At 69.6% G+C, this 57671-nt stretch carries 45 protein-coding genes (2 of these 45 cut by a window edge); 18 read left to right on the top strand and 27 right to left on the bottom strand.

The window, feature by feature from the left end:
- The 7 genes from E8A74_RS13360 to E8A74_RS13330 form a co-directional block, all read right to left on the bottom strand.
- Positions 1-114, bottom strand: the start of a protein-coding gene (locus E8A74_RS13360) for a hypothetical protein (protein WP_136929360.1). The gene continues 450 nt to the left of window position 1, outside the view; the window shows 114 of its 564 coding nt (coding positions 1-114); the start codon lies at positions 112-114; the stop codon falls past the left edge of the window.
- A complete protein-coding gene (locus E8A74_RS13355) occupies positions 114-2219 on the bottom strand; it encodes a DUF3570 domain-containing protein (protein ID WP_136929359.1) in 2106 nt (701 codons plus the stop codon). The genes E8A74_RS13360 and E8A74_RS13355 overlap by 1 nt, the downstream gene beginning before the upstream one ends.
- Positions 2198-2731, bottom strand: coding sequence for a hypothetical protein (locus tag E8A74_RS13350; RefSeq protein ID WP_136929358.1), 534 nt, complete (start codon positions 2729-2731; stop codon positions 2198-2200). The genes E8A74_RS13355 and E8A74_RS13350 overlap by 22 nt, the downstream gene beginning before the upstream one ends.
- 58 nt (positions 2732-2789) lie before the next feature.
- The gene (locus E8A74_RS13345; protein ID WP_170229103.1) at positions 2790-3389 is read right to left on the bottom strand and encodes a thioredoxin family protein; all 600 of its coding nucleotides are present in this window, start codon (positions 3387-3389) and stop codon (positions 2790-2792) included.
- A complete protein-coding gene (locus E8A74_RS13340; RefSeq protein WP_136929401.1) occupies positions 3386-4675 on the bottom strand; it encodes a zinc-ribbon domain-containing protein in 1290 nt (429 codons plus the stop codon). The genes E8A74_RS13345 and E8A74_RS13340 overlap by 4 nt, the downstream gene beginning before the upstream one ends.
- 291 nt (positions 4676-4966) lie before the next feature.
- Positions 4967-6772, bottom strand: coding sequence for a sigma-54-dependent transcriptional regulator (locus tag E8A74_RS13335; protein ID WP_136929356.1), 1806 nt, complete (start codon positions 6770-6772; stop codon positions 4967-4969).
- 220 nt (positions 6773-6992) lie between these two features.
- Positions 6993-8810 (bottom strand): hypothetical protein, encoded by a 1818-nt coding sequence (locus E8A74_RS13330; RefSeq protein ID WP_136929355.1) that lies wholly within the window; start codon positions 8808-8810, stop codon positions 6993-6995.
- Positions 8811-8883: 73 nt separating this feature from the next.
- On the opposite strand from E8A74_RS13330, the gene E8A74_RS13325 reads away from it, so the two are divergent.
- Entirely contained in the window at positions 8884-10485 is a 1602-nt protein-coding gene (locus tag E8A74_RS13325; RefSeq protein WP_136929354.1) for a hypothetical protein, read from the top strand.
- Positions 10486-10503: 18 nt separating this feature from the next.
- Here E8A74_RS13325 and E8A74_RS13320 read toward each other — a convergent pair whose 3' ends face one another.
- Positions 10504-12702, bottom strand: a complete 2199-nt coding sequence (locus E8A74_RS13320; protein WP_170229102.1) for a PilZ domain-containing protein — start codon at positions 12700-12702, stop codon at positions 10504-10506.
- A 343-nt stretch (positions 12703-13045) separates the two neighbouring features.
- On the opposite strand from E8A74_RS13320, the gene E8A74_RS13315 reads away from it, so the two are divergent.
- From E8A74_RS13315 to mfd, 4 genes are all read left to right on the top strand, one after another.
- Positions 13046-13414, top strand: coding sequence for a DUF2325 domain-containing protein (locus tag E8A74_RS13315; RefSeq protein ID WP_136929352.1), 369 nt, complete (start codon positions 13046-13048; stop codon positions 13412-13414).
- An 83-nt stretch (positions 13415-13497) separates the two neighbouring features.
- Positions 13498-13881 (top strand): hypothetical protein, encoded by a 384-nt coding sequence (locus tag E8A74_RS13310; protein WP_136929351.1) that lies wholly within the window; start codon positions 13498-13500, stop codon positions 13879-13881.
- 110 nt (positions 13882-13991) lie between these two features.
- A complete protein-coding gene (locus E8A74_RS53900) occupies positions 13992-15041 on the top strand; it encodes a tudor domain-containing protein (RefSeq protein ID WP_136929350.1) in 1050 nt (349 codons plus the stop codon).
- A gap of 35 nt (positions 15042-15076) precedes the next feature.
- The gene (gene mfd / locus E8A74_RS13300) at positions 15077-18826 is read left to right on the top strand and encodes a transcription-repair coupling factor (protein WP_136929349.1); all 3750 of its coding nucleotides are present in this window, start codon (positions 15077-15079) and stop codon (positions 18824-18826) included.
- Positions 18827-18832: 6 nt separating this feature from the next.
- Here mfd and E8A74_RS53895 read toward each other — a convergent pair whose 3' ends face one another.
- Genes E8A74_RS53895 through E8A74_RS13270 form a run of 5 tightly spaced genes read right to left on the bottom strand, consistent with a single transcriptional unit; the run spans position 18833 to position 24638 of the window.
- Positions 18833-21466, bottom strand: coding sequence for a hypothetical protein (locus E8A74_RS53895; RefSeq protein ID WP_211365350.1), 2634 nt, complete (start codon positions 21464-21466; stop codon positions 18833-18835).
- Between the two features lie 4 nt (positions 21467-21470).
- The gene (locus tag E8A74_RS13285) at positions 21471-21920 is read right to left on the bottom strand and encodes a hypothetical protein (protein WP_136929346.1); all 450 of its coding nucleotides are present in this window, start codon (positions 21918-21920) and stop codon (positions 21471-21473) included.
- A complete protein-coding gene (locus E8A74_RS13280) occupies positions 21917-22588 on the bottom strand; it encodes a hypothetical protein (RefSeq protein WP_136929345.1) in 672 nt (223 codons plus the stop codon). Before E8A74_RS13280 ends, E8A74_RS13285 begins: the two co-directional genes overlap by 4 nt.
- Positions 22585-23646: an amidohydrolase family protein gene (locus E8A74_RS13275; RefSeq protein ID WP_136929344.1), complete on the bottom strand. Its 1062-nt coding sequence runs from the start codon at positions 23644-23646 to the stop codon at positions 22585-22587. The genes E8A74_RS13280 and E8A74_RS13275 overlap by 4 nt, the downstream gene beginning before the upstream one ends.
- Positions 23643-24638 (bottom strand): beta-ketoacyl-ACP synthase III, encoded by a 996-nt coding sequence (locus E8A74_RS13270; protein ID WP_136929343.1) that lies wholly within the window; start codon positions 24636-24638, stop codon positions 23643-23645. The genes E8A74_RS13275 and E8A74_RS13270 overlap by 4 nt, the downstream gene beginning before the upstream one ends.
- 61 nt (positions 24639-24699) lie before the next feature.
- Here E8A74_RS13270 and E8A74_RS53890 point away from each other — a divergent pair, with 61 nt between their 5' ends.
- Entirely contained in the window at positions 24700-25425 is a 726-nt protein-coding gene (locus tag E8A74_RS53890; protein ID WP_211365349.1) for a hypothetical protein, read from the top strand.
- A gap of 321 nt (positions 25426-25746) precedes the next feature.
- Here the strand turns inward: E8A74_RS53890 and E8A74_RS13260 are convergent, their stop codons facing one another.
- From E8A74_RS13260 to E8A74_RS13240, 5 genes are read right to left on the bottom strand one after another with little or no spacing between them, the layout of a single operon-like run.
- On the bottom strand, positions 25747-27504 hold the full coding sequence (locus E8A74_RS13260; protein WP_170229101.1) for a radical SAM protein: 1758 nt from the start codon (positions 27502-27504) through the stop codon (positions 25747-25749).
- The gene (locus E8A74_RS13255; RefSeq protein ID WP_136929341.1) at positions 27501-29315 is read right to left on the bottom strand and encodes a radical SAM protein; all 1815 of its coding nucleotides are present in this window, start codon (positions 29313-29315) and stop codon (positions 27501-27503) included. The genes E8A74_RS13260 and E8A74_RS13255 overlap by 4 nt, the downstream gene beginning before the upstream one ends.
- 29 nt (positions 29316-29344) lie before the next feature.
- A complete protein-coding gene (locus tag E8A74_RS13250; protein WP_232379535.1) occupies positions 29345-29740 on the bottom strand; it encodes a hypothetical protein in 396 nt (131 codons plus the stop codon).
- Positions 29741-29790: 50 nt separating this feature from the next.
- Positions 29791-32046 carry an NAD(P)/FAD-dependent oxidoreductase gene (locus tag E8A74_RS13245; protein WP_136929340.1) on the bottom strand — a complete coding sequence of 752 codons (2256 nt, stop codon included), beginning with the start codon at positions 32044-32046 and terminating at the stop codon, positions 29791-29793.
- 17 nt (positions 32047-32063) lie between these two features.
- Entirely contained in the window at positions 32064-32885 is an 822-nt protein-coding gene (locus tag E8A74_RS13240) for an MOSC domain-containing protein (protein WP_170229100.1), read from the bottom strand.
- Positions 32886-32978: 93 nt separating this feature from the next.
- On the opposite strand from E8A74_RS13240, the gene E8A74_RS13235 reads away from it, so the two are divergent.
- Positions 32979-33977 carry a COX15/CtaA family protein gene (locus E8A74_RS13235; RefSeq protein ID WP_136929338.1) on the top strand — a complete coding sequence of 333 codons (999 nt, stop codon included), beginning with the start codon at positions 32979-32981 and terminating at the stop codon, positions 33975-33977.
- 59 nt (positions 33978-34036) lie between these two features.
- On the top strand, positions 34037-34615 hold the full coding sequence (locus E8A74_RS13230; RefSeq protein ID WP_136929337.1) for a hypothetical protein: 579 nt from the start codon (positions 34037-34039) through the stop codon (positions 34613-34615).
- A 999-nt stretch (positions 34616-35614) separates the two neighbouring features.
- Here the strand turns inward: E8A74_RS13230 and E8A74_RS13225 are convergent.
- The 3 genes from E8A74_RS13225 to E8A74_RS13215 form a co-directional block, all read right to left on the bottom strand.
- A complete protein-coding gene (locus E8A74_RS13225) occupies positions 35615-36391 on the bottom strand; it encodes a hypothetical protein (protein WP_136929336.1) in 777 nt (258 codons plus the stop codon).
- A 77-nt stretch (positions 36392-36468) separates the two neighbouring features.
- The gene (locus tag E8A74_RS13220; protein ID WP_232379534.1) at positions 36469-37641 is read right to left on the bottom strand and encodes an ArsA family ATPase; all 1173 of its coding nucleotides are present in this window, start codon (positions 37639-37641) and stop codon (positions 36469-36471) included.
- A 442-nt stretch (positions 37642-38083) separates the two neighbouring features.
- On the bottom strand, positions 38084-38491 hold the full coding sequence (locus tag E8A74_RS13215; RefSeq protein ID WP_232379536.1) for a hypothetical protein: 408 nt from the start codon (positions 38489-38491) through the stop codon (positions 38084-38086).
- A gap of 136 nt (positions 38492-38627) precedes the next feature.
- On the opposite strand from E8A74_RS13215, the gene E8A74_RS13210 reads away from it, so the two are divergent.
- The 6 genes from E8A74_RS13210 to E8A74_RS13185 all read left to right on the top strand — a co-directional run bounded on the left by E8A74_RS13210 (position 38628) and on the right by E8A74_RS13185 (position 43686).
- Positions 38628-39017 (top strand): hypothetical protein, encoded by a 390-nt coding sequence (locus E8A74_RS13210; protein ID WP_136929334.1) that lies wholly within the window; start codon positions 38628-38630, stop codon positions 39015-39017.
- A gap of 348 nt (positions 39018-39365) precedes the next feature.
- Complete coding sequence (locus E8A74_RS13205) at positions 39366-40175, top strand: tyrosine-protein phosphatase (RefSeq protein ID WP_232379533.1); 810 nt, start codon at positions 39366-39368, stop codon at positions 40173-40175.
- Between the two features lie 14 nt (positions 40176-40189).
- A complete protein-coding gene (locus tag E8A74_RS13200; RefSeq protein ID WP_136929333.1) occupies positions 40190-41491 on the top strand; it encodes a nucleotide sugar dehydrogenase in 1302 nt (433 codons plus the stop codon).
- A 78-nt stretch (positions 41492-41569) separates the two neighbouring features.
- On the top strand, positions 41570-42028 hold the full coding sequence (locus E8A74_RS13195; protein WP_136929332.1) for a hypothetical protein: 459 nt from the start codon (positions 41570-41572) through the stop codon (positions 42026-42028).
- A 106-nt stretch (positions 42029-42134) separates the two neighbouring features.
- On the top strand, positions 42135-43316 hold the full coding sequence (locus E8A74_RS13190) for a YncE family protein (RefSeq protein WP_136929331.1): 1182 nt from the start codon (positions 42135-42137) through the stop codon (positions 43314-43316).
- Position 43317: 1 nt separating this feature from the next.
- Positions 43318-43686, top strand: coding sequence for a VOC family protein (locus E8A74_RS13185; RefSeq protein WP_136929330.1), 369 nt, complete (start codon positions 43318-43320; stop codon positions 43684-43686).
- A 510-nt stretch (positions 43687-44196) separates the two neighbouring features.
- Here E8A74_RS13185 and E8A74_RS13180 read toward each other — a convergent pair.
- Positions 44197-45948, bottom strand: coding sequence for a GmrSD restriction endonuclease domain-containing protein (locus E8A74_RS13180; protein WP_136929329.1), 1752 nt, complete (start codon positions 45946-45948; stop codon positions 44197-44199).
- Positions 45949-46596: 648 nt separating this feature from the next.
- Between E8A74_RS13180 and E8A74_RS13175 the strand changes: the two genes are divergently transcribed.
- Positions 46597-47367, top strand: a complete 771-nt coding sequence (locus E8A74_RS13175) for a hypothetical protein (RefSeq protein ID WP_136929328.1) — start codon at positions 46597-46599, stop codon at positions 47365-47367.
- Positions 47368-47388: 21 nt separating this feature from the next.
- On the opposite strand, the gene E8A74_RS13170 is transcribed toward E8A74_RS13175, so the two are convergent.
- A complete protein-coding gene (locus E8A74_RS13170; RefSeq protein WP_136929327.1) occupies positions 47389-48771 on the bottom strand; it encodes a hypothetical protein in 1383 nt (460 codons plus the stop codon).
- A gap of 99 nt (positions 48772-48870) precedes the next feature.
- Between E8A74_RS13170 and E8A74_RS13165 the strand changes: the two genes are divergently transcribed.
- Genes E8A74_RS13165 through E8A74_RS13155 form a run of 3 tightly spaced genes read left to right on the top strand, consistent with a single transcriptional unit; the run spans position 48871 to position 51202 of the window.
- Positions 48871-49983: a lysylphosphatidylglycerol synthase transmembrane domain-containing protein gene (locus tag E8A74_RS13165; protein WP_170229099.1), complete on the top strand. Its 1113-nt coding sequence runs from the start codon at positions 48871-48873 to the stop codon at positions 49981-49983.
- A 30-nt stretch (positions 49984-50013) separates the two neighbouring features.
- Positions 50014-50463 (top strand): hypothetical protein, encoded by a 450-nt coding sequence (locus E8A74_RS13160; RefSeq protein ID WP_136929325.1) that lies wholly within the window; start codon positions 50014-50016, stop codon positions 50461-50463.
- A 10-nt stretch (positions 50464-50473) separates the two neighbouring features.
- Entirely contained in the window at positions 50474-51202 is a 729-nt protein-coding gene (locus E8A74_RS13155) for a glutathione S-transferase C-terminal domain-containing protein (protein WP_136929324.1), read from the top strand.
- On the opposite strand, the gene E8A74_RS13150 is transcribed toward E8A74_RS13155, so the two are convergent.
- The 4 genes from E8A74_RS13150 to E8A74_RS13135 all read right to left on the bottom strand — a co-directional run.
- Complete coding sequence (locus tag E8A74_RS13150) at positions 51199-52602, bottom strand: FAD-dependent oxidoreductase (RefSeq protein ID WP_136929323.1); 1404 nt, start codon at positions 52600-52602, stop codon at positions 51199-51201. The two genes, E8A74_RS13155 and E8A74_RS13150, sit on opposite strands and share 4 nt — an antisense overlap.
- A 23-nt stretch (positions 52603-52625) precedes the next feature.
- Positions 52626-56471 (bottom strand): serine/threonine-protein kinase, encoded by a 3846-nt coding sequence (locus E8A74_RS13145; RefSeq protein ID WP_136929322.1) that lies wholly within the window; start codon positions 56469-56471, stop codon positions 52626-52628.
- Positions 56472-56542: 71 nt separating this feature from the next.
- On the bottom strand, positions 56543-57370 hold the full coding sequence (locus E8A74_RS13140) for a hypothetical protein (RefSeq protein WP_136929321.1): 828 nt from the start codon (positions 57368-57370) through the stop codon (positions 56543-56545).
- Positions 57367-57671: the 3' portion of an endonuclease/exonuclease/phosphatase family protein gene (locus E8A74_RS13135; RefSeq protein ID WP_170229098.1), read on the bottom strand. The gene runs 856 nt beyond the window's last position; 305 of the gene's 1161 nt are visible here — the last part of the coding sequence; its start codon lies beyond the right edge, outside the window — the gene reads right to left on this strand; the stop codon is at positions 57367-57369. The genes E8A74_RS13140 and E8A74_RS13135 overlap by 4 nt, the downstream gene beginning before the upstream one ends.

Below are 57671 nucleotides of genomic sequence, written 5' to 3'. Positions count from 1 at the left end.
GTCGAGGACCTCCTGCGGGATGGGATCGTTGCCGTTGCAACCAAACGCGCCCACGCCGAGGACGACGGCGAACGAGAGCACGGCGAACCTTCGCCCGTGCGACACGGGGACCATCAATCGACCTCCAGCTCCAGGGTCACGGCGGTGAACAAGCCGAACCGGTTGAAGACGTAGATGTGGTCGAAGTACTGGTTGTAGAGGCCCTCGACCTGGAGCTGCGCCGAGAGCACCCGGGCGAGCGCGTACCGCGCGTTCGCGCCGAGCGTGAAGCCCATGAGCGCCCCGAGCTCGCGATCACTCGAGCGGAACTCGGGGACGTTCCACCCCGTCGCGCTCTGCGTGGCGACGTAGGCGCGTTTCCAGAAGTCGACCGACGACTGGATGTTGAAGCGCAGGTGGCTGCCGAGGCGCAGGTCGTCGTTGACGTCGAAGAAGAAGCGCGCGTCCGTGGTGCTCGCCATCTGCCCCCACGTATCGACGTAGACCCGCTCGTCGCCGCGGATCGTGGTCTTCTCGAAGCGCTTGGCCGCGCGCCCGACGAGCGCGAAGCGGCTGCGCTCCGTGGGGAGCTGCTCGAGCGGCGCGAACGGCAAGCGGTTCTGGCTGACGACCTGGCGGGTCGCGCCGAGCGGGACGCGATCGGCCGTCGCCTGCGTGAACATCGGGATGTGGCGGTACGGCTTCGAGGTGTCGCCAAAGACGAGCTCGGCCGTGCCACCGACGACGACGATCGTGCTCGGATCGATCACGAGCGAGACGCCCGCGTCGATCGTGTGCCGCAGGATGTCCTCGCGAAACACCTCGAAGGGCGTGCCCGCGCGGCTGAGCACGTCGAAGCCGACGTTGTACGCGAGCGTCGGCGTGACCATCTTGCTCTTGAGGTCCGTGCTCACCGCGACGCCGACGCTGCGCGCGAGGTAGTCCGGCTCGACCGAGACCGCGCCGTTCAAGCCGATCTTCGCGGGGCCAACCTTGAAGTCACCCGAGAGCGATCCCGCGAAACGCCGCTCGTTCCACCGCCGCGACGCCGTGGCCACGATGTCGGGCGACGCCGTGCTGACGACGTCGACGATGAAGCTGCCGCCGACCTGCCAGCCCGCGGTCGGGTTCTCGCCGGAGATGTAGGCGGCGGGCGACACGACCGTCGTGCTCAACGTGTCGGTGTAGAACATCGTCTCGACGCCGGCCTTCAGCGTGAAGCCGCGGCCCTTGCCGCCCGTGTCGATGCAGCGCTGCATGTCGGCCGGCGTGCGCGCGGCCTGCATACACTGGAAGACGGCGCTGTTGTTGCCGCCCGCGTTGCCCTGATCGACGTTCACGGTGATCTGCTCGCCGCGATCGAAGGCCTCGGTCGACTTGTACTGCGTGGGGAACTTGCCGCGTTTGCCCTTGGCCTCGATCGTGGCCTTGCCCGGGTTGTGCGGGATCGGCTGCTTGACCTTGTCGGCCGGGACGACGACGCCGTCGATCTTGATCTCGACCTCGCTCCACGAGCTCGGGATCTGCAGCGTGATCGTGGGCGTGTCGATCTGGAGTTTTTCGAGGAGCGCCTTCGCCTCTTCCCCGACGGCCGCGTTGTTCTCTTCCTCGGCGAACTTCGCCGCGATCTGCGCGTCGGCGGCGGCTTCGAGCAAAAGGCCGCCCGCGTCCTGGCACTTCGCGAGCATCAGTTTGCCCGCGGCGAACTCGCTCGACGTCGCCATCTCGGCGATGAGCGTCTGCATGCACCCGCTCCAGTCCTTCTGGGCGAGCGCCCCCTGCGCCGCGGTGACCGACGCCATCTGCTGCTTCGTGGGCGGCGGGCGCGCCGGCCCGAGGACTTGCCGGGCCTCGGTGAAGGTCTTCTCGAGCTCCTTCGTCGCCCACTGCTTGTCGAGCTTGACGTTCGCGTCTTCCTTGAGGGCCGACTCGAACGCCTTCTTCGCCGCGTCGAGCTTCTTTTTGCCCGCACCCTGCACGACGCCGATCGCCATCTGGATCTCGGCGCGCACGCTCGGCTCGCAGGCCTTGCCCTTGCACGCCTTGAGCGCGGTATCGAGCCGCGAGAGGGCCTTGTCGTACTTGCCCTCGACGAACTCGTTCATCGCCTCGGCGACCGCGACGAGCCCATCAGCATCCTTGTCCCCCGCGTACGAGGGCCCGGCGTCCGTGAGCCCGACGAGCGCGAAGACGGCCGCCGGCAGCAGGAACGCGCGGATCAGTTGTCGGGCGCGCCGCACTTGATCCACTCCTCGATGGTGGTGAACTCCATCTGATTGATCCGGGCATCGTCGACGGTGTCGTCGGGATCGACCTGCGGCATGAGCGCGCCGCAGTTCGGGGGCTTCACGACCCCCATCTCGACACGCAGGTTGCAGAGCATCTTCGAGTCTCCCGGTGTTTCACACGCGATGTACGGACCGCCGACCACGCTGATGTCGAGCAGCTCCCCGCGGAGCTTCTTCGCGTCACCCGCGGTGAGCGTGAGCGTGCCCGCGCCCATGCCGTGACACTGGGCGTCCGCGCACTTGCCCTTCGTTTCGAGGATCGGGAGCACGTCGCTCGCGAAGCTCACGGCGCATGAGGGATCACTCATGCACGTGCCGCCACCCGAGGACGAGGTCGCCCCCGCGCCTCCCACGACCTTCGCCGGATCGCCGTAGGGCGGAATCTCCTCGGTGGCGCATCCAGCGATCGCCATCGGGAGCGCCGCAATCGCGGCGAGAAGAAGGATGGATGAGGGCTTGTGCATCTTACCGGGCAGGTTCGCCATCATAGCCGGGCCCGCGAAACAGGGACAAGCTCTCCTATCAGGGATCGGCGGCGGCTTTCCGGATCGCCGCGAGGACCTCCTCGACGGTGCAGGCGCCCAAGAGACGCGCGACCTCACGCCCGTCGGCATCGAGCACGAGCGTCGTCGGCACGGTGCTCACGCCGTACCGCGCAGCCCAGAGCTCGGCGTCCGGCGTCTCGTCCGTGAGATCGATGCGCAGCGCCACGAGCGGCGTGCGCTGGAGCTGGATGCGCGGATCGGACCAGACCTCCCGCGCCATGGCAATCGACGCCGCGGACCACGCCGCCGAGAGGTGCACGACGAGCGGCACCCCTTCCCGCGCGGCGCGGGCGCGGGCCCGAGGTTCGTCCGTCTCCCACACCCACGGACGAAGCGACGGCGAGGACGCCGCGCCTTTCGGTTCGGGATCTCCGACGATGACCACGGCAGGCGCGCCACCGACGATCGCCACGACGGGCGCAGGCTCGGGCGCACGCGCGGCGCACGCGACGAGGCATGCGCTCGCGGCGAGGACGAACGCGCGCGGATCGATCGCGGGTTTGGAGAAACGAACGAGGCGGAAGCGGGCGGGGCTCTGCGGATCCGTGGATCGGGAGCCCCCTCCCGGAAGGGTCACTTGCCCTTGGCGGAGCAGCGCATCGCGCACATGAGATCGCCGGGCGCGCAGCCGCAGGAGCTCGCCTTCGTCGCGGGCTTCGCCGTGGACGCGGGCGCCGTGCCGCCGCCGCTCGTGGTCCCCGTACCGGCCTTCGACGTCGTGGCGCCGGTCTTCGACGTCGTGGCGCCCGCCTTCGACGTGCCGCCCTTCGGGTTCGCGGCGACCGCAGACGCGCTGGCCGCGGGCGCTTCCGTCTCGGCGACGGAAGGCGTCGGCACGGGCGGCGCGGTCTCGAGCGGAGGCGGCGTGTTCGCAGGCGCGACCGACTGCGCCGTCGGCTGCTCCGGCGGAGGCCCGCCGTTCATCACCATGAACGCGCCGACGATCGCGCCGACAGCGACGAGCGCGCCGACGCCGATGAAGAGCGGCGTGCGGTTCTTCTGCGGCTTCGTCTCCTCGGGAATCGGGATCGGAGCCGCCGCGGGTGCCGTGACGGGCGGCGCCGCGAGCTCGAACAAGCCGCCGGAGTCACCGAGCAAGCTCGCCGCAGCGGACGTCGTGGACGGCGCAGCGGACGCGCCGGCGGCGAGCGCCTTCAGATCGATGAGGCCGGAGTCATCGGAGTTCATCGACTTCGACGGCGTCGACGCGAGCGCGCCGAGGCTGCCGAGGCTGCTCGCGGCCGAGGAGGACGACTGGCCTGCGCGGTTCGTCAGCGCGCTGAGCGAGAAGAGCGCGGACTGCTCTTCCTTGCCGGCGCCGATGCGCACGGGCGCGGCTGCTGCGCGGGGCGAAGAGCCGCCGATGCCCGAGGCGCTCGTCGACACGTCGGAGGCGCCGTCGGAGCCGAAGAGATCGCGCGCTCCTCCGCGGGCACCGTCCTTCTTGACGGCAGCACGCGCGGGCTCGGGCGCAGGCTGCGGCGCGCTCGCGCCTTGCGCGGCCGCGTTGAGCGCGTCCACGATCGCCTGCACCTGGCCGAGGGGCTGCCAGTCGCCCATGCCATCGGCCCAGACGTACGTGTCTGCGGTGATGACCGAGCTGTTGTAGGCCTGGACGATCTCTTGCAGCGACATCGTTCGCTGATCGCCCTCGGCCACGTTGATCTGGTACGCCCCGCCGTCCGCCGCCGCCTCTTCGGCGCCCGCGGCCGAGGCGGCGTCAGCGTTCGTCGTGGTCGCCCCGCTGCTGTTGACGAGGATCGTCGCGCCGCACTTACGGCACTTGATCTTGACGGTCTTGCCTTGGACCTTCTCGTCCGAAACCGTGTACTTCGACTGGCAAGATTGGCAGGTGATCTTCATGTCGCGTCTGGTTCGGAGGGTCGACTGTTTACCTCGGGTCGGTCTTCGATCGAAGACTCTACCAGGGCGCCCTGTCGTTTCGGACCTTTCCTGACGTATCAGCCACGAGGAAGACTCGAATCTGCCAAAAATTCGTCTCCACGTGCAATTTCTTGGAGCCCGACCCAAAAAAGCGCTTGCAAGCGTGTCGAAAGCGGCCCGCTTCGGGAAGCAGGACCGCAAGACGACGGACGAACCCGACCGGCGAGGCCCCTCGCCGCCGGATCGGCGCACGCTGGATCGAGGGAGGGATCAGGAAAGACAGCGGCCCGCGTCGAGGTCGCCCGCGGCGCTGGGAACGCTCGGCGCTTCTTCCGAGGCCGGCGGCGGCGCTTCCTCGGCGCTGTCTTGCGGACTCTCGGCCTCCTGCGCCTCGGGCGCCTCGTGGCTGCCAACGTGCTCGCCGTACGCCTGGAGCTTCGAGTAGAGCCCGCGCCGGCTGATGCCGAGCACGCGCGCCGCGCGCTGCTTGTTGCCGCGCACGGCCTCGAGCGTCAGCAGGATGAGCTTGCGCTCGGCGTCGGCGAGGCGCGTGCCCACGGGCAAACGCAGCACGAGCGGGTGCTCGCCGCGCTCGCCGCCCTCGCGGGCTTCGAGGTCGTGGGACGACGGCGTCGTCGCGCGGATCGGCGCCTGGGCAAACGACGCGGCCGCCGACGGCGGCGGTTCGGTGAGCGAAGGCGGAGGCTCGCGCCCCTCGAGCTCCGCGATCGCCGGCGGCGGCGTCGTCGTGATCGGCGCAGGCGGCACCTGGTGCTCCGGCTCCGGGTGCGGAGGGCTCGCGTGGACCTGCAGGTCGTGGTGCGAGCGACGGCCCGTGCGCCGCTCGATGCGGCCCTGGCCGATCTGGACCTCCTCCGGCGCGACGATCTCGCCCGCGGCGAAGAGCGCCGTCTGCTCGACGACGTTGCGGAGCTCGCGCACGTTGCCCGGCCAGTCGTGCCCGTAGAGCCTCTGGATCGCGCCCTCGGAGAAGCGACGCGCGGGCGTGCCGTAGCGCTTCGCGAACTTCACGAGGAACCGCTCGGCGATCGGCAGGATGTCCTCCACGCGCTCGCGCAGCGGAGGCAGCGTGATCGTGAAGACGTTGAGGCGATAGTAGAGGTCCTCGCGGAAGACGTTCTCGTCCACGAGATCGAGCAGGTCCTTGTTCGTCGCAGCCACGATCCGGACGTCGGCCTCGATCTCCTTGCGGCCGCCGACGCGCGTGAAGCGGTAGGTCTCGAGCACGCGCAGCAGGCTCACCTGCACGGCGCTGTCCATCGTGCCGACCTCGTCGAGGAACACGGTGCCGCCCGTCGCCGCCTCGAACTTGCCTTCGGCCGAGGAGAAGGCGCCGGTGAACGAGCCCTTCTCGTGACCGAAGAGCTCGCTGCCGATGAGCTCGCGCGGGATCGCGCCCGTGTGCACGGGGATGAAGGGGCCGTTCTTGCGTGGGCTGCGGTTGTGGATCGCGCGCGCCACGAGCTCCTTGCCCGTGCCGCTCTCGCCCACGATGAGCACGGGCGCCATCGTCGATGCGACCCGGTCGATCCGGGCGAAGACCTCGCGCATGCCGCGGGAGCCGCCCACCATGCCCTCGAACACGAGCGGCCCCGACGTGGCGTCGTCGTCCTCGCCTTCGGCCTCGCGGACGTTGTCCGACGACAGCAGCTCGCGCACGAGCGAGACGAGCCGCGCCGGATCGAGCGGCTTTTGCAGGTAGTCGGCCGCGCCGAGCTTGAGCGCGTCAACCGCGCTCGACACCGAGCCCGACCCCGTCACAACCACGACCGCGGGCGCGGGCGTGGTCGTCTTCATGGCCTCATCCTCCGTCGGAGGCGTGAGGCGACGCATGAGATCCATGCCGGTCATCCCGGGGAGGTTCAGATCGGTCACGAGCACATCGGCGGGCGTCCGGTGCTGGATCTCGAGGGCCTGCTCGCCGCTCGAAGCGACGAGGACGTCGAGCCCCTCATGCCGGAGCACGGCCTCCAGGATCGCAGCTTGATCAGGCTCGTCCTCGACCAGCAAGACACGCCCCGTATGGTGCCCGGCCGCCCGGTGCGCGCGGAGCATCGGTCCCCTCGCATGCACTGAAGCGCTCGCTCCCAAGCTTTTCCTCCCCGGAGGTTCTCCGCGCGATCTACGCGGCGCCTCCACGCTTTCGGTGAAGGAACTCTAGCGAAGAGGTTCGCTCACGCCACCCGCCGGGATCAATTCAGGATCCCCCTCGTTTGGGTATCGCGATCCCCCGAGGTGCGTGTCAGGTACGGCCTGGACGCTCGTACGGAATGCCTCAGGGCGTCCGCGTGTCGGGCGTCTCCTTGCGACGGTAGATGCACCAGGCGAAGCCCGCGTCGAGCGGAACTTTGCCCGCGATCTCGTAGGCCGGCAGGAAGCGTCGATCGCGGTAGATGACCTGCGATCCCGGGACGGAGGGGTGCTTGCAGTCGATGTTCGAGGAGATCAGCAGGAAGTAGGGCGGGCGCTTGTCGAAGAAGCGATCGAGGAAGCCGGGGCCGAGCTTGCGCGTGTAGCCGCCCTCGAGCTTGCTGATGACCGGATCGACGAGGCCGAGCAGATCGAGGATGGGGTAGTCCGTCGCGTAGCCGACGTACCCGATGTCGCCGATCGCGATCTCCCCGGGCTTGCCGTTCTCGAGGAACCACTTCGCCGTGCCGCCCGCGGCCATCTTCCAGAAGCGATCCTCCTTCTCGAGGATCTGCCGCTGCGCGCTCTGCATGTTCCCGACCCGCAAGGAGAAAGCGATGGTCAGAAACGCGGCGAGCGCGAGGTTCGCGGCGCGACTCCTTCGATCGACGATCGCGCGCGTCGAGACGCAGATGAGCAGGAACGCGAACGGCTCGAAGGGCGCCATGAAGCGGTAGAACGGCATCCAGTCGCCGCCGACGAGCACGACGTAGAGCAGCACGAAGATCGCGATCGCGGAGACCGCGAGCAGATCCCGTCGCTTCCACACAAGGCCCATCGCGACTGCGAAGATCCCGAGGTAGAGCACGGGTCCGGCGTGGTTGACGTAGTTCCGGACGTAGTCGGCGCCGCCGTCGATCTGCGCCGACCAGTTGCCCGTCTTCGCCGAGAACGTGTTCGGCACGAACGAGCCGTAGTACGCGCGCCGAAACGCGAGGTGCGTCCCGACAGGCAGGACGAACGCCACGCCGCGCAGGAGGTTCTGCTTGCCGAAGAAGCCGCCCGGCGCGGTGAACACGCGGACCGCGGCGTTTTTCGTGCCGAACGCATCTCGCCCGAAGGTCAGCACGAGCATGAGCAGCCCGACGAACGCAGGCGCCTCGGGCCGCGTGATCCCGGCGAGGCCAAAGACGAGGCCCGACCAAGGGAAACGGAAGCTCGCCCTGGACGAACCTTCCTCGTCGGGATCGATCTCGCCGAGGAAGAGCCACGTGCCCGCGAGCAAGAGGAAGACGAAGAACGCGGTCTCGAGGCCGAAGACCGCGTACCCCGAGAAGACGACGGTGGTCGCGGCGAGCCACGTCGCGAGGCAGGGCGCCGCCGCGAGCGGCCGGAGCCGATCGGAGAGGCGGTACATCATGACGAGCGCGCCGAGCGCGGAGGCGGCGCCGAGGACCTTCGCCGTGACGTCGGGATCGAGGCCGATCTTGATCGCGCCGGCGAGGATCACGGTCCAGAGGAAGTTCGTGTACCCCTCGATGCGCTCGCCCGCGTTGTAGACGAGGCCGAGGCCCTGCGCGAGGTTCCGCGCGTAGCGGTAGGAGATGTACGCGTCGTCGATGGTGAACGACAGGACGCGGCCTGCGTTCACGAGCATCACGATCGCCGGAAGGACGAGGCCGACGACGAGGTGCACGAACCGCGGCAAGGGCGCCCCCGCAGCCCAGTCGCGGAGCGTCACCGCCGGCGGACGTTTCCAGGGGGGATCGGCCGCGTCGGGATCGGGATCGTCGCGATCGTCGTCGGATTCCGGATCGTCCGCGTCCGCGTCTGCTTCCGCGTTTGCTTCCGCTTCCGCGTTTGCTTCCGCTTCCGCGTCGGCTTCCGCTTCCACGTCGGCTTTCGCTTCCGCCTCCGCCGCCGCGTCGCTCGCTCGCTCGTCGCCCTCGGGCTGCCTCTTCACGCCACGGCCATACCACCGTCGGGCCCGGTCTTGGCAAGCGTCGCCGTGCTTTCCGCCGCGACGAAGGCCAGGTATGGGCCGCTCCTCGATGTCGACCTGCGAAAACGGCCCCGTCGCCGCCTCGCCCGAGGCCCCCCCGCCGAGCGCGCTTGTCTCTTTCCGCGCCTGGCTCGGCGGCGCGCCGCTCTCCCAACCCACGCACCTCGCGCTCGGTCTCGTCCTGCCGATGATGCTCGTCGTCGCGAACGCCTACCGCGTCGCGGGCTTCACGATCGACGACGCGTACATCTCCTTCCGCTACGCGCGGAACTTCGCGGAGGGGCACGGGCTCGTCTACAACCTCGGCGAGCGCGTCGAGGGGTACACGAACTTCCTCTGGACCGTGCTGCTCGGCGTCTTCGCGACGCTCGGCGCGCGCCCCGAGATCACCGCGAAGGTGCTCGGCGTCGTCTGCGCGTGCGCCTCGCTCGTCCCCGTCTACCGCATCGCGCGCAGGCTCGCGCCGCTCGGGTGGTCGCCGTGCCTCGCCACGTGGCTCTGCGCTTCGAGCTTCCTCCAGACGGGGTATGCCGTCTTCGGCCTCGAGTCGCCGCTCTTCGTCCTGCTCGTCCTCCTCGGCACGGATCGCTTCCTCATCGAGGCGCACGACGACGCCGACGTCTTCCCCTGGTCGGGCCCGCTCTTCGCGCTCGCGGCCCTCACCCGCCCCGAGGCGCCGCTCTTCCTCCTCCTGCTCTACGTCTGGCACCCGGACCAACCCTTCTCCCGCCGGAGCCTCACGCGCCTCGCCACCTTCGCCGTTCCCGTCCTCGCGCACCTCGCGTTCCGCCGCCTCTACTACGGCGGCTTCTTCCCCAACACGCTCACCGCGAAGACGGGCGACATGAACCAGCAGCTCCACGGCGGCCTCGACTACCTGCGCCGCTACGCGATGCACGCCGGGCCCGCGCTCTGGGCCGGGATCGCCGCGATCGTGGTCTTCGTCGTCCGCAAGCGACGCGACGGGCTCGCCGTCGCTGCCATCGCCCTCACCTTCGGCCTCTACGTGCTCCTCGTCGGTGGCGACTGGATGCCGTACTACCGCTTCCTCGCGCCCGCCGAGCCCTTCGCGTTCTTGCTCATCGACGCCGTCGTGCGCACCGTCGCCGAGCGCAGGGAGCGGGCCGTGGCGCTCGCGGTCGCCCTGTTCATGATCCTCGTGGGCTTCACGCGCGTGGGTTCGCTGCGGCAAGCGCAGCGCGACATCTTCGAAAAGGACAAAGCCTTCTGGGACGACGCCGGCGGCCGGACCGCGGCGTGGCTCTCGGCGCGCGGAAACCCCGGGCCCGTCGCCATCGCCGACATCGGCTACGTCGGCTACGCGACGGGCTTTCCCGTCGTCGACATGCTCGGCCTGCTCGCGCCCGAGATCGCGCGCCTCCCGGGCGGCTACACGAACAAGACGGGCGCGGGATACGCCGACGCGATCTTCGCGCGCGACCCGCGCTACGTGGTGATCATCTCCTCGACCGTCGACTGCAAGAGCCCCACGGTCCCCTCGTCCCGCACGCTCCACGCGAGTAGCGAGCTGCGCACGCAGTTCGTCGTGGCCGAGCCGATCAAGCTCCGCAACGGCGGGGCCTGGTGCATCTTCGAAAGAAAAAGCGGCGCCGAAACCCGTCCGGCGCCGCGCTGATCTGGGGAGGGGCTTCGTTCAGGGCTTCTTCGTCGGCTTCTTGGCAGCAGCGGCCTTCTTCTTGTCCGCGGCCTTCTTCTTCTTCGTCTTGTCGCCCGCCTTCGCGACCTTCTTCTTCGCGTCGGTGCCGAGCGCGATGTCGAGCCGGTCGCCCTTCGCCTTCGCGAGGTAGGCCGGCACGCCGTCCTTGAACTGCAGGCTGATCTCCGCGCCCGCGGGGTTGTTCACCACGTTGATCGAGGCGATCCGCTTGTCCTTGCGCGCGAGCTCCGTCGCCGACGAGAGCGCGCGCCGGCCGGGCAGCGAGACCGTGAAGCCCATCGCGCCAGCCGCGCCGTTCACCGTCTCGATCGGCCCGTCCATCTTCAGCTTCAGCACGATCGGGCTCCGCACGTTGCCCTTGCCGTACTGCTTGCCGTCGCCTTGTGTCTCCGCCTCGTCCGCGTCGCCTTCGCCTTCGCCGTCGTCCGCCGCGGCGGCCTGCGCGCCGTCGCCCTCGGACCCGGCCGGCGGCACTTGCGCGACCGTCCCGTCGGGCTGCGTCGGCATCGCTGGCACCGGCTCCGTCGTCGAGAGCGGCGTCGCCCCGAAGAGCGGCACGTTCACGTTCGGCACGGCGTTCGGATCCCCGGCCGCCACGTTCGCCGCCGTCGGCGCGGGCAGCGCTGCGGCCGATCCCGCGGCGTTCGCCGCCATGCCTTGCGGATCGGCCGGCGCCGCTGCGCGCGACGCGCCGAGCAGCCGGATCCCGCCCACCACGACGAGCACCGCGGCGAGCCCGAGCGCGCTGCCCATGAGCGCGGCTTTCCGGCTCGATCGGGCCTTCGGCGCCGCCTCGCTCGTCTCCGCCTCTTCCTTGTCGCGCACGAGCTTCTTGCCGGCTGCGCGCAACGCGCCCGTCGGCGGCGCTGCGGTCGTCCGCCGCATCGCTTGACCGTCCGTCGCCTCGGCCGCCTCCTCGCCGCGCCGCTTCCGGATCGCCGTGAACAGGCCCGACATCGCGTCCTTCGCGCGCGTCCCGATCCCGCCCACCGCCGGACCGATCGCGCCGAACGCCGCCTTCGTCGCGCCCTTCGCCTTCTCGGTCGCCCCGCGCAGCGCCGCGGAAAAATCCTTCTTCGCGCCGATCGCGGGCGAATCCAGCGACGGATCGTTCGCCTCGGCCACCTCGTCGTTCTCCTCCTCGTTCGTCGTGCGCAGCGCTGCGGACTCGGTCGACGCGCTCGGCCGCGTGGCCGGCGGCGTCGACCGCATCTCCTGCGTCCGCGCACGCGAGGGCACGACCGGCGATGAGAGAAGCTCGGCGCGAGCCTCCTTCTCCTTGGCCTCCTTGGCCTCCTTGGCCTCGCCGCTCCCCGCGCTGACTTCCGTCTTCGTGGCCGGACCCACGCCCGGCGTCGTGCGCTTGATCAGCGCGCCGAGCCCGAGGGACGGAGCTTCCTTGCTCGACTCCTTCTCCGGCGCCTTCGACGCGACCGCCTTCTCCGGCTCCTTCGCCGCGGCGACGGCCTTCTTCGACTCCTTCGCCTCGCCGAAGCTCAGCGACACCACGAGCTGCGGCACCTTCGTCGCCGGGTCGACCTCCACCTTCACGGCGTCGACCCTCGCGGCGCGTTTGTCGCCGTGGTCCATGTCTTCGAGCTCCAGCGACCGGCCCACCTTGAGGAACTCCAGGTTCGAGCCCACGAGCACCTCGCCGCCCGCGGCTTCCCGCACCCGCGCCTTCATCGGCGAGCCGAGCCCATCGATGTGCAGACGCACGCGTGTCCCGGGGATCCCCATCGCGCCGATCCCGCTGCTCCCTTCGGTCGTCCCGCCGAGCTCCTGGCACAGGCTGCGCAGCGTCGCCTCGGCGTCGGGGTTGTCGAAGCCCACGAAGCGCAGGCCGAACTCGCCGCCGCGGGGCGCTTCGCGGCGCCAGGTCACCTCGCCGTCGGCGACCACCTCGCCCGCGTCGCCTTCGAACCGGCACACGAGCCGATCGCCGAGCTGCGGGAGGTAGGCCGTGCGCAGGCGCATGCCTTCGGGCGAGACGTCGATCGACTCGGCCTCGAAGCCGCCGCTGCCCTTGGCCTCGCCCACGGCCACCAGCGCCTCGAAGTGGACCCGGTGATGGCCCGCGCGCCGGTCCGGCGTCCCGGGCGTCCCGGGCGTGGCCGTCGTGTTTGCCCGGCCGTTCGTGCCTTCCGCGGAGTCCTCTGCGCCTCGCATGCTCATGACAATCCTCCAGGGGTGGAGACGTGACAGACCCCGTCCCCGCCGCGCCCCACGCGGCTCACTCGCTTTCGCCCCGACTAAGTCACCCCGAGGAAGAGGGCCAAGTTTGCGTGGCGGGAAGAAACCGCCCCCGCGCAGGTTGTCCCGAAGCGCGGACGAGACCGGCGCCCGAGGCAGGGCGCAGGGGTTGGGTCCAGGCTCCGCCATCACGGACTATTTTCCGTGATGACGACGGAAAGGCCTGGACAGTCCCGCTACGGAACCTTAGATCATCCGCTATAGCGGACAGTCGGCCACCGGGAGCACCGAGGTGCTTCTCGGCGGTGGCCGTCGAGGAGGCCCCATGCGCATTGGTTGGATCGGGGGAGTCGAGCGTTACGAGGTGCAACTGGAGCGGCTCGCGAAGGCGGCCGGGCACGAGCTCGAATATCACCGGGGCGACGTGCGGGGCCGGGGGGCGCAGTCGCTCGAGGGGCTCGTGGAGCGCTGCCAGCTCATCGTGATCGTGACGGAGACGAACAGCCACGGCGCCGTCCTGCTCGCGCGCAAGCTCGCGCGTCAACGCGGCCGCGGCACGCTCCTCCTGCGCAAGAGCGGCATCGCCCGCTTCGCGCGCTTGCTCGAGGCCATCGACGAGGCGACGGCGAAAGGCCTCTTCCACGCGGACGGTTCGATGGGCACGGGCTACGAAGCGGCCCTGCTCGGTGCGTAACGCTGCGAATGTGCTCGGCCTCTCCGAGCGAGGCCGGGGCGCATCGCGGCTGCGATCTGCCCGAAACGTGACAAGCTCCGCGTGTGAGTGACGAGCCCGAAGCGCCCGAGCAGCCGTCCGCCCCGAGCGAGGCGACGGAGACGAAGGCCGAGGACGTGGTGATGATCCACAGCCCGATGTCCGACGGACAGGGCTACCACGTGCTGCGGCTGCGCGAGGGCAACGTGGAGCTCGGCGCGATCCGGAACATGCGCGAAGGCGCGCCGGTGCACGGCGACGTCGTGAAGCTGTCGCAACGCAAAGAGCACGAGCGTCTCTACGACGTCGAGGTGCTCGTGAAGAGCCCGAGGCCCTCGGAGGCGCCCCGATCGGGCCCGGCGCAGGTCGCGACGGACGCGTACCGGGCAAACTGGGAGGCGATTTTCGGGGCGGGACGTGGGGACGGCGGGGGCGAGACGTTGAATTGAGCCCCTCGCGATTGCGGGCCCCCGTGGCCATTGCGAGGGCCGGTCTGCCACCTCGACGGGGTTTTGCTTCCCCTTGACCCCTCGCCGCACCCCGGCTTCCCTCGGCGCGCATGGATCCCCTCGCGCCCATCGCCGGCCTCACGCTGGAGCAATACGCCGAGCTTCGCGCCCTCTGCGCGGATCACCCCGACGACGCCGACGCCTGCGCGCGTGTCGTGCAATCGAAGAACGTCTCCCGCGAGGACTGGCTCGCCGCGCATGCGGGCTGGCTCGCGCGGCTCGAGGATCCCGCGCTCGGCGGCGCCGTCGCCGTGCGCTTCGTCCCGGCCTATCAGGCCGCGCTCGGCCGCGCCAAGGGCGCCGCCCCCGCGCTCTCGTTCGAGGAGTACGTCGAGCTCTCCGCGCAGATCATGCACGCAGGCCTCTCGTCCACGCTCGCGCGCCAGGACCTGGATCTCTTCCGCTACACGCAGATCGCGTTCCACTGGAACGCCGCGATGTCCCGCGACATGCAGCAGTTCGTCGCGTACGTCTGCGCCGTCGAGCAGGAACTCTTGCGCCTGCACCGCGGCGGTGAGCGTCGCCCCATTGCCACGTTCGCCACGCTGATCGGCACGCAAGCCACGGCCTACGCGCCCCCCTCGGAGGCCCCCGCGGCTCCCGCGAGTGAACCCGCGCCCGCCTCCATTCCTGCGCCTGCGCTCGCTGCCGTTCCTGCGCCCGCGCTCGCTGCCGTTCCTGCGCCCGCGCCCGCGCTCGCCTCCATTCCCGCGCCTGCGCTCGCTGCCGTTCCCGCTCCCGCGGCCGTTCCTACACCCGAGCCCGCGGCCGTCCCCGCGGCCGAGCCCGCGGCCGCGCCCGCTGCCGTTCCCACAGCCGCTCCGGTGCAACAACCGAAGACCCTGGAGCAAGAGGCCACCGATGCGGCCAAGGCCGTCGGCGGCGCGCTCAAGAGCGGGTTCGACAAGCTCGGCCACGCGCTCGATTCGTTCGGCAAGAGCCTGTCCAAACCAGGCGTCGGATCGGCCGTGCTCGTCGCGTGGTCGGACGGAAACAAGTACCCGGGGACGGTCGCGCAAATCTCACAAGGTCAGTACTTCGTGACGATGAGCAACGGCGAGCAGTATTGGGTGGCCGAGGCGTACATCTCGGCTCCGTAGTTCCCGCACGCTTCGTGCTACACCCGCGGCGAACGATGCCCGCGACCGAAAAGGCAACCAGAGGCGCAGAGCTCCGCGCTTCCCTCGGCGAGATCGCCGGTGTCGAGGCCCTCGACGTCGAGCTCGATCGCCCCGAAATAACGCCGGTCGAGCCCCTCCCCTCCTACGAGCTCCCGCTCGATCGCCCGATCACCACCACGCGGGATCTCGCCACGCGCATCCTCGGCGCGAAGGGCCCCACGATCCACGTCGTCTCCGTCGCGGGCGGCGCCACCGCGCTCGTCCTCCGCGCCCTCGCGAAAACGACGCGCCGAAAGATCATCGCCGTCACGGCCGATCTCGAAGCCGCGCGCGCCCTCCACGCCGACGCTTCGTTCCTCCTCGCCGGCGCGGATGCCGAGGAGCCGGACGCGGGCAAGACCACGCTCGGCGAGGTCCTGCTCTTCCCGCCGAACGAGTCGAGCCCCTACGCCGACGTGAACCCCGATCGCCGCGGCGCCGAGGCCCGCCTCGCCGCGCTCTTCCACCTCGCCGTGGATCTGCCTTGGCGCGCGCTCGTCTGTCCCGTCTCCGCCCTCGCCCGCAAGGTCGTCCCGCAGCCGGAGGTCCTCGAACACGCCGAGCTCGTCGTGACCGAGCAGGAGATCGAGCGGGACGCCTTGATCCGCAGGCTCGCGCAGGCCGGCTACGTCCGGAGCCCCCTCGTCGAGGACCCCGGCACCTTCGCCGTGCGTGGCGCCCTGCTCGACGTCTGGCCCCCGAACGCGAGTTTTCCCGCGCGCATCGAGTTCTACGGCGACCTCGTCATGGGGATCAAATCGTTTGACCCCGAAGGACAGAAGACGATCGCCGACATCAAGGAGGTCTGGCTCCCGCAGGCGCGCGAGGCCGTGCTCACGCCCGAGAACGAGTCCCGCGCCCGCGAGCGCGCGCGGGCCGCGTGTGACGCGGTCGATCTACCCTCGGTGAAGGCGCGCGCCCTCGTCGACGACGTCACGAGTGGTCGCACGTTCTTCGGGGCCGAAGGGTTCCTCCCGGCGTACCTCGACCTCGCTCCGCTCGCCTCGTACCTGCCCGACGACGCCATCGTCGTGCTCGAAGATCCCGCGGCGATCACGCGATCCTTGCGCGACGAGCTCGGCCGCGCCCTGGCCGATCTCGCCCACAAGTCGCGCGACGCGCACTTCCCGCTCGACGCGTTTTACGAGACCGAGGGCGGCATCGCCGCGTGGATCGAGGGCCGCACGCACATCGCGCTCCATCGGACCGGGATCGCCGGAGACGCGCCGGATCCTGCTTCCCTCGAGCGCTTCGAGGTCGCGCCGGAGGAGGCACCTTCGCTCGCCACCTTCGATCAGGGCGACCTCGAACGCGCCATCAAGGCCGCGCGTGCTTCCCGGGGCAAAACCGGCGCGCTCGATCCGCTCGTGCGCCGCATCCTCGCTTGGCAGGAGCACGGCATGCGTGTCGTCGTCGCGGCGCGCGCGGAGACGCAGGTCGAGCGCCTCGTCACGCTCCTGCGCCACCAGGGCGTCCGCGTCCGCGCCCGCCTCGGCGCGTTCGACCCCGCGATCCTCGACGAGCAAGCTCCCGAGGCCGCGCGCACCGCGCTCGTCGTGCGAGGTGCGCTCGCGCGAGGCGTCGTCGCGCCGGCCGAGCTCCTCGCGCTCGTCACCGAGGAAGAGATCTTCGGCGCCCGCGCGCATCGACGCGCCGCGCGGGGCGGTAAGGACACCAAGGCCTCGGCGCGGCCCTTCCTCGAAGACCTGCGCAACCTCTCCGTCGGCGACTACGTCGTGCACGCCGATCACGGCATTGGCCGCTACCACGGGCTCGTGCACAAACAGGTCGGCGGCATGGTCGTCGACCTCATCACGGTCGAGTACGCGGGCGGCGACAAACTCTACCTGCCCGTCTACCGCCTGAACCAGATCCAGAAGTTTCAGGGCGGCGAGGGCACGCCCAAGCTCGACCGGCTCGGCGGACAAACGTTCGCCAAGACGAAAGCCAAAGTCGAGAAAAGCCTCCGCAAGATGGCGGACGAGCTGCTCCGCCTCTACGCCGAGCGAAGGAGCGCGATCGGCGAGCCCACGGCGCCGCCCGACGACGACTACGCCGCGTTCGAGGCGACCTTCCCCTTCGACGAGACGCCCGATCAGGCCCGCGCGATCGGCGAGGTCTCCTCCGATCTCGAAGCCGCGCGCCCGATGGATCGCCTCGTCTGCGGCGACGTCGGCTTCGGCAAGACCGAGGTCGCGATCCGCGCCGCCTTCCGCGTGGCCGCCTCGGGCCGCCAGGTCGCCGTCCTCTGCCCGACGACCGTGCTCGCGCAGCAGCACTACCTGAACTTCAAGGCCCGCATGAGCCCGTACGCGCTCGAAGTCCGGGCCATGTCGCGCTTCCAGTCGAACAAGGAGCAAGACGAGACCACGCGCGGCCTACGCGACGGCAAGGTCGACGTCGTCATCGGCACGCATCGTTTGCTCTCCAAGGATGTCCACTTCAAGAAGCTCGGCCTGCTCGTCGTGGACGAGGAGCAGCGGTTCGGCGTGACGCACAAGGAGCGCATCAAGGCGCTGAAGACGAACGTCGACGTCCTCACGCTCACGGCGACGCCGATCCCGCGCACGCTCCAGATGGCCGTCACGGGGCTGCGCGACATGTCCATCATCACGACGCCGCCCGCGGAGCGCCGCGCGATCCGGACCATCGTCACGCGGCACGACGAGAACGTCCTGCGCGAAGCCGCCCTGCGCGAGCTCGGCCGCGGCGGGCAGGTGTTTTACGTGTACAACCGCGTCGAGGGCCTCTACGAGCGGGCCGCGCGGCTCCAGGAGCTCGTCCCCTCGGCGCGCATCACGATCGCGCACGGGCAGATGAGCGAGACCACGCTGGAGCAGGCGATGCTCGACTTCGTCGAGGGCCGTTACGACATCCTCTGCTCGACGGCGATCATCGAGAGCGGCCTCGACATCCCGCGCGCGAACACGATGATCGTCGATCGCGCCGACATGTTCGGCCTCTCGCAGCTCTACCAGCTCCGCGGCCGCGTGGGCCGCTCGAAGGAGCGCGCGTATTGTTACCTCGTCGTCCCGCCCGCGAACGCGATGACCGACGAGTCCCGCTCGCGCATCGAGGCGCTGGAGCGGCACACCGAGCTCGGCTCGGGCTTCCAGATCGCCTCGCTCGATCTTGAACTCCGCGGCTCGGGCGACATCCTCGGCGCCGAGCAGAGCGGCAACGTGGCGCAGGTCGGCTTCGAGCTCTTCTGCCAGATGCTCGACGAGGCCGTGCACGAGCTCCAGGGCGAGCCCGTGGTGCACGAGGTCGATCCCGAGCTCGCCTTCGACGCGGACGCGCTCTTGCCCGAGGACTACGTGTCCGACGTCGGCGTGCGGTTGTCCTTCTACAAACGCCTCGCGAGCGCGTCGAGCCCGGACGAGGTGCAGGATCTCGCGAACGAGATGGAGGATCGCTTCGGCTCGCCGCCGATCGAGGCGCGAAGGCTCGTGCACCTGATGAGCCTCAAGACCGAGCTCCGCAAGCTCCGCGCGCTCGCGTGCGAGGCGACGGCGAAGGGCGTGACGCTGCACCTGCGCGACGACACGCCGCTCGATCCCGCGAAGGTGATGAAGCTCGTGCAGCCCAAGGGCTCGCCGTACAAGCTCTCGCCGGACATGCGTTTGTCGAGGAGGACGCGGGACACGGAGGTCTTCGCGAGCGGGCTCGAAGCGACGGACAAACTCCTCGCGGAGCTCGCGTCGTGCATGAAGGCGGGGGCGTAACGCACGTCAGGAGGACGCGTCCTCGTCCTCCCAGTCGTCCTCGTCTTCGTCTTCGTCCTCGTCGTCCCAGGCGTCCTCGTCCTCGTCCTCGTCGTCGCCCCCGTCGACCCAGTACTTCGCGGCCTCGTTCGGCGCGCGGAGGAGGTAGAGCAGGAAGTCGCGCGTGTCCTCCACTTGCACCCGCGGCAGGACCTCTTCGAACAGCTCCTCCATCCCGTCCGGCTTGCGGAGCCACAAGGGATCGTGGAGCTCCTGGGCGACCCGTGGATCAGGCGAGATCAGGCACGCGGCGACGTGCTCTCGGTAGCTCGCGAGCGGGACCTCGTTGTCGAGGAGCGCGCCGCAGAGCGCGGCACGCGCACGGGCCGGGGCTCGATCCAGGATGCCCGAGAGCCGCGCGTCATCCCCCGCGAGGATCTCCTGCAAGACCAGCACGTGCGCCGCTTCGGCCGCCGATGCGCCGCCCCGCGCGGTCGAGCCGAGCGCGCGCGTGAGCGCTTCGAACACCGGCGCAGGCGAGGACTTGCGGACGAGGCTCGCGGCGACGGCGAACAGCGGCCCCTCGGGCTCCGCGAGCGCGGACAGGATCCACGCGTCGTCGAGGCGCTTGGCCTGCATGAGCGCCGAGGCGGCTTGGAAGACCGCGTCGAACGCCTCGGGATCACCGTCGTAGGCGGACAGGACGGCCGGCGCGACGTCCAGCACCTCCTGTGCCTTTCGCTCCGATCCGAGGTACATCAGCCGCTCGAAGAGATCGAAGCGCCTCTGCTGGAACGCCTCCCTCGCCATCGCTGCGATCCGCGCGTCGAGCCACGGAGCGTCGGTCACGTCGCGCAGCACGATCGACGCCCATCGCGACGCATCCGCGTTCGACCGCACTCCCTCGCTCCGCGCGTCCGTGGGGTCGTCCGGCTTGATCAGGATCGACCAGAGCTGCTCCACGCACGCCTGCGGCGCCCCCACGACCGAGAGCGTGATGAGCGGCGAAGACGTGTTGTCCCACGCGGGCGACGCGAGCGCCGCGCGCGCGATGCTACGCAGCCGCTCGCGCTGCTCTGCGCCGAGCATCCCTTCCCGCGCCACGCTGGTCAGCGCGTCGAGCCAGCCGCGGCTGACCCCCGCGAGGGCCGGCGCCTCCGCGAGGTTCGCGAGCCCCTCGAACGCGGGCGCGCCGAAGCGCCGGAGCAGCAGCTTGGCCCAGTCGCCCTCCCCCAGGTTGCTCAGCGTCGGGTGCTTGTAGAGCGTGCCGGACATGCGCAACGTGAGAAGAAGCAAGGCGAGCGCTTCACGCTGCGACGAAGAGAGCTGCGCGGGCGGAGCGCTCGTCTCGGGCGCCTCGACGAGCAGCGCGTCCACCATCGTGAAGCGCGCCTCCTGCGAGGCGCCGCGGAGCACGGTCAGGCACGCGAAAAACCGCTCGCTCGGCGGACCGTCGAGCAGGAACACGGGCACCCCGGCGAGGGGCGACACCGGCAGCGCGCCCCCGAACCGCTCGAACCAGATCCCCTTCACGCGCTCGACGAGGTTGTGCTCGCAGCACCCGGCCGCCTCGATGAGCCGTGGGCGCGCGAGATCCTCCGGCAAGAGCGCGAGCGCGCCGATCGCGGCGAAGCGACGAATGCCGCTCGGATCGGCGAGCACACGATCGACCCGGGCGACGGCCCGCTCCGGATACCCGGCGGCGAGCGCCTTGAGCGCCCAATCGGCGTCGAGCCCGGGTCGGTCCTGGGAGATGTGCGCACCGCCGCCCTCGACGATGACCTCGAGCGGCTTCCACCCTTCCGCCGGGGGCGCCACCCGGAGCGCGTCGATCAGCGCCTCCTCGTAATCGCCGACGCGATCATAGGCGCTCATCCCGGCGCCGCGGTCGAGCGGGTGGCGCACGGCGTCCTCGAGCAGCCAGAGCACGTCTTCCTCGCGCTGCGTCCATCCCTTCATCTGCACGAGGATGAAGAGCGAATAATACCGCAGGCGCGCGTGCGGCATCCGGAGGGCGCGGCGTAACGAAGGGATCGCCGCCGGATAATCGTCGAGCGAGAGCCATCGGATCGCGAGCGCGCGGACGTCCCACACGCGCGACGTATCGGCGAGCTCCGCGAGCCGCACGCCGAGCTCGGGGTAACGACCTTCGAACGCCTTCTCGGCCACGGTGCGATCGAGGACGAACGCGAAGTTCTTGTCGCCGGTGCGCGCGGCCTCGACGATCAGCTCGACCACCTCGGGGTGGCGCTCCGGGATGGGCAGCCACGCGAGCTGGAGCATGTCGGCCTTGCGGAACGGCGTGGCCTCGATGTGACGGGCGATCAGCCGAAGCAAGCGGACGGCCTCCAGCGGATGCCGGGTCATGCCGAGGATCTGAAAGCCGATCCGCCGCGCGAAGCGCTTCAAGCGCTCGGTGGCGGCGGCCTGCGCCGCGGGAGAACCGAGCGCCCACGTTTTCCGCACGTCCTTCGCGAGCTCCTCGCAGACCTGCGCCGCGCGCTCGGCGAAGCCCTCCGAGGCTGCCGGGTCGAGCTTCGGCGCAGGCGGGGCCTCGGCCTGCGGGGGCGGCGCCTCGGGCGGCGGCGCCATGCGCCAGGCGAAACGCGAGGCCAGCGCGGGATCGAGCACATCACGCTTCGGCTTGGGTCCGTCGGACATCCGCTCAAGGATACAGCGATTCCGGTCCCACACACGGCGCGCGGAGCGTGAGCGAAAACGAAAGCGCGTGCGCCGGGAACCCCGCGACCTTCACGAGCCCCGCTGGCTCCTCGGTTTGCCCGGGCGCGCAATGGACGCCGTCTCCATCGCTGTCGAGCCAGCCGTACACGACGAGCCCCTCCCCCTCGTCGAGCGGATACAGCACGGTCTCGCGCACCGGCCCCACGCCGGCCACCGTGCGCGTTTCGAAGACGCCGAGCGGATGTTCGAGGTCGCCCTCGCCGAACGTCTTCGCCACGTGGAACGCGAGGTGCACGGCGCCCGCGCTCGGCGCGCCGTCCGGCACGGCGACCTTCCCGTCGAGCTCGATTTCGTAGAGGCGCGTCTCCTCGTTGACGCACCCCGCGAGCACGACCCCGAGGGCACCGGCGAAAACGAAGCGGGCCCGGCTCATCGATCCCCTCCGAAATGCAAGCCGAGGTGCACGCCGGGCAGCGCGATCGTATCCGGCGCGCCGACCCAGCCGTAGTTGATGCCGAGGTCGAGCCCGATCCCCCGCGATATCGCGAACCCGAGCCCCAGCGTGGCCCAGGGCGTCCACTCATGCCGCAAAGACCAGCTCGTCTCCGTGCCCGAGGCGCGCTCGATCGTCAGCAGATCCGGCAAAAAGGCGTGGCGCGTGCCGAGCACGAGGTACGGGACGAACCGGCGCACCGGAATGGCGAGGCGAAACCGGAGCTCGCCGTTCGGGCCGCGCCGGTATTCCTCGCTGCGCTGGAAGAGCCAGCCGGCGAGGAACTCGCCCGTCAGGCGCACGTGCGTCGCCTCGGCGAGGCGCACGCCGATCCCCAGCATCGGGCGATACCGGCGCCCGACGGCCGATTCGAGCTCGCTTTGCAGGGTGATCCGGTCCGACAACCCCACCTGCGCGCGCAGGAACGAAAACGGCCAGCCGCCTTGCGCCGACAGGACGTACGCCCCTTTCGCCGGGCTCCCGCCCACGGCGTCGAGCGCGGCGTGCGCTGGAAAGGGCGTCCTCGGCTCCGCAGCGGCGGCCTCGGAGGCGCCCAGGAGAGTGGCGATCACGCAGCCTCCGAACGTCACGCCAAAGCGCACGTTCATTCGGCCGCCTCCGCGGGCACCGTCACGCCGAACACGCGCGCAAAGTTCCCCGCGAGGACGGCGGCCGCTTCCTGCTCCGTGTATCCGGCGTCCTTCATCGCGGCGACCGTTCGTTCGAGGTATCCCTTCACGAACCCCGGGCTCTGCGGCCCGTCGCTGCCATACACCACGCGGTCCGTGATCCCGGCCTCGCGCATGCGACGCATGGCTTCCTTCAAGTTCGCGCCCGTCGGATCCGACGACGCAGAGCCGAGCGCCGAAGGTTCGAGGAACACGTTGGGGTACGTCTTCGCCAGCCGAATGCACGTTTCGAGGCCCGCGTGGCGCTTCTGCTCGAAATCGTAGCCGAGGTGCCCGAGGATGAACGTGGCGGCGGGGAATTGCTGGATCGCCGTCTCCAGGTACGTCGGGTCCGTATAGGCCGGCTCCTGCGACGTCCCCGGGAACGGGCTCGTCCCCGTGTGCAGGTAGAGCGGCTTGCCCAGGGAGGCCCCGACCTCGTAGATCGGGAAAAACGCCGGATCATCCATCCGAAAATGCTGGTGCGCGTGGGCCAGCTTGATCCCGACGAACCCCGGCCGCGAGAGCGTGCTCTTCAATCGATCGAGCTCCGCGTCGCGATCGGTCGTCCACCGGTCGACCCGCAAAGACGCGAGCCCGAAGAAGCGATCCGGGGCGAACGTGAGATCCTCGGCGACGAGCTCGTTCGACGCGACGCCCACGGTGCGCGGGGCATAGATGGCAAAGAGGCCCGCGCCCCAGATGCCCGCGTCGTCGATCTCGCCGAGGATGCTCTCCGGCAAGAGCGAGCCCTTCGCCGCCGCCTCCGCGTCGAGCCCGATCGGAAACGGAAACCGCGAGGCCAAAAACTTCCGCGTGTCCTCGGGGACGTGATCCCAGTCGCCCGGGTGCAGGTGCATGTCGATGGCCGGCAGGCGCTTGCCGTTCCAGTCGACACCCCGCGGCGGCGCGCCGCAGCCGACGTCGAGCGAGACGAGCGCGCTCAGCGCGAGGGCCGAGACGAGCGCGAGCGGCGCCTTTCCGAACCGACGTTTCACATCCGAACCATCGACGCCGCCCACGTGATGCCGGCCCCGAGCGCGCAAAGCAGCACGTTTTGCCCGGGTTTTACGCGGCCATCCCGCACGGCCTCGTCGAGCGCGATCGGAATCGAAGCCGCGCCCGTGTTGCCCACGTCGGCGAGGTTCTCGATGAACTTGCTGCGCGAATACCCGAGCCGCTCGGCGATCCGATCCACGATCCTGCGGTTCGCCTGCTGCGGGATGACCCAGTCGAGCTTGTCCGAGAGCAGCCCCGCCGCCTTCAGCGCCTCCATGCTCGTGACCTGGAGCTTCTTCACGCTGACCTGGAACAGGTCGGCCCCCTCCATACGCACCTTGTTCCGCTTCGCCGCGAGCCGCTCCAGCGTCATCGGCTCGCCCGTCCCCCCGCCCGGAATCGAGAGGAGCGAGCCCATCGCGCCATCCGCGCCGAGCCGCATCGAGAGGATCCCGCGGCCATCCTCGCCCGCCGCGCCGAGGATCACCGCGCCCGCGCCGTCGCCGAAGAGCCCCGCCGTCGTCCGATCCTCGGGATCCACGCGACGCGAGAGCATGTCCGCGCCGACGACGAGCGCCGTGCGCGTCGCGCCCGCGGAGATCGACTGCTCCGCCACGGCGAGCGCGTAGAGGAAGCCCGCATGCGAAGCCGCGAGGTCGAAGGAAGGGACGAGCTCGGTGCCGAGCTTCTGCTGCACCGTGGCCGCGGTGGCCGGCATGGGGCTGTCGCCGCTCACGGTCGCGACGATGATGAGGTCGAGATCCGCAGGCGAGAGCCCCGCCGCATCCAGCGCAGCACGCGCCGCCGCCGTGGCCATGTCACTCGTCGTCTCGCCCTCGGCCGCGACGTGACGGCGCTCGACGCCGACGTGCTCCTTGAGCCAAGCATCCGAGGTTCCTGCGCGCGCAGCGATCTCGTCGTTCGTGACGACACGCGCAGGCAAGTACCGGCCAGTGCCGAGAATCCGGGCGCGCGGGGGGCTCGCTCTCATGGGCGCGGAGGGTAACAGAAGGTTTGAGAAGCGGGGCGGAGGAAGGTAGAGTCCGCGCGCCATGGCCGAGAAAGAACCGGACGAGGACAAGGACGAAGGCGGAGCCGAGGACGAGGGCCACGACGAGCCCGAAGCCGAAGCCCAAGCAGAGGCTCCGAAGGCCGAGGCAAAAGCCGAAGCAAAGGCCCCCCCTGCCGCCGCAAAAGCCGCGCCCGCAAAGGCGCCCGCGAAGAAGCAGCCCAAGGCCGGCAAAGCCGCGCCAAGGCGCGCACCGCCGCCGAGCTCGGCATCCCTCGGCAAGAGCATGGTGCTCTTCGTGGTCGTCGTAGGCACGCTGGCCGCAGGCTTCGCGCTGCTCGGTCAAGAGCGCGGCGGCGGCGGCCCGCGCGGCCCCGCATGGAAGCCAGGCCAGACCGTGGACGTCGAGATCACGCTGGTGGCCGGCGACAAACGCGAGCTCAACTGCGCCGCGACAGACGAGGTCGCAGGCAGGCACTGCGGCTTCGAGTCGCCGTCGAAGGCCTGGAGCAAGGGCGACGCCACCGACGACAAGAAGACGCTGCGGCCCTACACCTCGACGGACAACGTGCAGTTCGTCGCCGCCGGCCTCTGGAGCGAGCCCGCCCTCGCAGGCAACCTGCCCACCACGCGCTTCAGCGTGAAGTGCAAGTACACCGTGGAAGGCAAGCTCAAGGCCCCCACCTTCCACTGGGAAAGCGGCTGGGAAGGCCAGCCCCGCGGCGAGATGCTCGCGGGCGTCCTCACCGGCTGCACGCTCGTCCCCTGACGCCACCCCGCGCCGGGGCGCTGCCCCGGACCCCGCGGGGGGCTGTCCGCCCCCTCGACCCCGGACCAGCCAGGGGCTGGACCCAGGGTTGAAAAACTGCGCGGTGCGCAGTTTTTCAAACAGGCCGACGAAGAACCCAGGGTGCCAGCCGAACCAGCCGCGCGGCGGTCTTGGTGGGCAGGGTCGTTGCTGGTCTTGACCGGGCCTGTTCGATGAGCTGCGCGGAGCGCAGGTCATCGAGCCTGGGTCCAGCCCCTGGCTGGTCCGGGTCCAGGGGTGGACAACCCCTGGTGGGGCCTGGGGCAAAGCCCCAGCGCAACGCTAGCCGATGGGCGCCAGCGCCCCGAAGCCGTGGGCGCGAACCCAGTTCACGTGCACGCCACGGCAGGAGGTGTTCTCGCGGCAGTCCTTGCAGCGGAGTGCCTTCGTGTAGAACCCGTCGGCCACGTAGCGCTTCGTGAACGCTGTCATGTCGATGCGCGCGTCGGTGCCGAGCATCGCGAGGTCCAGCGTCCGCGCGGCGGGCCGCACGGGCCTTCCTGCCACGCAGGCGGGTACGTTCTCCACGGGGACGGGATGGGGGTACGCCGCGAAAAACGATTTCGTGTCGACGTCGTTTGCGTGGGCGTCCGACACGAGGTCGTAGTTTTGCTGCACGAGCACGAGGTTTTCCGGCGGGGGATCCAGCCTGCGGATCACGGGCTCCGTTGCCTTCGTGAGGAAGGTGCGGACCTCGAAGGACCGGGGGATTCCGAGCAGGGGCTCGATTGCGGCGGGATCACCCGTGTAACAGGCCACGAGCTTCTTGCCGAAGAGCAGACCTTCGGGGGAGAGCGCCTCGGACAACCCCTCGTAGGACGCGAGCTCGAGCTCGATCGCGCCCGGCGTCGCCTTCGCTGCGAGCGCCGCGGCCTCCTCCAGGTTCGCCGCCACGATCCGCGCTGCGTGTGCTTCCGGCAGCTTGCCCGCGAGGGGCGGCTCGCCGGCGTAGCGGAGCACGTCCACCTCCTCGGCCTTGCGCACGTCGATCACCTCGTCGAGCGTGTCGCAGAGGCTCTCCAGGTAGCAGTACTTGCACCGCTCGGGCTCGCGACACATGAGCTTCTTGCCGAGCGAGAGGTACCGATCGTACTCCTCGCGCCGACCGCGAACTTCATCGTTCAATTTATAAGGATCCTGGATCAGATCCTCAAAACCCTCGGCGTAGGGCGGCGGGAAGCGGTTCAGCCAGATGTGGATGTCGGGCCTCCGCGCGTACGCGAAGGCCTGCTGCAGGTATTCGAGGTTGCCGTCGAGATCGTAGAACAGGTGGTGCCGCGCGTCGCTCCACGCGTTGCCGAAGGGGATCACGTGCAGCAGGTCGAACTCCTTCACGCCCCAGCCGATGAACATCTCCAGCATCGCCGGCAGGTGCCGGACGTTTTGCTTGTTGATGACGATGTCGACGTTGACGATGAACCTCTGCGACGCCAGCGCCGCCTTGAGTCCCGCGACCTCCTCCACGAACGCGCCGGGCGTGCCGACGAGCGCGTCGTGTAGCTTCGCCGTGTGGCCGTGCAGCGAGAACGTGATCTCGTGCAAGCCGTTGTCCGCGGCCTTGTTGAGGAACTCCGGGTAACGGAACATGCGACCGTTCGTCACGGTCTGGATCTTCCGGTAGCCGGCGAGGCGCCCGAGCTTCACGAAGTCGAGGAAGTTCGGGTGCATCGTCGGCTCGCCGCCCGAGAGGATCAGCCGATCGGCGCCGCGCCGCCGGCCCTCGACGATCTGCACCTTGATGTCCTGCGTCGCCCGCATCGTGCCGTCGTGCGCATTCGAATCGAGGCAAAACGTGCAGTGGTTGTTGCAATCGTAGGACAGGCGCACCCAGTTGCGTTTTTCGTGCGCGGCGGCCTCGTGCGCGAGCGTCTTCTCCCCGCCCTCCGCGTCGCCGAGCAACGCCTCGTTCTGGAAGTCGGCGAAGGACGTCTCGACAGCGCCTGCGGCGAGGACGGGGAGCCTGCGGGGGGGGTTCGGGGGCGCAGCTCGCTCGTCGAGCGGAGCCCCCGAGCGTGGAGAGGACGGAGCTGAAGCAGTCACGACGGCATTTCTCCCGTGCGCTCGTAGCGCAACATCCACTGATTGCTGGTCTCGCGGCCGATGTCGCGGCGTTCGAGGAGACGCAAGGGCTTGTCTTCGAGCCGCCGCGCGGTACGGGCCGCGTCGTCGTTGCGAAAATGCTCGAAGCGGTTCCCGGGCGCAGCCTCGGCGCGCGCCGCGTGCGCGCGGCTGCGGACGAGGCCAAAGGCGACGTTGTCCACGAGCAGGAGCGTACCGCCGGGCCTGAGCCGCGCGATCGCCGCGCCGAACGCGCGCGCCGGATCTTCGAGGTGGTTCACGCTGCGGAGCGCGAGCACGTGGTCGAACGTGCCGAGCGCCTCGCCGAGCTCCTCCGCGCGGCCCTCCACGAACTGCGCGAACGGGTGGCGCGACGCGAGGACGGCGAGCCGCTGCGGATCCGGATCGACGCCCACGTACGTGATGTGCCCTTCCGCCGCGCGCCGCGCGAGCGCTTCGAGGTACGGCCCTTCGCCGCAGCCGAGGTCGAGCACGCGGCCCGAGAGGTTCGCGAGGATCGCCATCACGTCGCGATCATCCCGCGTGAACACGTCCGCGGGCACGGGCTCCCAGGCGCCGGTGCAACGCGGCCGCTCGGGGCACGCCTCGCACTCGGCCGCGGGGCGGAGCTTCCGTAAGTCCTTCGCGAAGTCGTCGGGCGCGAGCTTCGTCGAGACGTCGAGGTAGATCTGGCCGGCGCTCTCCTTGGTGGCGAGGAGCTCCTCGTCGGAAAAGTCCCGCGTCTCCGTGCGGAAGAGGCGCATCCGGTCCTTGAGGCGAAGCAGCAACGTGCGCCCGCGATCGTACGGGCTCGTCCCGTCCGCGCGGATCGGGCACGGCGCGCCGGGCGGGCGCGCGAGGTCGCGCTCGGGGACGAAGTTGTACGAGTTCGCCCGGGGCCGATCCGTGACGGGCCGGAGCGCGCCCGCGCCGTGGATCTCGTGGTAGCCGCGGTAGAGCCCCGGACACGCGCCGCGCAGCGCGCAGTCGCCGCAGACCTCCTCGGGCTGGATCTTGGCCACGTCGTCGACAGGGACGAAGTCGTCCTCATCGGCCTCGATCATCGTCGCGTACCGGTGCGTCTTGAGATCGTCGTAGAGGTGTTCGTATCCCGGCAGCAGGCAAAACGGCAGGCCGTCGTGCGCGAAGCGCGGCCCGCGCTCGCTCCGCTTCGCGAGCCCGTACGCGATCGCCTCGTTCACGCGCGCGGCGCAGGCGGCGACCTCGGGCACGATGACGTCGAAGGCCCGGTTCGCCGCGCCCTTCGGCTGCGTCATCGAGAACTTGATGCAGAGGTCCTCGAACGGGAGCAGCCGATCGACGAGGCCGAGCAAGTGCTTCACGTTCGCCGTCGTGATCACGCAGTTGATCGTGAGATCGGGGATCCTGCCGTGCAGGTTCTCGATGGCCTGCATGGCCTTGTGGAACGTGTCGGCGCGGACGACGGAGCCGTGGACCTTGGGCGCGCCGCCGTGCAGGGACATGTAGACGTAGCGGAGGCGGCACTCGCCCACGAGCTCGTCGACGACGTTCCGGTACGAGAGCATCAGCCCGTTCGTGACGAGGCCAAAGTCGAGGCCGTGCCCGGCGATGCGGCGCGCCCAGCGCGAGAGCTCGGGCCGCATCGTGGGCTCGCCGCCGGAGAGGACGACCATGGACGCGCCGAGGCGCTTGGCGCGGTCGATCTTCCAGTCGATCCGCTCGGACGTGTCGTCGAGGTGGCGGATGTCGGCCGTGTGGCAGAACGTGCAGTTCTCGTTGCACGCATAGCCGACTTTGATCAGCGCCTTCACGACGGCGCGATCTTAGTACGAACGAGGCCCTAGACCGCGGCCGAAAAGAGCTTGTCGGGGTGCTTGCGCTCGAAATACCCGACGATCGCGCGGCCGAGGGACTCGATCACGAGCGCCGCGATGCCCACCCGGATCACGATGCCCGCCGGGCCGGGCACGAAGGCGGAGGCGCGCGTGGCCACGAACTTGAGGCCCGACCCCATGATCTCGAGGCCGCCGCCCGCCGCGAGGCTCTTCAGGTTGCCGACGGGCTCGTCGTAGACCCCGCCGATGAAGTTGAGCATGTGGACCTCGAGCGCGGCGAGGCCCGCCGTCGTGGAGATCGGCAGCGGGAGGGCCGCGAAGGCCGCGCCGCCGATCGCATATCGATGCACCCAGCGCATCGCTTCTTCCCTGCATGTGATCGCCATACGTCGAAGCTGCACCAGCCCGAGCCAGTTTGCACGCTCGGGACAGCCGCCTCCGCGCAGGAAAATCAGCCGATGGAAGCGCCTTCCGTGGCGCCCGTCGCCGAAGGGGGAAGCTCTCCATCCTCCGTGCTCCCGAGTCGACCCGAGATCTCGAAAGTGTACCCCGCCGGCGTGAGCGCGCGGAGCGCCGCCTCGGCCGCCGCGAACGCCGCGGGCAGCGTCGTCGCCGGGCGCGTCGCGTCCCAGATGGCAGCGCAGGCACTTTCGACGAGGCTCCGGACCTCGGGCACCTCGGCGAGGAGGCGGCCATCCCGCGCGCGCTCGGGCCGGAGCCACACGTCGCAGAAGCGCGTGCGCAGGATCGGGATGTCGACGAGCTCTGGCGGCAAGCGCGCTTCGAGCAGGAGGTAGACGCGCGGAACGGGGTTTTCCGGGTGTTTCGCGCGGAAGACGAGGGTCATCGGCGGCTCGGCGACGCCGCCGCCGCGGAAGGCGCGCGAAGGCGTCGCCGTGATCTCGGCCGGCAACACGCCCGGCGCGCGGAGCGCCGTTCGAAGCTGCGCACGCACGCGGCGCAGAAGGAGCGGCTTCGCGGGATCGTCGGCGGCCGCGACGAGGCCGACGAGCGTCTGTTCGAGCTTCGCGAGGACCGCGGGATCGTGGGGACGCATGGGGGTTTGGGGGCGTCGCTCGGCTTGTCCGAGCGCAGCCCCCATCGACCGGGGGTACGGGAGGAGCGTGACGAGCAACCGACCTGCCCGACGCGGCGCGACCCCCGCGAGCGGCTCGCCTGCCGCGCGTCCTTCCTCGACGAGCACGAGCCCGAGCGGCAACCGCCCGGCGTCGACCAGATCGAGCACGAAATAACTCTTCCGCGGCCGATCCGTGATGCTGCGTGGCTCGTGCCGGACGAGCCGGAGGCGAAGTCCCTCGGCCCGCACACTCACGAGCTGCGCGGATCCGCCTTCCCCGACCCGCCACACGATCGGCGGCGACACGATCCGCGAGCGCGACCGCGCCGAAGGGAACTCCGGCGAGAACGTTTTTTTCGGCTCCTCCGCGGGGAGCCGCGCCCGCTCGCCGAGCTCGGCGCGGACCTGCGCGGCCGGATCGTGCGGCGCGTCCACCGCCGCGTTCCGCAAGAGGCCCGCCGTGATGAACAGGAACGCGAGCTCCGGCGCGACGGCCTCGCCGACCCGCAGGATTTGCTTCGACATCCAAAAGATCGAGTCCCGGCGCCCCGCGGCCTTGTAAAAGGCCTTCACCTGCGTGAGCAACTCCCGGTAGGTCGCGCCGTACGTCTCCTCGTAGAAGCGTCGCAAAAACGGCTCGTGGCGCGGCTCGTCGAGCGCGCTGTGCACGCACGCCGCGGCCCAGAAGCCGCTCGTCATCGCGAGGTGCACGCCCGTCGAGAGGATCGGATCGATGAAGCAGGCCGCGTCGCCCGCGAGCAAGATCCCCGGCCCGGAGAGGCGCCGCGCGCGGTACGACCAGTCCCGCGCCCCCGTCACCTCCGTCACCCGACGCGCGTTCGCGAGCAGCGGCCACGCCGCCTCCGACGCGCGCAGCACCTGCTCATACCACGCCTTCGCCCCGAGCTTGTCCCGCTCCGCGCGTGTCGCCGCCGAGGTCACGACCCCGACGCTCGTGCGCTTGCCCAGCGGGATCACCCAGATCCAGCCCTCGGGGATGCTCGTCGTCAGGATGTGCGCGCGCTTGTGCCCCGGCAGGCGCTCGGCGTCCTCCCAGTAGGCCCACACCGCCACGTTCTTGAGGCCGCGCACGACCCGCCGCAGATCCGCGTTCCGCGCCACGAGCGCGCTCTGCCCCGACGCGTCCACGACGAACTTCGCCCGCTCGTCTCGCTCCTCGCCGCCCGGCCCGCGCACGCGCACCCCGACGGCGCGGCCCTTCTCGAAGATCACGCGCGTCACCGCGTACCCCTCGCGCACCGTGGCCCCCGCCTTCTCGGCGTTGCGCAGGAGGATCTCGTCGAAGCGCCCCCGATCCACGAAGTACGCGTACGGGTGCACGTCGAGCTCGCGGAAATCGATCTCCCACGGCGTGCGATCGCGGCCCCAGACGAAGGTTTGTCCCTCCTTGCGCTCGAAGCCCGCGCTCTCCACGGCCTCGCGCGCGCCGAGCGCGTCGAGGTACGGCAAGACGCCGGGCAAAAGCGATTCGCCGATGTGCTCGCGCGGAAACCGCTCCCGTTCGAGCAGAAGCACCCGCCGCCCTTCCCGTCCGAGGTAGGTCGCGACGGACGAGCCCGCGGGCCCGCCGCCGATCACGATCGCATCCCACGGTGCCGCGTTCTGCATGCTCTCTCCTCGGCGCCTCAGCCGGCCTCGTCGTACGAGCGAGCGCCCAGGGTCACCACGTCTCCCACGCAGATCTCGCCCTCCCCTTCGGCGACCATGTTCCAGCCGAAATACACGCGGTTCGACCGCGCGCGGAACGTCGCCAGCGTGGCCAGCGGATCCTTGCCCCGCACGCCCGTCGCCTGATCCACGGTGATCACGCTGCAACGGCTGCACGGCTTGCGCAGATGGAAGACGACGGAGCCAATGGACAAGCTCGTCCACGCGTCCTCGGCCCAGGGCGGCGCCCCGCGGACCACGAGGTTCGGCCGGAACCGATCCATCAGCACGCCCTCGCGCAGGCGCGCGTTCAGATCCGCGAGCGAGCCCTCCGAGGCAAGGAGGTACGGAAACCCATCCGCGAACGCGACCCGCTCCTTGCGGTTCACGTAGCGGCCGTCCACGCGCCGCGTAGCATCGTCGGGCATGTACACGAGCTCCGCGCGTCGGCCGAGCACGTCGCTCAGGTACGCAGCGGCCTCGTCGCCGACGAACACGGCGCCGCACTTGTCGCTCCAGACCCGGACGCGCCGATCCGTAGGCCCCTCGGGGCGGAGCGGGAGGCGGAGCGGGCCATGGCCCTTCGCGCGGAGGACGAGCGTGTCGCCCTCGATCGCCGTTTCGAGGAGCGCCATCTCAGGGTGCTCGCGTTGCGTGAGAAACTCGCCGTCCGGGTCGACGATCATGAACCGCCGGTCATGCTCGATGCCGAGGCCCTGTGCCCGAGCCCGGTCGAGGGTGATGCCACGCGCGCCCTTGACGGGATACACGAAGAGTCCGCTCAGGGTGATGGTGCTCATGGGGACCCTGGGAGGCATAAAGCGGCCTCGCCCGCGCGTCGAGAGGATGAAAGGCGCTCGCCTGGACGCCCGGCCGGCCCTAGAACGGGGGGCATGTCGCAAGGTTCGTTTCGCCGGGTCGCGTGGGCGACGCTCGTCGTCACGCTCGGCGTCATCCTCTGGGGCGCCTTCGTCCGCGCCACCGGCGCAGGCGCAGGCTGCGGGAGCCACTGGCCCACCTGCAACGGCGACGTCATCCCCCGCGCGCCCAGCGTGAAGACCCTGATCGAGTTCACGCACCGGCTGACCTCGGGGATCGCCTTCCTGCTCACGCTCCTCCAGCTCGTGTGGGCCTTCCGCGCCTTCCCGCGCCGGCACGCCGTGCGGTTCGGCGCCGTCGCGTCGATGTTCTTCATGGTCACCGAAGCAGCCGTCGGCGCGGGCATCGTCCTCTTCGAGCGCGTCGCGGGCGATACATCGATCGCGCGTGGCTACTGGATGAGCGCGCATCTGATCAACACGTTCCTGCTCGTCGCGGCGATGACGCTCACGGTGCTCTGGGCCTCGGGCGGTCCCCTGCCCCGTCGCTCGTCAGGCACGCCGACCTACGTGCTCGGCGGCGGTCTCCTCGGCGTGGTAGCCGTCGGCGTGACCGGCGCGATCGCAGCCCTCGGCGACACGCTCTTCCCCGCCAAGACACTGAGCGAAGGTCTCGCCGCCGACGTGTCCCAAGCCGCACACGTGTTCGTGCAGCTCCGCGTCTACCACCCGATCGTGGCCAGCGTGGTCGCCGCCTACCTGCTCTTCGCAACAGGGTTCGTCACGTCGCAGCGCCCCGCGCTGCTCAAGCCCGCGCGGCTCGTCTCAGCGCTCGTCATCGTGCAAATCGGCGCAGGCTTCCTGAACCTCTTCCTCCTCGCGCCGGTGGCGATGCAGCTCGTGCACCTCTTGCTCGCCGATCTCGTCTGGATGGCGCTCGTCGTGCTCACGGCATGGTCGCTCGCCGATGCACCCGAGGCCGCTTCGTCCGAGCCCACAGGATCAAGCGCCGCCCTGCCATGGTCCAGGCTGACAGACGAGTTCACGCGCCCGAAGGAGACGCCTCCGCGGTAGGATGTCTCCATTCCACCGCGCGGACGGCGCGTGGCTCACGCTTGGAAGGGAGACAGACGATGAGGCTTGGTTGGTACGCGCTCGGGCTCGCAGCGCTCAGCTCTTTGTTCGTATCCGTAGGGTGCGGTGACGATACAGGCGGCTCGGGCGGCGCAGGCGGCTCCGGCAACGGTTCGTCATCAAGCTCCTCGAGCGGCAGCTCCTCCAGCTCCGCAGGCGGAGGCTCGTCAAGCTCCGCAGGCGGCGGCTCCTCCAGCTCCTCCGGCAGCGGCGGCAGCTCATCGAGCTCCTCCTCCGGCAGCGGCGGCAGCGGCAGCTACTCCGTCTGCAGCGACTGCACGAGCAACACGACAGGCGCCTACACAAACGAGTGCAAAGCCCTCGCCGACGCCTGCATCGCCGACGCCGCCTGCAAGGCCCTCGCCGACTGCTCCTACGACAACTGCGCCCTCAGCACAGACGGCGGCTGCTGCACGCTCAAGTGTGCCGAAGACCTCGGCACCCCCGCAGGCGCCCTCCAAAAGTTCAAAGCCCTCGACTCCTGCGTCTTCTGCCAAACCTGCAAGACGATCTGCATGAGCGACGGCGCCCCCGAATACTGCGCCGTCGTCGAAGCCGCGAATCCCAACTGCCCCTGACTGGGGGCGCGGAGCTGGGGCGTTGCCCCAGGCCCCACCAGGGGGTGTCCACCCCTGGACCCGGACCAGGCACGGCCTGGACCGGGGTCGAGGAACTGCGCTCCGCGCAGTTCCTCGAACAGCCGGGGTCAAGACCCTCCACGACCCTGCCAACCAAGACAGCGGCGCTGCGGGTTCAACGGGCAGCGCTCCCGTCGCCAGCTTGAGACCCACCTCCATGGTCTTGCCACGGGCCCGTGGGAAGAACTGCGCGTTGCGCAGTTCTTCCCCCCTCGGTCCAGGCCGTGCCTGGTCCGGGTCGAGGGGCGGACAGCCCCCGCGGGGTCCGGGGCAGCGCCCCGGCGCGACGCCCCCAGCGCGGCATCCCCCCAAACACGTGACCTCCGCTGTCGACGACGCGTGTTCGGCGGCGCCACAGGAGCCTCCGCTGGGCGACAGACCGAGGGACGCGGCCGGCCGCCTGACGTTGGCCTGGGCGCCGACCTGTGAGCCCCCGCGACACGCTCCGTCGACGGCGGACGGACCGTGTTCGGCGGCGAGACGAGGAACGTCGGCTGCGTCGAGACCTTGTCTCGAGGGTCGACCTTCCCCTGGACGCACGCTTCACCACGTGTCCGGCGGCGAGACACCTCCTCTGCCGCGCGGACACGCCTTGCTTGGCTTCGTGCCCGATGCCCTGCGGCAAGCACGCTCGCTTGTCACGGCACCGAACACACGAGGACGAGGGCTGATGTTGCCTGTCGAGATGCCTGAGGGGCAACGACGCGGGGGGCACGAACGGGTTCCGGCCCCTCGCGGCGCTCGTGCTCTCCCACGGGCACTCGTCCACGCCGCCGCCTTGGTCGGCAGACGCCTCGCCTACCTTGTCAACGGCCGTTCGATGAACTGCGCAACGCGCAGTTCATCGACCCCGGGTCCAGCGCCTCGCTGGTCCGGGGTGGAGGGGGCGGACAGCCCCCTCCTGGGGCCTGGGGCAACGCCCCAGCGCGACGCCTGCCATCACGGGATCCATGACTCCGTCATGCATTCGCTTGCGACGCACTGCTCGTAGGCTTCGAGCAGCTTGCGACCTTCGGTTCCGTCGGCGGAGTCGTCGCAGGCGGTGCAGTCTCCGATCGACGTGCAGAACTTCACGCAATCGCGGTAGACCCCGCATCGTGCGTCGGCTTCGCATGCCTTCTGGAAGCCTGTGCAATCGCCGTTGTTCATGAACGTCCGGCAGAGATCGTAGTCTTGCGGGTAGAACGTGCAGGGCGGCGAGCACATCACTTCCAGCGCGCAGTTCACGACGGCGAGGTGCTGATCTTTTCCGGCGGGGAAGCGGTCCTGGCAGTACACGAAACAGGCGCTCTCGTCTTGCGGCGAGTCGCTGAGGTTCACGCACACGGTCTCGATGCAGGCCTCGATGGAGCGACAATCGGGGCCGCATGCCTTCTCGGCTTGCCCGCAGGTGCCTTCGAGACACTCGTCGCACTGGCTCCAGGGGCCGGCGTCGGCGCTTGGGCCGGGGCCGGGGCCGAAGGCGTCGGGCTCGGTGCCGCCGTCGCTGCCGCCGGAGCCGCCGGGCACCACGCAGACGTTGTCGATGCAGCGCAGTGGCACGGCGCAATCGTCCGTCTTTGTGCAGCTATCGCCGGGGAAGCCGGGGCGTGGCTCCGGCGGGTCTTCCTCGGTGCACCCGGCTGCGCCGGAGAGCCATGCGAGCAGGAGTGGCGCTCCGACGAGCGAAAGGAACGCCCAGCGCGTACGCGAAAGCCTCTTGCCGCCTCGATCCATGCCCCGACCATGCCACGAGGACGGCTCGGGCGGAACACGCAGAAGCGCCCTTCCCTGCACGAGAGCCTCGAACCGTTCTACGGCGCGAGGACCTCGGCGATGCGCGACAGCCGCTCCAGATCGTGGATGTCGTAGGGGAACGCGGGCACGTGCGCGAGCAGGCTCCCGCCGGAGGCCTCGTCCTCCAGGGCTGCTTCGAGCCCCACGAGGTGCAGCGCGTCGAGCTTGCCCATGCGGCTCTCGTCTTCCGCCGCGCGCCGGAGCCGCGCTGGCGCGTCTGGGCCGAGCGGGATTGCGCTCTGCGAAAGCGCGGCCTCCACCTCGGCGACGTCCGGCACGCGCCCGTAGGTCGGGTGCACGCGGTTCACCACGAAGGCGTCGCGCCGCATGTCCTGCTCGCGCAGCCGGTCTGCGAAGAACATCACCTCGCGCACGGCGAGCGGGTCTGGCGTCGTCACGAGCACGTAGGCCACGTCGGGCCCGCGCAGCGCTGTGCTCACGGCGTCTGCGCGCTTCTTCCATCCGCCGAAGACCGAGTTGATCTCCGCGATGAACGCCGCCATCTGCTCCAGAAACCCGCTGCCCGACACCTTGCCGATGCCCCGCACGATCGCGGCGGCGCCCTTCGCCAGCACGTTGAGCGAGAACTTCCCCGAGCTCTGCACGGCCTGGACGAGCCACCGCGTCGCGGCGCTGTCGATCGCGCCCACGAGCCGCTCCGGGGCGTCGAGAAAGTCGAGCGCGTTGGGGGTCGGCGGCGTGTCGAGCAGGATGAGGTCGTAGCTCGGGTCGCTCTTCGTCGCGTAGAGCTTCTCCATCGCCATGTACTCCTGGGTACCGGCGAGCGACGTCGAGATGTACTTGTAGAGCACGTTGTTCAGGATGCGATCGCGCTGCTCGACGGAGGGCGCGAGCTGCGTGACGAGCGAGTCGAAGGTGCTCTTCGTGTCGAGCATCATCACGGTCATCGAGCCCGTGATGGTCACGCCCGCCTGGGCGAAGAGGGCGGGATCGATCGTCTGCGCCTCGGTCTTCATCTCCTCGATGCCGAGGCTCTGCGAGAGGCGCCGCGCGGGGTCGATCGTCAAGCAGAGCACGCGCTTGCCGCGACGTGCTGCGGCGAGACCGAGCGCTGCCGTGGTCGTCGTCTTGCCGACCCCGCCGCAGCCGACGACGAGGAGGACCCGCCGCGCATCGAGGAGCTTGCCGAGCCCGCCGGGCGAGGACGAACGAGAATCCGAGGCTGCCACGGGGCGCCCTTTAGCACGGCTCGCGCGTTTCGGGGATGAGGGAAAGCGCTCGGACTGCCCGCGGAGCGTGCCCCTCGCCATGCGCCTGCGCATGGGGTCTCCTCGTGAAGCCGCCTTGCTGGGGCTTTGCCCCAGGCCCCAGCAGGGGCTGTCCGCCCCTGCACCCGGACCAGCGAGGCGCTGGACCCAGGATCGATGACCTGCGCTCCGCGCAGCTCATCGAACAGGCCCGGTCAAGACCAGCAGCGGCGTTGCCAACCGAGACCGCCGCGCTGCGGGTTCTGCTGGCACCCCGGCTTCTTCGTCGGCCCGGTTGAAAAACTGCGCACCGCGCAGTTTTTCAACCCTCGGTCCAGGCTGTGCCTGGTCCGGGGTCGAGGGGGCGGACAGCCCCCCGCGGGGTCCGGGGCAGCGCCCCGGGGCGACGCTGCGACACGCTCTCTCAAGCCGCCCGCAAGATCCGCCGGCACCCCGCGGCCGCGCGGGCGACAAAGGCCGACCGGTCGTCGCCCCCGCCGCGCACCGCGAGCAGCGCCTCGGCCGTGCCGAGGGGGAGCGCGCGCACGAGGACTTCTCGCGAGAGATCGGCGATCCGCGTGCCCACGGCTGCGGACGTGGGCAGGTCGGGCTCGGCGAGCAGCGGCGCGTAGGCGGCGAGCTCCTCGCAGACGGGCCACGAGCCGGCGCCTGCGACGAGGCAGCCCCGGTCGTCGACGAGCACGAGGGCCTCGAGCTTCCCTTCGCTGCGCGCGACGGAGAGCTGGTAGTGCAGCGCCGTGATCGGGTCTTCGCTCCTCCGCCTGCGGCGCTCGGCTCCGAGCGACGGCGGCGGGGCCTCGATGGGATCCATCCTCGACAAGAGAGAACCTCCTTCGCGGGAAATGGTCGCCCGTTCGCCGCGCTGGGGTCCACTTTCCGGCGAGATCCCGTTCCTGTATGCTCCGCCCCCGGCGTGATCGTCACGCGTTCGAACGGAGGCGGTTTCCATGGGACTCATCGAGAAGCGGCTCATCAAGGAAGCGAAGGAGTCCTGGCTTCCGGACGAGCAAAAAGACATCCAGAAGGAGGTCGGCGCCCCCGTCGTCGTGGACGTCGACTGGGCGACCTTCGAGACCGACGAGGCCGCGCTGAAGAACGTCCAGCACCTCGGCGTCCGCAAGCTCGCCAACGCCTTCCGCGTCATCTGCGTCGACGAGCTCGGCAAGGAGGCCGTCCGCGAGGGCGTCAAGCGCATCGTCGTCACGAACCTGAAGGAGGGCGCCCCCTCCGTCGGCCTGAAGGACGGCGTCGTCACCCTCGCGTGTGTGTTCGCCAAAGGCTCCGACGGCTGCATCACGGATCTCGACATCGCCAAGATCCTCACCCGCGCGCTTTAGTCCCTGAGCATGAAGCGCCGCGCCGGGGCGCTGCCCCGGTCCCCGCGGGGGGCTGTCCGCCCCCTCGACCCCGGACCAGCGAGGCGCTGGACCCAGGGTTGAAAAACTGCGCTCCGCGCAGTTTTTCAAACAGGCCGACGAAGAACCCAGGTTGCCAGCCGAACCCGCCGCGCGGCTGTCTCGGTTGGCAGGCTCGTCGCCGGTCTTGACCGGGCCTGTTCGATGAGCTGCGCGGAGCGCAGGTCATCGAGCTTGGGTCCAGCCCCTGGCTGGTCCGGGTCCAGGGGTGGACAACCCCTGGTGGGGCCTGGGGCAAAGCCCCAGCAAGGCGGCTTCACGAGGCGACCCATGCGCAGCTCTCGTCCCGAGGGGGACGCCGCCATGGGCGGAGCACCCTGCTCAAAAACTGCTAGGTTCGCGCGGCGCGTGATGACGGGGTACATCGACCTTCATTGCCACTGGGTGGTCGGCATCGACGACGGCGTGAAGACCGTCGCGGACAGCCGCGCCTTGCTCACGGGCCTCGCGGGCGCGGGGTTTGGCAAGGTCGTCGCCACGCCGCACATGCGCCCCGGGATGTTCGACAACACGAAGGGGGATCTCGCGCGCGCCTACGAGGCCACGCGGCAGGCGCTCGCGGACGCGCCCGGCTTGCCTGAGCTCGCGCTCTCGTCGGAGCACTTCTTCGACGACGTCGTCTACGAGCGCCTCATGCGCGGCGACGCCCTCCCCTACCCCGGCGAACGCGCCGTCCTGGTCGAGCTCTCCCCGCGCGCCTTCCCGGCGCGCCTCGCGTCTCGCTTCGCCGACCTCCGCCGCAAGAAAAAGCTCCGCCCCGTCCTCGCGCACCCCGAGCGGTACGAGCCCGTCTGGAACGACCGCACCGTGCTCGATCCGCTGCTCGACGGTGGGGTCGTCCTTCTGCTCGACGTCGCTTCGCTCGTCGGCAAGTACGGACGGGCGGCGCGGAAGTGCGCGGAGGCGCTCCTGGAAGAGGGCTACTACTACGCGGCGTGCAGCGACGCCCACCGCCCGGGGGACGTCGAGGACGTCGCGGCGGGCATCGAACACCTCCACCGCGCGCTCGGCGCGGCGGAGGCACGCGACATGCTGATCGAAGGACCGCTTTCCATCCTGGAAGGCCGGGTCGACTCGTGAAAGGGACAGGCATCGTGCAGGAGCTTCTCAAGAAGATCGAGGATCGTAGCGCGCACATCGTCGTCGTGGGCATTGGCTACGTCGGGCTGCCGCTCGTCGTGGAGTTCGCCCAAGCCGGCTTCTCCGTCACCGGCTACGACAAGGATCGCGAGAAGGTTCGGCTGCTCGGGCTCGGCGAATCGTACATCGGCGACATCCCGTCCTCGGCGCTCGCGCCGCACGTCGCGGCGGGTCGCCTGCGCGCCACGACCGACCCCGACATCCTCGGCTCGGCCGACGCGATCGTCGTCTGCGTCCCGACGCCGCTCAACAAGACCAAAGACCCCGACATGCGCTTCATCCTGTCGGCGAGCGACGAGATCGCGGAGCACCAGCACCCGAACATGCTCATCGTGCTCGAGTCGACGACGTACCCGGGCACCACGCGTGAGGTCCTGGTCCCGAAGCTCACGGCCGGCCGCTACGAGCTCGGCAAGGACGTCTTCATCGCGTTCAGCCCCGAGCGCGTCGACCCGGGCAACAAGACGTATGGCACGCGCAACACGCCGAAGGTCCTCGGCGGCGCGACGCCCGGCTGCCTCGAAGTCGCGATGGCGCTTTACGGCAAGATCATCGAGACCGTGGTGCCGGTGTCGAGCACGGACGCGGCCGAAATGGTAAAACTCCTGGAGAACACGTTCCGCGCGGTGAACATCGGCCTCGTGAACGAGGTCGCGCTGATGAGCCGCAAGCTCGGCATCGACGTCTGGGAGGTCATCCGGGCGGCCGCGACGAAGCCGTTTGGCTTCATGCCCTTCTTCCCGGGCCCGGGCCTCGGCGGCCACTGCATTCCGATCGACCCGCTGTACCTGTCGTGGCGGATGCGGACGCTGAAGTACCAGGCGCGCTTCATCGAGCTCGCCGACACGATCAACAGCGCGATGCCCGAATACGTCGTGCACCTCGTGCAACAGGCGCTCAACGGCGAGCGCAAGGCGGCGAATGGATCGAAGATCCTGGTGAGCGGCGTGGCGTACAAGCGCGACGTGGCCGATTACCGCGAGTCGCCGGCGTTCGACATCATCCACCAGCTCCAGGAGCTCGGCGCCGAGGTGCGGTATCACGATCCGTACGTGCCCGAATGCGACGAAGGCGGCATCGTGATGCGGTCGGAGCCGAATACGCTGGCGTACGGCGAATACGATGCGGTCGTGATCGTGACGGATCACGCGTCGGTCGATTATGCGCGGATCCTCCGCGAGGCGAAGCTCGTGGTCGATACGCGGGATGCGCTCCGGAAGGTCGAGGGGGACAAGGGGAAGGTCGTGCGGCTCTAGGCGCGAGCCGGCGCCGGACACGGCGTGTATCGCGTGTGCGCCCATCGACCGCTTCCCGCGTGTTGCTCCACCCTCGCCATGACGTTGACCGTCGAAGCCCTGTTCGCGCAGCCCGACAACCAGCGCGTGTTTCGGTTTCTGGAGCTCCGGGGCCCGGAGGACGTTCGGTTCTTCGAGGCGGGCACGGACGGGAGCCCCTTCGATGAAGGAGGCCAGCTCTTCTTTCATCGTTATGGCCGAGACTGCCCCGACGCGTCGCGATGCAGCTTGAGCCTCTACAACCTCATGGCCCACGAGCGCACCGCGCGTATCTTCGCGCTTCACCGCGGGCGCTTCACCGTGGCCCTCCGCCGCGGCGACCCTCGCCATGACGACGATCCCGAGGAGGGATTGCGTGGCCAGACGGCCGATGGCCAGGTCGATCTGCGCGCGCTCGGTCCAGGCTGGGAGCTGTTCCACGGGACCGATGAGGTGGAGGAAGGCGCCGAGCTGTTTCGGCGCGCCTACGAGCGCGCGGGGCGCATCGGTCGTCCATGACGCCGTTCCCTCCAGCGTGCTCTCTCGATTCTTGTCCCCGGCTGGGCCGTCGCTCCCCGCGGCCCACGCCTATCCCCGGAACCGGGATCCCGCTACCCTGCCGCGCGTGACACGAATCCCCCTCGGCTTGCTCGTGCTCGGCATCGCCGCGCTTTCGAGCTGCCACGCAGAAACGCCCGCGCCCGCCGCGGCGCCGACCGTGGTGATGGCCCCTGCGCCCGCGGCCCCTCTGCCCGCGGCCTCGGCCTCCCCCCCGAAGTCGCCCCCCGCGCCGTCGACGCCCCTGCGCCTGGCTTCCTTCGACAGCGGCCACTGCGACCTCGTGGCGACCCCGACGCACGTCTACTGGCTCGAAATCCGCGATCGGCACACCACGCCTCGCAATACGCCGAGCGGCTCGGGCGCCTATGGCGCGGCCCTCATGTGCGACGAGGCCGGCGGCGTGCTCCTGCGGGCCTCGAGACACGAGGGCAAAACGGTCACGCTCGCCACGCTCGACTACCGCCCCTACGGCTTGACCGCGCAGGGAGAGACCCTCTACTGGACCGGCGCGCCGTGCACCGGCGGGGCGCGCTCGGGGGCGAATCCGGATTGGTTCTGGTCCTACCGCGACGGCACCTCGTCCAAGCCGACCACGCTGGGCGAAAAGGATCGGAGTTACCTCGGCGTGATCACCTCGCCGACGAGCGTATTCGTCTCCGATCGTTTCGGCAAAGGCGGCGCGCTCCGGGTCGACGAGGCGCACCCCGCGGGCGAGTCGATTCTGCCCGACAAGGAGCAGCCCTGGCTCATCGCTGCAGACGCGCGGACGCTCGCGTGGGCCGACCGGAGCTGGGAGATCACGCTCACCGACCTCGCCACGCGAAAGACGACCCGCGGGATCCCGCTCGGCGAAATGCCCTCGGACGGCAGCGCCTTCGCAGGCGGTTGGCTCGTCCGCACGACGAAGGACATCGTCGTGGTCTCGGCCGACGGCAGGAAGGAGCGAACACGGTTCCCCATCCGAGACTTCGGCGGCCGGGGAGAAGGCGCATTCGCGGGCGGTCGCTACTATTATTGGGCAGACGGCGACGACACGCTCTCGCGCATCGACGTCACGACCGGAAAGGTCGTCCGCGTGCGCGCCCCGGAGGCCCAACGAGCCTGCGGCGTCGCGGTCGAGGGGGACACGATCTTCTGGGCCGACAGCGGAAAAGAAGCCATCTTCGCCTGGCGCACGAGCATCTTCGACGAGACCCCGCCGGAGAATCCCGGCGACGCTCCTGCCAAGGAAAAAACCGGAGGCTGAAATGCTCAAAGTCGATCACATCGGCCTGGCCGCTCGGGACGCGCACGCGTCGGCCAGGAACCTGGCCGCGATCCTGGGAGCCGCCGAGCCGACGGTCGAAGGCGCAGACGACGACATGTATCGGATCGACCTCGACCACGGGGCCTTCGTGCTCTTCAATCCCGCCACGACCGTCCACCCGGACCACGTCGCCTTTCGGGTCGACGAAACCAGGTTCGCCGAGGTCGTGAAGCGGCTGGAAGCGCGCGGCGTGGCGTTCGGCAACGATCCGGAGGATCCTCGCAATGGGAAGACCGAGGATCCGCTCGGCGGCGCGGGCCGGGTGTACTTCGTGGACGAGAATGGGCACCTGTTCGAGGTGACCTGCTGAATCGTGGGGCCGTTGCGCCGGGGCGCTGCCCCGGACCCCGCGGGGGGCTGTCCGCCCCCTCGACCCCGGACCAGGCACAGCCTGGACCGAAGGTGGAAGAACTGCGCGATGCGCAGTTCTTCCAACGGGCCCGTGGCAAGACCGTGGAGGAGGATCTCGACCGGGCGACGCGAACGTCGCCGGTTGAACCTGCGGCGCCACGGACTCCGTTGGCAGGGTCGTCGCTGGTCTTGACCATGGCTGTTCGATGAACTGCGCGATGCGCAGTTCATCGACCCTGGGTCCAGCGCCTCGCTGGTGAGGCTTCTCCCTCGAATCCGATCGGCGAAGAGCGAGAGGATCAACGAATGCGCGCCGATGGTGCCGTGTTCGGGACGGCGAGGTCACGGCAAAAGCGTTCGCGGGAGGCGAAGCTCGGAGTGGCTGCCCGCGGAGTGCGTAGGGTGCCGGGAGCTCCTCACAGAGCCGCCGGAGAAGCGGCCAACTCCTGGTTCGCTGTGCCTTGGGGAACTACGGCACCCCGAACTCCTTCATCAGCGACGCTATTTGTCCGGCAAGCGCCACCTCGCGCGCGGTGCAGAACTCTGCGTAGCGGTCTAGTGTCCAGAGCGACGAATCCTCTGGAATGCAATGCGTCCTGCGGATCGAGGCTTCGATTCGCGGAAAGTACTCGCTCGGAGCGTCGTCTCCCAGCGACGTGTTGTCCGTTTCCGTGATGACCGTCAGATTACCGATACGGTCAGGGATTCGAGAACTGTCTTTGGGTGCTCTGCCGAGGCCGGAGAACAAGGATCTCGGAAAGATGTGATGAACATGTAGGGCCGCGCTTCGCGCAGCGAACCGGGATTGGAAAAATGACCGAGCATCCCCGCGCGTCCAAGCGACGAGTAGCGCCAAGAGCACGCCACTCGTCTGGACGAGGCCATGCGTGAGGTCTTCTGCGTCGGGGATGAGTGTCTCCCGTCGCTTTGCGTAGGTCTTGAGGGATTGCCAAAGTGCGCTCCAATCACCTTGGCTGGCATGGCGCGCATCGGTCTGCACCTTCGTTTCTGCCGAACCGCCATAAAGCCCCCACAAACTCGCAGCGATGGCCCATCCCATCCACTCATCATCCGGACGACGTTGTCCCTTCGCGACGGCCACCGCGGGCGTTAGGAGGATATAGCGGTAGGGGAGCCATGAGCCATCTGGCACCCCGGCATTCCGAAGTATCGCAACAATTTTCTTCAGACCATCCACGGCCCCCGGCCAGCACGGCTCTATCTTGGAATAAAGAGCGCTCTTGTCACCCTTCTTTTCCGCATCGCGGTACTTCACGATTCCTGTTGCCAGACACATCGCCGTGCGGACGATGAGATCCGTGTCGACGAACCCACCGGAGACGGCTCGCTCGGTCCCTTCGCTCACGGAAAAATCCCGAAGCTCGGACGCCGCAAGGCTCGTCGCCGCGCGTCCCCGGAAGTCCTTCATCTTCCCCGTGAGGCGCGCAGCGGCAAGATCGGCCGGCGTGAGGCGCACCGCCTGTTGATTTAGCCTCCCGAAGATCTCGATGACACTTTCATCCTCAGCTTGTGTATCGATTTCATAGGATACGACCTCGGCATTCAGAATAGCGTTACGAATCTCGTTGGCGCGATCCATTGCCGAATAAAATTCGGCCACATCCGGCTTCACCCACTCGCTGATTGCCTTGCTCACCGCAAGGCTCTCCGCGCCGTTCCCAGCGCCACTGCGCACCCCGGCGAACAGAACCTCGGCAGGGACGAGGAGAGCGCGACGCTCATCCTCCTTCTTCACCTGCCGCGACTTGTACAAGAAGGGCTCCGCAGCCCACTCTTCGTCCCGCGAGAGAGAAACGTAAAGGTTGGGCTCACGTACGGACGATCCACGGCGGCGGCTGGAGAAGATGACACGAAAAAGCGCGGTGAGCCTCTGTTGACCGTCGAGGACAAAAACAGCACCTGGTTGCGGCGGAACGGCGGGTTCAGCTTCCCCGATCTCGGTCGTTCGGTTGGGTGGAAAGAGATCCCATGGCCTTACGTTGATAGGCGCTTCTGCGCTCTCCCATACGGGTCTCCAGAGGAGCAACGACCCGACAGGATACAAACGAAATAAGGAATCGAACAACATCCGGACGCGACTATCATCCCATACGAAGCCGCGCTGAAGGTCTGGAAGATGAAGTTTTCCCTCACGCTTCAACTCGACGAGTTGACGCACCTTGAATGGCGTGGCTTGGATCGTTATCGAGCTACGGTCCATGGAATCGTCCTCACGAACGGACGCTATCACGCTGGAGTGCGGCGGCGAAATAACTCTCGTAGCCCGTGCGCGGATCACAGCGAGATCCTAGCCTGCCGTCGGAGGAACGCCATCGCGCAGCCCGAGCCGCCCCCGACTGTCTGTCTCGAACGAGCGAGGCGACTGCGGGGTTCAAGAACGCATGTTCTCCTCCAAGCGATCGTGTGCAGAGCGCCCCTGAGCGTCTCCAACGTCCAGGAATGAGCGCACTGTGACAGACCGCCCGCCCCTCTCACGGCGACACCCCTGCGTCAGCCACCCCGCCACGCCCCTCGCAACCCACGATCCCCCCGCCCCTCCCCCCTGCCCGTCTCCCTCAACATCGAGCCCCCTTCCCTCCCCGCCTCCCCCGCGCTTCGCCGCTCGAACCCCCCACGCCTCGCCGCCCGCCGCGCCTTTCCCCCGCTGAACCCCGCCTCCCTGCTCCGCCGACGCGCCTTCCCCCGCCGCCCCCACGCGCCTCGAACGTACGCCAGCCCGCCTGTTTCATCCTGAAACCCGTACCCCCTCCCCCCACCCTGCCACCCTTCTTCCGCCCCCTTTGCACATCACCTGTTCCTCTGCCCACCCTCACCGTGTTACACAGGCCACCTTCCCCAGGGAGGTACCATGAGCAAAGTCTCCAAGATGGTTGCCGATCGTGCAGCCATCGCCCGCGCCGTGCAGAGCGCGGCCACCGTGCACGGCCCGGAAGCCGCCGCGGATCTCGAAGCGCTCCTCTTCCCGAGCGGCGCGCCCGAAAAGGTCACCGTGGCCGACTTCCTCGCGGCCCTGGGCGACACCCTCGGCCGTTACGTCGTCTCCCTCGAAGGAGCCGATCGCGCCCACGCCGCCGAGCTCTCCGACGACGATGGGTATCGCACCGCGCGCGACGAGCGCATGGCCGATCTGAAAAACGTCTATGCCTCGCTCCGCGAGCTCGTCGTCCGCAGTTATGGCCCCGCCGTCGCCGACGCGTATGGCCTCGGCAGCGCGCTCCCGGAGGATCCGCAGCTCCTTCTGAGCCTCGCCGGCCACGCCGAAAAACTCCTCCGCGAGCGCCCGCTGACCGAGCAGCCCAAGATCAAGAGCCTGACGCTCGCCCCGATCGCCGCCGCCGATGACCTCGCCTTCGCCATGTCCGCGCTTCGCTCGGCGCTCAATGACGTCGAGCGCGAGAAACGCGAGGCGCAGCTCACGCAAAACGCCAAAGACGAGCTGATGGCTCGCTGGGGGAGCGTCTATCCCGGCGTGGCCGACGCGCTGGCCGGTCTCTTCACGCTGGCCAAGCGGCCCGCGCTCGCCGACCGCGTGCGCCCGACGGCGCGGCGGCGCGCGGGGCTGCCCGAGGTCGAGGACACGACCCCGGCGCAGCCGAGCGCGGAGACGGGGAAAGCATAGGGCGGGGCTGCTTCCGATCCCTCAAGGATCCAAGCGGGTCACGAAAATGGCCCGCGGCTTTCCGCTCTCGTTCACGAGCGCGCCCTGTCCGAAGTCGATCTGGCTCGTGAAATAGCCGGCCATGAACCGACGCCCTTCCGCATCGAGGGCGATTTGCACGACCCAGTCGCTCCCGGGCCCTCCGTACGTCGCGGATTGTAAAACGTTTCCTTGCTCGTCGATCTCGGCGACGGTGATGTCTTCATAAGACGCGCCGGTAAGCGTCGACCCGTTGATGTTCATGGTCCCTTCGAGCCCGAGGCCGAGCCACGCGCGTCCGGGGGCGCTCTGCGTGAGCGTCGTGTGGACGGCGTAGAATTCTTCTCCCTCGACGAACCAATCGCTGCTCCCATCGGCCGAGTGGTGCTGAAGGGAAGAATAACAATGCTCGGCGGGGTCCTCCGCGCGGGCCATGAAATATCCATCCTTGCCGTCGGGCGCGAAGGCGAACGTATCGACCCAGCACACGCCCTCGGTCACCTCGCTCTGCAACATCCCATCCTGCTTGAACTTCTGGACCCGTGCTTTTTGATAATACGAGGATCGCGCGAGCCAAAAATCCCCATTCGGCTCCACGTCGAGCTTCCAGAACACCGTCTTCATCGCCGGCATCGTGTGTGCGTCCAGGAGCATGGCTTCGGGCGATCGAATCGACACCTCGGAGTCGGTCTGGTCCGACACGAACGGGCTCGAAATCCAAGCGGCGACATACACGTTGCCCTTGCCGTCGGCGCCGACGTCGTTGAAGCGATACGCGGGCGGATCGTTGGGCGTCTGCTGGCTGTCGGTGACGTAGGCCCATCGGATGTTTCCGCTGGGATCGAGGCGCACGACGAACGGAGCCTCCTCGTAGGTCTGGAACTTGTTCCCCCAAAAATCGAGGTCCGCCTGCGACTCCGGCTTGCGCTTCGCATACCCGGAGAAGAGCACGTTGCCTTCCGCGTCGGTCTTGATGGAGATGGGCTCGACGTCGATGTCCGGGCCGTCGATGGTCCCTTGGAACACGATGTTGCCATAGGGATCGAGCTTCGTGATCCAGGCACTCTCCCATACCGGGTAGCCGGGGACTTCCTCAGTGGTGGTCCCGCCGAACACCCAGGCGGAGCCGTCGGGCGCGACGGCGAGGGGATAGGTCGCGAGCTTGCCCGAGAGCACGAGGCCATAAGGCGCGCCAGGTCCGACGCCGCCGCCGCCGGTGCTGGACGAGCTTGCAATGCTGCTCCCGCCCCCGGCGCCCCCGGCGCCGCCGCTGCCGGTGCTGGACGAAGCGCCGCCGCTGCCGATGTCCACTTCGAGGGCAGACTTGCCGCCGCACGCGCAACCGAAAAGTCCCACGAGCCCGAGCGCCACACCACGAAATCTCATGGCCGCTTCTTTGCCCAAGCGAACACGAAGGGCAAAGAACCCCGCCCCGCTCCCGCTCCCGCCTTGCCCCCGCCCGTTCGTCCTGCCACCCTGCGCGCCGTGTCCGCTGTGGACGAGCCTCTCCCGCCTGCACCCACGCCCGGCCCGAGCGTCGCCTCCGAACGCCTCCACATCCCCTGGCGCGCCCGCCTCGCCATCTCCCTCCTCTGCGGCGTCGGCCTCGCCTGGATCCTCTGGGATGGCGGCCTGCCCATCTACCCGCCGGACGGCGCGTTCGACCGGCTCCGCCCCTGGACCGTCGTCGCCTACGTCGCCTCCCTCGCCGCGGTCCACTGGTTCCGCGCGGCGCGCTGGCGCCACCTGCTCCGGCCCCTCGGCCAGCTCTCCCTGCGCGAGGTCGTCGCCGTCGCCTGGGTCGGCTTCGGCGCCATCCTCCTCTCGCCTCTCCGCAGCGGCGAGGTCGTCCGGCCGTACCTCATCACCCGCCGCAGCTCCGTCCGCATGTGGGAGGCGACGGGCACCGTCGGGGCCGAGCGTGTCATCGATGGCCTCGCGCTCAGCGCCATCCTCTTCATCGCCCTCCGCCGTGTCACGCCGCTCGATCCCCTCCCCGATCACATCGGCGATCTCGAAGTTCCCGTCGCCGCCGTGCCCGGCGCCGCCATGAGCGTGCTGTTTCTCTTTTGCTCGGCCTTCGTCGCGATGGCCGTCTTCTTTTTCGCCCGCGACTTCGCCCGCCGCGTGACCCAAAAGGTCTTTGGCCTCGTCTCCGCGCCGCTCGGCGAGCGTGTCGCCGACATCGTCGACCGCGTCGCGCAGGGCATCGGCTTCTTGCCCTCGCCGCGCCACCTCGTGCCTTTCCTCCTGGAGACGGCCGCGTACTGGAGCATCAATGCCGCGGGCGTCTGGCTGCTCGCCTGGGGGTCGGGGCTCTCGGGGATCACGCTGGCCGAGGCGTGTGTCACCATGGGCTGCCTCGGCATCGGGATCCTCGTCCCCTCGGGGCCCGGTTATTTCGGCGCGTTTCAGCTCGCCACGTACATGGCCCTCGCCATGTTCTTCCCCGAGGACGTGCTCAAGGGCCCCGGCGCCGCGTTCGTGTTCGTGCTGTATGTGTCCCAGGTGGGATTTCACCTCGTCGCGCTCGGGCTCGGGCTGAGGCTCTTGCGGCGGGCGCCGGAAACCTGGCCCAAGGCCGAAGCTTTGGGGTAAATGCTGGGAATGCGACGAAGGCTCCGGGGCATGGCTCTTTGTGCGTTCCTCCTCGGGGGCGTGGCCCTCGGTCCCGCCTTCGAACGCGAGGCGCTCGCGGCCACGGCCTACGAGTCGCCCTACACCTTCGAGCAGACCTGGGGCACCACGATCCGCCTCGTCCGCGTGGATCTCGGGCTCGAGATCACCGAGAAGGATCCCGAGCACGGCTACCTGCTCTTCAAGTACACGAGCCCCGAGAGCGGAAAACGCGTGCATGCAGGCTCGATCGAGATCGTGAAGAGCGGCAAGGACGTCGTGCGCGTCACGGTGCAGCTCGCCACGATGCCGAGCTACCACGAGCGGATGATCACCGACGCGCTCGCGAAGAAGTTACACGTCGAGTACGGCGATCCGCCGCGCCGACCCGATCCGCCGCCCCCGGCCCCGCCGCCCGAGAACGACGGCGAAAAGGACGGCAAGGACAAGAACCTTCCCTGAAGGAACGCTCATGCTGACCGTCTACAAATTCGGCCCCGCGTTTGGCTTGCCCGACCTCGGCCCGTTCGTCATCAAGGTCGAGACGTGGCTGCGCATGGCGGGCTTGCCCTATCGCAGCGAGCTTGGGGATTTCCGCAAGGCGCCGAAGGGGAAAATCCCCTACGCGGCGGACGGCGACCGGCTGATCCCCGATTCGAGCCAGATCATCGATTACCTCATCGAGAAGCATGGGGATCGATTGAACGACGGCCGGTTCGGCCCGAAGGAGCGGGCGCTCGGGCTCGCCCTGAAATCGCTGTTCGAGGCCGATCTTTATTACATCTTCGTGTACTTGCGCTGGTGGCGCGACGAGGATTTCGTCCACATACGCCCCGCGATCGGGCAGAGCATGATGGCCGGCGGGGTGCCGCGCTTCGCCGTGTCGCCGCTGCTCTCGTTCGCGCAGCGGCAGACGCGCAGCATGCTCAAGGCGCAGGGGATCGGGCGGCACACGCGCGAAGAGGTGTATGCCATGGGCCGCTCGCTCGTGGACGCGGCCTCGGAGCTGCTCGGCGACAAGCCGTATTTCATGGACGACGCGCCCTCGACGCTCGACACGACGGCGTATGGAATGCTCGCGCCGCTCGTCTTCACGCCCCCCGAGAACCCCGTGAAGGCGCGCGCGCTGGAGAAGGCGAACCTGGTGGCGTTCTGCGAGCGGATCCGCGAAAAATACTGGGCGGACGAGCCTGCGGCCTAGTTTTCGGGGCGCGGCGGCGGGGTCGGCGAGAGGGGGGTCGGGTGGAGACGCGCCGCGGCCGCGTCGACCGCGCCGCCGAGCAGGATGCGCGCGGCGAGATCCGGCTCGAAGAGCGAGCGCGTGGACTTCAGCATGTAATACACGGGCATCACCCGCCGGAGCACCTCGGCGTCGTGGTTCATGGTCCGCAAAATGGAATCGCCAAAGAACGCCGCAAACCGCGAGGGCGCCGGGAGATCACTCTTCGTGCCCGGGAAGCGCATGTCGGCGCTCGTCGCGAGGTTCCACGCGTCCCGGAGCGCGCGCTGCTGGCTGCCGAAAAAGACCCGCTCGAAGCCGGGATCCCCGAGCGAGACGCGCGTGAGCGTGGATTCGAGGGCGCGGGCCGAGAGCGTGGCGACGGTCATGCCCTGGCCATACATCGGGTTGAACGTGCAAACGCTGTCGCTCACGGCGACGAACCCCGGCAAGGGCTTGGCGAGTTGGTCGAAGCGGCGCAGGCGGTTCTGGTTCGCGCGGCTCGAATAAACCGGCGAGATGGGCCGGCCAAGCTCCGCCATGCGCTGCAAGATCGGAGACCGTAGCTCGCCGAGCATGCGGAAAAACCCCTCCTCGTCGCTCGGCGGGTACTGCTTGGCGTATCCGACGAGCGTGAGGATCCAGCGGCGCCCCTCGACCGGGAAGAGCACGCCGCCGACGAACTGATGTTCCTGGGGCGAAGGATCGAGCCAGACGAGCTTCCACCAATGATCCGGGGGCAATGCTTCGGGGGCCTCGTACCAGCGGGAGCTATACCCCGAATAACAATCGACGACCTCCTCGCGCGGGACCTCCGCGCCGAGCGACGCGAGCCACGAAAGCGCCTTCGACGAACGGCCGCTCGCGTCGACCACGAGATCGGCCGGGAGCGTGAGGTGCGCCCCGCCGCCCCGCTGCACCACGAGCACCCCCGCGGCCCGTCCGGGCGCGTCGGGACGAACGTAAAGCCCCGTCGCCTCGGTCCTTGGGAGGATCTCCACGCGGCCGCCCTCCCGCAGCCGGCGGCGCACGATCGATTCGGTGAGATCCCGCGACGCGAGATAGACCGTGCAGCCGCTGCGCATCGGCTGCTGCCAGCCGAAGGTTCGCAGAATCGCGCCGTCGTAGGGGACGTCGAGCGCGTGCGCGCCTTTCGCCTCGTACTCCGCGAGGAAACCCGGGAACAAGGCGTCGAGCTCCTGGGCCCCGCGTGTGACGAGGGCGTGCACGTGCCTCGCCTGCGGCACGCCGGCGCGCGCCGTGGGGCCCTCCGGGAGGTCGTCCCGATCGAGGACCGTGATCTTCTCGAAGAATCGTTCGAGCACCCGCGCAGCCGAGAGGCCGGACATGCCCGCACCGAGGACGACCGCGTGGTTTTGCATGACCCGAATCTCGTAAAGCGAGGTCAGAGGGGGATCAAGGCCCGGGCCAGGAGATCGGGCCGCGGGGCCCCTTGCGCGTGGAACCACGCGTCGATGTCGTCGATCCGCGCCCGCCCCGCCTCGCCGCCTTCGAGCTCGCCCATTCGCCGCTCGGTCAGGCGCGCGTAAAGCTCCATGTCCGAACGGCGGAACGAGGAGCGCGCGCGCGCGAGGTAGGCGAGGGCGCGATCGACGTCGCCGCGCCGCGCGAACACGGCCGCGCGAACGCCGAGCGCGCACGCGTCGGACCAGGGGGACCGCTCGGAATCGAGGCGTTCGGCGAGGGAGAGGGCCTCGCGGACGAGGGGCTCGGGGCGGGCGACCTCACGCGCGCGGGCGAGCGCCGTTCGCGCCTGGAGATCAAAGAGCCGGATCCGGATCGATTTGGCCGTGCGCGGCATCATCGACGCGTGAACCGCGCCGCTCTGCGCGTGCAAGGCCGCGTACGCGCGGCTCCCTTCGCCGAGGTAGAGCAAGGCCTGGGTGCTCGAATAAAAGGCGCCCCAATGCATCGTGTGGTAGCCGCGCGTCGTCCAGCGCGACAGGGCATGGCGGCTCGATGCCATGGCCTCCTCGGGCCGGTCTTCGAGGAGCAGGCCCATCGGCGTCATGAGCACGGAGAGCGCGGTCTCCATGTACCGATCCCCGAGCGCGTCGGCCTCGCTGCGGCATTGGGGCAAGAGGTCGAGCAGGGCGCGGACGTCGCCGACGTAGAAGAGCGCCGTGAGCAGCCACCAGGCATACATGGAGGCGATTTCCCAGGCGATGTTGCTGCACGCCTCGCGAAAGAGCGCGATCGTGCGCTCGCAGAGCACGACGGCCTCGCGGAAGGCGTAGCCGTTGTGCGCCGCGAGCGCCTTGCCCGCGCACGACCACGCGATCGCGTGCGGGTGGCCGATGCGGAGCGCGATCGCCTCCGCCCGCGCCGCGAGATCCCGCGCCTCGGCGATGTTCTGCGCGCCGCCGCCGAGGCTGCGGAGCACGGCCTCCCAGGCGAAGGCCCGCGCGATGCGGTAGGGCTCGCCGGCCGCGAGCGAGAGCGCGAGGTGCCGCGCCTGAAAATCGGCGCCGCGGACCGCGTCGACGCCGCCGAGCCCGTTGCCGAGCGACCAGCAGAGGTCGATCCGGTGGAGCACCACGGGATCGATCGCGTGCTCGGGTTTTTCCTGGAAATCGTAGCCGCGGAACCGCTGCTTCACGCGGGCCACGGCGACATTGACGAACGAGCGCCCCGGCGTCGCGGGATACGGGAGGCCCACGGCCGGCAGGAGCTCGCGCGCCGCGGAGAGGCCTTCGTCCATGTGACCGGCGCGCAAGGAATGCTCGACGGCCCGCTGCCGCGCCACGAGGGCCGGCCGCGCGTCGAGCCGCGCCGCCGCGGAGAGGAACACGCGCGCCGCCTCGGCTCCGCGCCCGGCCTTCGCGAGCGCGTCGCCGAGCCTGAGCTCGAGCGCGCCCACGTCCGCGGGCTCCGCGTGCTCCAGGGCCAGCCGATAAAGCGTCGCGGCCCGATCGAACGCGAGCACCTGCTCGGCGCGTCGCGCCGCGCGCTCCATGTAGGCCCGCGCGCGCGAAGGCTCGCCCGCCGTCCGGAAGTGCATCGCGAGCGCGGCCGGATCGGCATTGCTCATCGTCTCCATGGCCTGGCCGAGCGCGTGGTGCCGCGCGCGCAGCTCCCCCTCGGCGAGCCCCTGCACCACGGACTCGCGGATCTTGTCGTGGTACGTCTCGACCCGCGCCTCGTCCCGCCCGCCCTTCGCGCGGAGCAGGCCCTCGGCCCGCAGGAGGGCGAGCGCGCGGCGGTTCTCCTCGTCCCCGAGCGCCGCGGCCTCCTTGATGAGGACGGGCTCGATCGGCCGCCCCGCCGTGCTCACGATCTCCAGCACGAGCCGCGCCGCCGCCGGGAGCAAGGCCACGCGCGCCGCCACGACCCCGCGCAGGTCGAGCCCCTCGCTCGTGTGCCCGGCGAGGAGGTAGCGCGCGAGCTCCTGCACGAAAAACGGGCTCCCCGCGGCTTCCCGCGCGATCCGGGCCGCCGTCCTTTGCGCGTCCTCGCCGTCCTCGCCGAGGATCGACCGCGCGAGCGCCTCGGCGTCCTCGGTCGCGAGCGGTCCCACGACGACCTCGCGCGAAAGCAGGCCCGGCGTGGGCGTATGCGCCGAAGGCAAACGCCCCACGAGCGCGCACCCGCGTGCTTCCTCGGTCCGGTAACTCGCGACGAGGAAAAGCGCGGGCGCGGGCGCCGCGAGCAGGGCTTCGAGCAGCGCGGCGCTGTCCGCGTCGGCCCATTGGAGATCGTCGAGGGAGAGCACGACCGGCCGCTTTCCCGCGAGGTTCACGAAGAGCCTGCGCAGGGCCTCGAACGCGCGCCGGCGTAGCTCGTGCGGATCGGGCGCCTCGGGCTCGCTCCCCTCCTCGGCGAGCCGGCCGAGCACCGGGAAGAGCCGCGCGAGCGAGGAAAACCCCGGGGGCAGGAGGCCCGCGCGGTCGTCCGGATCGATCTCCCCGAGCAACCGCGCGAGCGCGTCGATCGCGCCGTCGAACGCCTTGTACGGCACCCATTCGCGCTCGTGGCAGCGGCCTTCGAGCAAGATCGGCGCGCGCTCTTCGACGAGCGCGTCCAGGAAATGCCGCACGAGATCCGATTTGCCCATTCCGGACGTGCCGTGCACGTGCAGCACCACGGGCTGGTGTTCCCCGACGCACGCGTCGAACGCCGCGCGCATCGCCGCGACCTCGCGGGCGCGGCCCATGAAGCCCGGCCGCGCGCCGCGCATCACGGACGCCGGGGGCGGGGCGCTCTCCGCCGCGGCGCCGGTGATGCGAAAGATCTCCTCGGCCCCTGCCCGCGCGCGCGGGTCCCGCGCGAGCAGGCGCAGGGCGAGCTCCGCCAGATCCGCCGGCGCGGAGGGCACGATCTCCCGCGGATCGGGCGGATCGACGAGGTGCTTCGTGTAGAGCAGATCCTCGATGCTCGTCCCTTCGAAGAGGTGCGGCACGACGCCCGTGAGCGCCTCGTAGAGCATCACGCCGACCGAGTACCAATCCGAGCTCCCGTCCCCCGCCGCGCCCGTCGCTTGCTCCGGCGACATGTACGCGGGCGTGCCCACCACGAGCACGCGGTCGCGCGCGAGCGACTCGAACGATCCCACGAGCCCGAAATCGAGGATTTTTACGTGGCCCTCCGGCGTGACGAGCACGTTCGAGGGCTTGAGGTCGCGGTGCACGCGGCCCGTCCGATGGATGGCGGCGACGCCCTTCGCGAGCCCCACGAGGCTCTGGCGCAGCCGCTCCTCGTCGAGCACGCCTTGCGCGTCGGGCTGCTCGAGCGGCAGGCGCGGGAGCTCGGCGCCGCTCATGGGCAACGTCACCATGGCGATGGTCCCGTGCGCCCCCCCGACGACGGGCACGTCCATGGTGACGGCGTTCGCGAACTCGGCGGCCATCGCGCGTTTGGCCGTGGGCAAGGGCGGGAGCGTGATCGCCGACGCGTCGCTTCGTTCCTCGCGGCTCGGCCGCACGTGGCGGAGGAAGCTCACGCCGCGCACGAGCTCCATCGTCAGGTAGAAGCGGCCCTCGTCGAAGAAGAGCTCGTGCAGGGCGACGAGGTTGTCGTGCGCGACGTCGGCGAGCGCGCGGAACTCTTGCTTGAAGGCATAAAGCGCGGCCGGATCCATGGAGAGGAGCGCCTTCAAGGCGACGTCCACGCCGAGGGATCGATCGAGCGCCTCGTACACCACGCCGAAGCCGCCCTGCCCGAGGCAACGGCGAATCAAAAAACGCCGGCTGAGCTCCTCGGAGACGGACGGCAATTGCGCGAGATGTTCCACGATCGGAAGCTCCCCTCCCCCTCGACTCCGCTCCCGGCGGGAGAGGAGAGGAGGGTCGCTCTAGCCTCGCTTCACCGGGGCCGGAGAATCAAGTCGAACGTCGGGAAAAAATCGTTCGTTCGCACGGGGACCCTGCGCCATCGCCCGTCGCCCCCTTTTTCGAGGACCTTTTCGCGCTGATCGTAATTGTACCAGATGCCGCCGAGCGCGATGCGCACCGTCTTGCCGAGCCCGATCTCGATCCCGACCTCGGCGCTGGCGTAGAACGGCGAGCGCGGCGGGTGCGGGCTCCGCCCGATCGCATATCCGTTCACGGCGGCGCGGGCCCGCAGCCAATCGAGGATCGCGTAATCGTAGGCGAGGCCGGTCCGGACGCGGAAGCCGTTCAGCGCCGGCGCGAAGAGCAGCTCGAGCGGCGCGTACGACTCCAGCGGCGTCGCAGGGTTGTCGCCGAGCGAAAAGCCGACCGTCGTCTCCAGCCGCCCCGTCAGGACGCCGCGCTCGCCGCCCGAGATCCAGAGCCCCGCCGTCGGCGCGACCACCCAGCCGGGCCGCTGCCCCGACGTCTCCCACGTCGGGAACAGATATCCCTGCGTCAGGCGCATCGCGCCGGTCGGTACGGAAAGTCCGTATTCACCCGTCACGACGACCCCCTTGCCGAGATGGCCGAGCTCGCCGCGGAACGTGACGTTCGGCGAGAGCAGGAGCCAGGGCACGATCATCGTGGTGACCTCCCAGCCGCCGCCGAGCCCGAGCTCGAACGGCGAGAGGAGCCCGGCGGAGAGGTTTCCCTTGTCGAGGACCCGCGCCGTCTCGCGCGCGGGCATCGGATCGGCCTCGGCGAGGGCCGGCGAGAGCAGGGCGAGGAGGCCGAGCGCGGCGAACAGCACTCGCTTCACGGCGTCCCTCCCCCGAGCACCCACGTCCCCACGACGGGCGCGTGGTCACTGAGCATCAGCGGATCCCTCTGGATCCCTTGCCTGCCCGGCTCCTGGAGCACGTCCGTAGAGCCCGCGGCCCAGGCGTCGGCCTTCGTGACGAAGAGGTAATCGAGGGTGCGGTTCCAGAACTGCGGATTGCCCGACTCGTCCTTGTACAGCGGCCCGGCCACGGTATGCGTGAAATATCGCCGCTGCGTGGCCTCGGAGGTGCCGTAGGCGTCGAGGCTCACCCAGGGCAGGTAATCGTCGTAGAATTTCT

The sequence above is a fragment of the Polyangium fumosum genome (assembly GCF_005144585.1).
Lineage (GTDB): Bacteria > Myxococcota_A > Polyangia > Polyangiales > Polyangiaceae > Polyangium > Polyangium fumosum.
This window is presented reverse-complemented; position numbering and strand designations above follow the sequence as displayed.

Bases quoted from the DNA above. Each gene is read 5' to 3' on its own strand.
- E8A74_RS13230 (WP_136929337.1), top strand. From the start codon at position 34,037: ATGAGGCTTGGTTGGTACGCGCTCGGGCTCGCAGCGCTCAGCTCTTTG.
- E8A74_RS13245 (WP_136929340.1), bottom strand. From the start codon at position 32,046: ATGCAGAACGCGGCACCGTGGGATGCGATCGTGATCGGCGGCGGGCCC.
- E8A74_RS13280 (WP_136929345.1), bottom strand. From the start codon at position 22,588: ATGAACGTGCGCTTTGGCGTGACGTTCGGAGGCTGCGTGATCGCCACT.
- E8A74_RS13150 (WP_136929323.1), bottom strand. From the start codon at position 52,602: ATGCAAAACCACGCGGTCGTCCTCGGTGCGGGCATGTCCGGCCTCTCG.
- E8A74_RS13340 (WP_136929401.1), bottom strand. From the start codon at position 4,675: ATGAAGATCACCTGCCAATCTTGCCAGTCGAAGTACACGGTTTCGGAC.
- E8A74_RS53900 (WP_136929350.1), top strand. From the start codon at position 13,992: ATGGATCCCCTCGCGCCCATCGCCGGCCTCACGCTGGAGCAATACGCC.
- E8A74_RS13225 (WP_136929336.1), bottom strand. From the start codon at position 36,391: ATGGATCGAGGCGGCAAGAGGCTTTCGCGTACGCGCTGGGCGTTCCTT.
- E8A74_RS13320 (WP_170229102.1), bottom strand. From the start codon at position 12,702: ATGAGCATGCGAGGCGCAGAGGACTCCGCGGAAGGCACGAACGGCCGG.
- E8A74_RS13205 (WP_232379533.1), top strand. From the start codon at position 39,366: ATGCGCAGCTCTCGTCCCGAGGGGGACGCCGCCATGGGCGGAGCACCC.
- E8A74_RS13210 (WP_136929334.1), top strand. From the start codon at position 38,628: ATGGGACTCATCGAGAAGCGGCTCATCAAGGAAGCGAAGGAGTCCTGG.
- E8A74_RS13325 (WP_136929354.1), top strand. From the start codon at position 8,884: ATGGGCCGCTCCTCGATGTCGACCTGCGAAAACGGCCCCGTCGCCGCC.
- E8A74_RS53890 (WP_211365349.1), top strand. From the start codon at position 24,700: ATGGCCGAGAAAGAACCGGACGAGGACAAGGACGAAGGCGGAGCCGAG.
- E8A74_RS13215 (WP_232379536.1), bottom strand. From the start codon at position 38,491: ATGGATCCCATCGAGGCCCCGCCGCCGTCGCTCGGAGCCGAGCGCCGC.
- mfd (WP_136929349.1), top strand. From the start codon at position 15,077: ATGCCCGCGACCGAAAAGGCAACCAGAGGCGCAGAGCTCCGCGCTTCC.
- E8A74_RS13235 (WP_136929338.1), top strand. From the start codon at position 32,979: ATGTCGCAAGGTTCGTTTCGCCGGGTCGCGTGGGCGACGCTCGTCGTC.
- E8A74_RS13335 (WP_136929356.1), bottom strand. From the start codon at position 6,772: ATGCTCCGCGCGCACCGGGCGGCCGGGCACCATACGGGGCGTGTCTTG.
- E8A74_RS13240 (WP_170229100.1), bottom strand. From the start codon at position 32,885: ATGAGCACCATCACCCTGAGCGGACTCTTCGTGTATCCCGTCAAGGGC.
- E8A74_RS13160 (WP_136929325.1), top strand. From the start codon at position 50,014: ATGGCTCTTTGTGCGTTCCTCCTCGGGGGCGTGGCCCTCGGTCCCGCC.
- E8A74_RS13175 (WP_136929328.1), top strand. From the start codon at position 46,597: ATGAGCAAAGTCTCCAAGATGGTTGCCGATCGTGCAGCCATCGCCCGC.
- E8A74_RS13170 (WP_136929327.1), bottom strand. From the start codon at position 48,771: ATGAGATTTCGTGGTGTGGCGCTCGGGCTCGTGGGACTTTTCGGTTGC.
- E8A74_RS13180 (WP_136929329.1), bottom strand. From the start codon at position 45,948: ATGGACCGTAGCTCGATAACGATCCAAGCCACGCCATTCAAGGTGCGT.
- E8A74_RS13285 (WP_136929346.1), bottom strand. From the start codon at position 21,920: ATGAGCCGGGCCCGCTTCGTTTTCGCCGGTGCCCTCGGGGTCGTGCTC.
- E8A74_RS13270 (WP_136929343.1), bottom strand. From the start codon at position 24,638: ATGAGAGCGAGCCCCCCGCGCGCCCGGATTCTCGGCACTGGCCGGTAC.
- E8A74_RS53895 (WP_211365350.1), bottom strand. From the start codon at position 21,466: ATGTCCGACGGACCCAAGCCGAAGCGTGATGTGCTCGATCCCGCGCTG.
- E8A74_RS13350 (WP_136929358.1), bottom strand. From the start codon at position 2,731: ATGCACAAGCCCTCATCCATCCTTCTTCTCGCCGCGATTGCGGCGCTC.
- E8A74_RS13185 (WP_136929330.1), top strand. From the start codon at position 43,318: ATGCTCAAAGTCGATCACATCGGCCTGGCCGCTCGGGACGCGCACGCG.
- E8A74_RS13195 (WP_136929332.1), top strand. From the start codon at position 41,570: ATGACGTTGACCGTCGAAGCCCTGTTCGCGCAGCCCGACAACCAGCGC.
- E8A74_RS13315 (WP_136929352.1), top strand. From the start codon at position 13,046: ATGCGCATTGGTTGGATCGGGGGAGTCGAGCGTTACGAGGTGCAACTG.
- E8A74_RS13155 (WP_136929324.1), top strand. From the start codon at position 50,474: ATGCTGACCGTCTACAAATTCGGCCCCGCGTTTGGCTTGCCCGACCTC.